This window comes from Pseudarthrobacter humi, from assembly GCF_024294965.1.
GTDB lineage: Bacteria > Actinomycetota > Actinomycetes > Actinomycetales > Micrococcaceae > Arthrobacter > Arthrobacter humi.
This window is the reverse complement of the sequence record NZ_JANCLV010000003.1, coordinates 228424-284137: the sequence shown is the minus strand read 5'-3', so window position 1 is coordinate 284137 and position 55714 is coordinate 228424. Positions and strand designations below refer to the sequence as shown.

Genomic DNA, 55714 nt, shown 5'->3' with positions numbered 1-55714 from the left:
GGAAGTACGGGGCGGGATTCGCGCCGGCGTCGAGGATCGCCTGCTCCGCACCCAAAACCTGCTGGGCGATCAACTCGTCAGGGAGGCCGGTAAATCCAGGGTGTGTCATGGAGTGGTTTGCTACACGATGTCCGGCAGCAACTATTTGCCCCACGCCACCCGGATTCGTTTCAGCCCAGTTGCCTGTGAGGAAGAACGTCCCCGGCACCGCGTTGGCCGCCAGGGCTGACAGGATTTTGGGCAGGCCGGCGGCGTTGGCTCCGGCGTCAAAAGTCAGGGCCACTACGCGCCCGGCGCCGGGGAGCACCGTGAGATCCCGGCCGCGGAGAGATGAAGGAAACGGGTCAGCAGGGGGCGGGGCCGTTGTTTCCGGTGGTTCCGGAAGTGGAACAGGCGGCAGCGTTGCGGGCGGCCGGACGGGAGTCTGGCCGGCTTCCGGCGTCTCCGTCCCCATGGGGATGGACGACGGCGCCGGGGAGGGCGAGCGCGACAGGGACGGCGTCGCGGCAGGCGAGCTGGCAGACGGACTCATGGATGCTCCTGGAGGCCACGACGTCGGCGGGCTGCCTTGCCGGGCGCTGATCAGCACTGCGAGCGCTATGGCGAGCAGCAGTAAGGAAAGGGCCGCCGCCAGGGTGACCACGCGCCGTCGTCCATTTCCGGTAATTGTTCTCATGTCCGATCAGATCCAGTTGTCACGACGGACCCTTGATGCTGATCGTGGAGAAGGCGCCTCGCAGGTCAAGGACCAGGGTTCCGCCGGGTGCGTCCGGGCTGTAGGTGTGCTCGTGGGGGTTCCAAATACCTGTCGTGTTTCCCCCGAGGTTGTCCTGGACGGTGCTGAACGCCACCTGGCTGTTGATCCGGACTGGATTATCTGCGGGGATCAGGATGGCCACCGTGCTGGCTGCGGTGTTGATGGCAACGGTGGTGTCGGAAGGCAGCGGACCCGTTCCGGTCAAGGACGTCAGGTCCAGTTGCCCGCTTCCGGCCGCGATGCTGTAACCGTCCATGAGCTGGCCCGTGGACTCGGGAGCCCAGCTGAAGGTGCGTCCCACGGCCACATTGCCCAGGGCGTTGAAGCCTCCGGAGAGTGCGGCGGCCACCAGTGCCGCAACAGCGAGGAAGCCAAGGATGCCGCTGCTGCGGCCCGCCAGCCCTGCGGCGACGATGCCCAGCCCAAGGACCGCCGCTGCCGCTGCCCACGCGAGGGCCACGGCCTGGCGGCTGACGTCAGTGGCATCCCCGGATGCCAGGAACAGCGTAACTCCGGCAACGATGAATGCAATTCCACTGACGACGGCTACGAGCGGATTTCCGGGATCGGCCGGCCGGTGTTGGTTCGGCCGCACATGCGGCGCAGCCGGCCTCGGGCGTGATCGGCCGGCCGTACCCGCGCGGCTGTGTGCACTGATCAGGTACACGACGGCGGCCAGCCAGGTCAGCGGCCAATAGGTCCACCAGTTGTTCGACGGTACTTCGAACAGGCTCAGGTACGTTCCCGACAGGCCGAGTAGCGCCATGAGAGCCGCTCCCGTCATGCCGGCGGACCATTTGCCGTGGGCAGCCTGTTCGGCGTGGATCCGGCCGTCATCCCCGGGCAGCAACGCCCAGGCAAGGCCATAAAGGAACAGGCCAAGGCCGGAGAACAAGGAAAGGGCCACAAAGGCTGTCCTGACGGCGGCCACAGGCACACCCATCCGGATCGCCGTCCCGCTGGCAACGCCGCCCAGCCAGCGCTTCGAACCCCGACGGATGCCCTGGCTGCGGACCCAACCAAAGAACTCCGCTGATGGCACCGGTACCTGCCTGGAGCGGGCTAACCCGTCCGGGTTATTATCCCGGGTGCCGCCGTGTTCAATGCCTCCATGTGTGGCCATCAGCGCTGTTCCCTTCACTTGCTGATCTCCTTAACATGCGCCCGGTTCTGTCCGCGGATCAGAGCCGAAAGTCACCGATCCAGCGGGCACCCGACCCATGACGCGCAGCCGCAGCCAGGCATAAGGTGGAAGGGAGAATATCGCCGCGTGTCCCTGCCGGCGGCCGCTGCAGGGGCCGGACACGGGAGAAAGCCATGCATCCAGGACTGTGTTCATGATGGTTGCGCTGACGGGGCCCCTAGGCTGGCACGCCTCGGGAGACATCCCTCAGGTCCGATCTGCGGCGCAGGATGTCATCGAGTGGTTGCTTGAGGGCGATCCAGCCCTTCGGTGGCAGGTCCTTCAGGACTTGGCGGGTGCGGCCCCGGGCGAGGTGTCCTTTGAGCGGCACCGCGTAGCATCGGAAGGCTGGGGTGCCAGGCTGCTTGCATCCCAGGACGGTGAGGGCACGTGGGCGAAGGGCCTCTACCTTCCCAAATGGACGTCCACTACGTACACGCTCCTCCTCCTTCGCTGGCTGGGCCTTCCCGCTCGGGACCCGCGGGCCATCCGCGGGTGTCAGCGCTTGTGGGAAGGCGCCACGTACACCGACGGGGGACTGACGCTGGGGTACCGCGCCCCGGAAACATGCATCACAGGCATGCTCGTCCTGCTGGCCTCGCATTTCCTGTATTCGGACCCGCGCGTAGACGAAGCGGTGGCATGGTTGCTGCGGGACCAGCTCCCCGACGGGGGCTGGAACTGCCGGGCCGTGAGGACGGGCTCCCGCCATTCCTCCTTCCACACGAGCGTCATCGTCCTTGAGGCGTTGCTCGCGTACCGGGCCTCTGGTGGGGAGATCGATGTCCGGGAAGCATCTGCACGGGGGCGGGATTTCTTCCTCCTCCACCACCTCTACCGTTCCCACACGACCGGCAGGATAGCCAGGCAGGAGTTCACCCGCTTTCCGTTTCCCCCGCAATGGCATTTTGATGTCCTCCGGGGCCTGGAGTACTTCAGGGATGCTGGATCCCCGCCGGATTCCCGACTGTCAGAGGCGGTGGAAAGCATACTCGCAGCGCGGAGTCCGGACGGTAGATGGAAGCGCTATGCCCCCTACCCTGGCCGGCAATGGTTCACTCTTGAGCCGCCCGGACCGAGCCGGATAACTACCCTTCGGTGCCTGCGTGTCCTGGGCTGGTACTCAAGCGGGCAGGGCGCCGGGACCAAAGCCTCTGGCAACGCTGCGCAGCCCGGGTGAGAGTGTTTTCAGGGCCGGTGCGATAGCAGCCCCGGCCGGCGCCGGAGGAATTGCGATGATGTTTTGGAACGGAAACATGGGCGGCTGGGGCTACGCCCTGATGGTGATCAGTTTTGTGCTGTTCTGGGGTGCCGTCATCGCCGCGATCGTGCTCCTGGCCCGGGGCCTCGGCTCCGGTAACCGGGGCCGAGATACCGGCGCAAGCCCCGGCACGGGATCCGGGTCCGCGGAGGACCTGCTCGCCGAGAGGTTTGCCCGCGGCGAAATCGACGAAACGGAGTACAACGCCAGGCTGAACGTGCTCCGACGCGGCCCCCAACGATGAGGCTCAGCCGTCCAGTATCCGCCACTGCCGGCTGGCGTGATCGCAGCCTATGCGCCCGGCGCTTGCCGGCACGTGGCCGGTAGCCGTGCCATGGACCTTCGCCTTGTTCCCCGGGTGCTGTTCCTCCGCGCCGCATGGCGCCGGAGTGACCCCTGCGGACGGTCCTTTACCCGGGCGGGCGGCAGGGACAGGCCATGACCGAATCACCTACCGCGTCCGCGGCGTTGTCACCTTTCGACGCTGTGATCTTTGACTTGGACGGCGTGGTGACGGACACGGCCTCCGTGCATGAAGCAGCGTGGAAAGAGCTCTTCGACGGGGTGCTGGAAGATCCGCGGATTCCGTCCGACGCCAGGAGGGGCCCCTTCACGTCAGGTGATTACCTGGACTATGTGGACGGCAGACCCCGGGAAGACGGCGTAACAACCTTCCTCGCGTCCCGAAACGTCGCCCTGCCCGCCGGCGGCCGTGCTGACGCGGCCGGAACCTGGTCTGTCCACGGCATGGCAAAACTTAAGGACAGGCGATTTAAAGAGAGGTTGGCGCGCGACGGCGTGAAGACGTTTCCCGGCGCGGTCGCCCTGATAGAGAGGCTCCGCGCGGCCCGGGTCCCCGTGGCTGTTGCCACCTCCAGCCGCAATGCGTCCCCCGTCCTGGCCGCGGCGGGGCTCTCGAAGTCTTTTGACCTGGTCATGAACGGCGTCATCGCGGCCGAGTTGGGACTCCCGGGAAAACCAGACCCCGCCGTGTTCCTTGAAATCGTGCACCGACTCGGTGTCTCACCCGCCCGGGCAGTGGTGATTGAAGATGCCATAGCCGGCGTGGAGGCAGCACGCCAGGGTGGCTTCGGCCTGGTTGTGGGCATCGACAGGGCAAACAGGCGAGCCGAGCTGGAGGCCGCGGGCGCCGACGTCGTACTGACTGATGTAGCACAGCTCGACCTCGGCCGCGTCCTCACTGACCCCTGGCGCCTCATCTACGAAGGCTACGATCCGGCCCATGAAGGTCACCGGGAGGCATTAACAACCCTTGGAAACGGTTACGTGGCTGTCCGCGGCGCTGAGCCCGAGAGCAGCAGGAGCGACGTCCACTACCCCGGTACCTATCTTGCCGGGGTCTACAACCGGCTGTTGAGCACCGTCCAGGGCCAGGACGTCGAAGACGAGCACATGGTCAATGCTCCCAACTGGCTGGTGCTCGATGTCCGGCTGGACGGAACGGACTGGTGCTCACGGGGCGGCCTGAAGATCCTCCGCGAACGGCGGATACTGGACATGCGCCGGGCCACCCTTGAACGGGAAGCAGTGCTGGAGGCTCCTGATGGCCGCCGGCTGGCACTGGGCCAGCGCCGATTCGTGTCAATGGCCCAGCCGCACCTGATGGCGCTCAACGTAACGTTGACCGCATTGGGCTGGAGCGGGTCCGCCGAGATCCGCAGCGGAGTGGATACCGGCATCACCAACGAGAACGTGCCCGAAGATGCCCTCCTGGCACATCACCACCTCCTCGGACTGGGGGTCACTGAGCCAGCAGGGCCGATTCCGGTCATCGAAGTGGAAACCAGCCAAAGCCATGTCAGGATCGCTACCGCTTTGCGCACGGACGTCACCGGTCCGGCCATCCCGGGTGATCCGGGAGAGCAGGACGGCCACCATTACCGCTCCTGGGACCTTCAACTGGAAAATGCCAAGCCGGTGGTGGTTACCAGGACCGCAGCCGTGGTCACCTCCCGTGACCGGGCAATTTCCTCGCCCGCGCTGGCAGCGGCGAACGTACTCAGGACCGCTTCGCCAAGCTTTGACAGCTTGCTCGCTGAGCACGAGGCTGCCTGGGGAAGACTGCTGAGCTTGTTCGCCATCGACATCGGCGGCAGCCCCCAGGTGCAGTTGATCCTGAACCTCCACGTTTTCCATCTGCTGCAGACGCTCAGCCCGCACACGGCAGAACTTGACGCTGGTGTACCCGCACGCGGACTGCACGGTGAGGGCTACCGCGGCCACATCTTCTGGGACGAATTGTTTGTCCTGCCGCTACTCACCTCCAGAATGCCGTCCGTAGCGCGTTCCGTCATTAACTACCGGTGGCGCCGGCTTCCGGCCGCCCGTGAAGCCGCTAAGGAGTCGGGGCTCAAAGGAGCGCTCTTTCCCTGGCAGAGCGGCAGCGACGGCAGGGAGGAAACGCCGCGTTGGCTCTTCAACCGTCGCTCCGGCCGGTGGTTACCGGACTATTCGCACCTCCAGCGGCATGCGGGCCTCACGGTCGCCTACAACGCCTGGCAATACTTCATGGCCACGCAGGACCGGGAATGGCTGCTGCGCCAGGGTGCCGAACTGGTTGTTGAAGTAGCCCGGCTCGTCGCCTCCATGGCCGAATACGACCGGGAGGCGGACCGTTTCCATCTCCGGGGAATCATGGGCCCGGACGAGTATCACACCGGCTATCCGGACAACCCCGGCGCAGGCCTGGACGACAACGCCTACACCAACGTCATGGCCGCCTGGGTATGTGCCCAGGCCTGCGAAATTCGCTCCCTGGTCCACGGGCACGACCTGGCGGACCTCACGGCACGCCTGGCGATGGAACATGCGGAGATTGAGCGGTGGCGGCACGTCAGCACACGGATGTACGTGCCGTTTCACGAGGGCATCATCAGCCAGTTCGCCGGATACGAGCAACTGCAGGAACTGGACTGGGACCATTACCGGAACGCCTACCGGAACATCGAACGCCTGGACCTGATCCTGGAGGCCGAAGGAGACAGCCCCAACCGGTATCGCCTGGCCAAGCAGGCTGACGTGCTGATGCTTCTGTACGTCCTTGGCGGGCAGGAACTGATGGCTTTCCTGGCCAGGCTTGGCTATGACGTGACCGCCGCGCAGCTGGAAGCCACCGTTGATTACTACTTGGCCCGGACAGCACATGGCTCCACCCTCAGCCGGGTGGCACATGCTTCCGTGCTCGCGGCAAAAGATCCTGACCGGGCCTGGAGCACGTTCCGTGAAGCCCTCAGCGCAGATCTCGATGACACGCAGGGCGGCACGACACGGACAGGGATACACCTGGGCGCAATGGCTGGAACCATCGACGTCGTGCAGCGGAGCTTCGCAGGCCTGAGAATCACCTCTGATGCCCTCCTATTCGCGCCAAAAATGCCGAAAGGCATCAAGAGCGTTTCCTTCCACGTCCGGTACCGGGACCACCTGCTCGGGGTCGTCCTGGAGCACGGGAAACTGACCGTTTCAGCGGCACCAGGCGACGCTGTCCCCATCTGGCTGCAGGTCGGCCCGGAACGCCACCAGCTGGCGGCTGGTGACCAACGGCAGTTCCTGCTGGGCGCCGGCTAACCAAAACAGGTACGACGGCGGACCCGCCTAGGCCATGGATCCTTCCGACCCGGGCGGGTGCACTACCAGGACCGGGCAGTGGGCATGGGCGACGCAGGCGCCGCTGACCGATCCCAGCAGCGTCCCGGCGAAACCTCCGTGCCCGCGGCGCCCGACCACCAGCAGCGACGCCTGCCGGCTTCCATTAACCAGCTCTGTTCGCGGAGATCCATGAACAAGCCTGAGCACAACATCCCGGGGGCGCTCGGGGCCAAAAGCCTCCCTGATTGCACGTTCCAGCTTCTCCTCTGCCTCGTGCGCGAAACCCTCCACCCCCATGGCAAGGTAGCCTTCATAGCCCGCCGGATACTCCCAGCACCCCCAGGCCTCCAGTCGTGCGCCCGTAGCCAGTGCGAATCGTTGCCCCTGGCGGAGGGCTTCGATGGACGCTTCGGAGCCGTCCACACCGACAATGATCTTCTCTGCGGCCTTGGCCATGATTTGTTCCCCAAGCTGTACGTGACGGACTTGATGACAGCATCGCCCCCCGAGGCTGCGGCAGAACAGAGTCCAAGGTCATGACGCCGCCGGCCCACGCGGCGCCCTCGGTGCCCGGCATGACCTTTGGCCCTAGACGCCGCCGCCCGCCGGGTGTTCCCTGTCATCGAACCGAACGTCGGCAACACGGGAGCAGAAGTGGCACAACGGGCTGGTCCGCCCAGATCCGGGGTGGACGCAACAGGCCTGACTTCCCAACGCGCCGCTGAACTGCTGAAGGAATCAGGCCCTAACGTTCTTCCCGCAGCGAAGACCGTCCCACAATGGCGCAAGCTCCTTGGGGAATTGACCCATTTCTTCGCCGTCATGCTGTGGTGTGCGGCCGCGCTGGCGTTCATTGGCGGGATGCCGCAGCTTGGCATCGCCATTATCGTGGTGGTCCTCGTCAACGGGGTCTTCGCCCACATCCAGCAGGAACGTGCCCAGCACGCGGCCGCAAAACTGCGGGGACTGCTCCCCGCCGACGTCTCGGTTCGCCGCGACGGCCGCATTCTCAGGGTCCACACCAGTGAACTGGTGCCTGGGGACGCCGTGGTCCTGTCGGCGGGTGACCGGGTACCGGCCGATGTTGTCTTTGCCGCCGCGTCCGGCTGCGCCGTGGATGAGTCCATGCTGACAGGGGAAAGTGAAGCGGTATCGAAGACCAGCGGTGACAGCGCCTGGGGCGGAACATTCCTTGTTAACGGCGAAGCGGACGCTGTGGTGTCACGCACCGGCGGAAACACCAGGCTTGCCGGAATCGCCGCGCTGACCAGCGGAACGGTATCACCGCCGACACCGCTGGCACTGGAGCTGCGCCGTATCGTCCGCCTCATCGCGGCCGTCGCAATGGCCGTGGCCGGATTCTTCTTCCTTGTGTCCCTGCTGGTGGGCATCCCGTGGCGCGACGCGTTCCTCTTTGCCATCGGCGTTGCCGTGGCCCTCGTCCCCGAAGGCCTGCTGCCCACCGTCACCCTTTCGCTGGCGATGGGGGCACAGCGGATGGCGGCGCGCAATGCCCTGGTCCGCAACCTGGAGGCCGTGGAAACCCTGGGATCCACCACCTTTATCTGCACCGACAAAACAGGAACCCTGACGCAGAACCGGATGAACGCCGTCGAGGTTTTCACCGCCGCCGGCCGGGTGAAAGTGAGGGGGGAGGGCTACGAGCCAGAAGCTGACATTGAGGGAGATGCGCTCTCCGCCGCCACCAGGACTGCGCTCGCGGCGCGGGCCGCCTCCCAGGGCAGGGCCGTCCTCCACGGAAGTGAGTGGACGGCTGTGGGGGATCCGATGGAGGCAGCCATCGATGTGCTGGCCCGACGCCTGTCCGGACCCCTTCCCGGAGATGCGACACCCGCGCGGCGCTTCGCCTTCGATCCACGCCGGCGCCGCGAATCGGTCATTGTGGGTGCGACCCTCTATGTCAAGGGCGCGCCCGAGTCTGTCCTCCCGCTCTGCGGAAAGTCCACAGGCCCTGCCGCGGAGGAAGTTGAAACGATGGCTTCACGGGGGCTGAGGGTCATAGCCGTCGCCGTCCGCAAACTGCCCGGCCCGCGGGAGCACTGGCTGGAGCGTCCGCCGGAAGAGGTCGAGACCGGTCTTGCATTGCTGGGTCTGATCGCCCTGCACGACCCGCCCAGGCCGGACGTAGGCGACGTGATCCGGACCGCCCGCGAGGCCGGCATCAGCGTGGGGATGATCACGGGCGACCACCCCGCAACCGCCGCAGCCATAGCTCGGGAAATCGGACTGATGGGATCCCCCGAACTGGTCCTCGAGGGGGCGCTTCTACCCGAGGACGAACAGGTCCTGGGCGCCTTGCTCGACCGGGACGGCATCGTGGTCAGCCGGGTCTCCCCGGAACAGAAATTGCGCGTGGCCAAGGCCCTGCAGGGCCGTGGCCACGTTGTGGCAATGACGGGCGACGGCGTCAACGACGGCCCAGCGCTGCAAGAGGCCGACATCGGGGTAGCCATGGGGCGCAGCGGGACCGATGTTGCCCGCGAGGCCGCCGACCTCGTGCTCCTGGATGACCACTTCGCCACGATCGTGGCAGCAATTGAACAAGGCCGCGCCACATATTCGAACATCCACCGCTTCCTCACCTATCACCTGACAGACAATGTTGCCGAACTGACGCCCTTCGTCATCTGGGCGCTGTCAGGCGGGCAGTTTCCGCTCGCGCTGGGCGTCCTGCAGATCCTCGCCCTCGACATTGGAACCGACCTGCTTCCCGCACTCGCATTGGGCGGTGAAAAGCCAGGAAAAGGAGTTCTGAAACGGCCACCGGAGAGGCGGCACCTCATGGACCGTCAGCTGATGTTCCGGGTGTTTTGCGTGCTGGGGCCTGTGGAGGCAGTGATGGAGATGACGGCGTTTTCGGTGGTGCTTTTCGGCGGCGGGTGGATGCGCGGGGATGCCCAGGACACCGGCCTGGTGATGGCGGCGTCCGGAGCCGCCTTTAGCGCCGTCGTCCTCGGACAGCTCGCGAACGCCTTTGCCTGCCGCAGCGCCAGCCTGCCGCCGTGGAAGCTGGGCTGGCTCACCAACCGTCTGCTGTCCTGGGCCGTCCTCGCGGAAGTCGGAGCCTTGGCCGTGTGCTTGTTCGTTGTTCCTTTTGCTGCGCTGCTGGGGCACCTCCCGCCGCCGCCGGCTGGGTTCGTTGTCGCCGCCGTGGCGGTACCGGCAGTGTTCGCCGCAGACTGGGCTTACAAGAGGCTTCGGCGGCCCGCCGGCGGCGCGTAGCTTTTCACCGCACGCCAGTCCGCAGGACCAAAGCCTCTGCTGCGTCCCCGGTTCCGCCGGGAGGATCAAGCCATGAATGCACGGACGACGACAGACGTTTACGTGGTGTCGCTTGAAGACGTAGGGATGGACGATGTACCCGCCGTGGGCGGCAAGAACGCCTCGCTGGGTGAACTGAGCCGCTCCCTGATCCGTTCGGGTGTCCGGGTGCCGGAGGGCTTTGCCACCACAGCCTCCGCCTACCGGGCCTTCGTTGGCGCCAACGGCATCGAACCAGGGATCCGTGCCTCGATTGAGGCGTACCGGGCAGGCAGCACAACCCTGCGGGAAGCCGGCGAAACCATCAGGGAGCTTTTCCTCGGCGGGGAGTTTCCGCCGGACATCGCCGCCGGCATACGGGACTACTACAGGGGCTTATCCGAGCGGTCGGGGCAGGCCAGGGCATCGGTGGCCGTTCGGAGCAGCGCCACCGCCGAAGACCTTCCAGATGCGAGTTTCGCAGGCCAGCAGGAAACCTTCCTGAACATTTCAGGCGAGCGGGAGGTCCTGGAGGCCTGCAGGCGGTGCTATGCCTCGCTGTTTACAGACCGGGCCATCAGCTACCGGGAAATCAAGGGTTTCGACCATCTGGAGGTGGCCCTGTCCATAGGCGTGCAGCGGATGGTGCGTGCGGATATCGGGGCCTCCGGAGTGATGTTTTCCATTGACACAGAGTCGGGCTTTCCCCGCAGTGTCCTGATCAGCGCCGCCTGGGGACTGGGGGAAACAATAGTGCAGGGGACCATCAATCCCGACAAGTACCAGGTCTTCAAACCGTTGCTGTCCGACCCGCGGTTCGCCCCCATCATCGAAAAGACCATCGGCGCCAAAGAACGGAAGATGATCTACCGGCGCGGCAGCCACGCGCGCACCCGGACCATCGACACCACGGACCGGGAACGGCGCTCGCTGGTGCTCAACGATTCCGAGATCCTGACGCTGGCGCGGTGGGCGGTGGCGGTAGAGGAGCATTACGGACGGCCTATGGACATGGAGTGGGCCAAGGACGGTTCCAGCGGCGAACTCTTTATGGTCCAGGCTCGTCCGGAGACGGTACAGGCCCGGCGAAGCGCTTCAGTCTTCCGCATTTACCACCTCCGTGGATCTGGCCCGCTGCTGGTATCCGGCGCGGCGATCGGGGAGTCGATAGTGCATGGTTCTGTCTGTGTTGTGCGGGATGCCCGGGACATCGGGCAGTTCCGGGACGGCGCTATCCTGGTAGCCCAGATGACCGACCCTGACTGGGTTCCCATCATGCAGCGCGCCGCCGGTATCGTCACGGACCACGGCGGCCCGACGAGCCACGCCGCGATTGTGAGCAGGGAACTTGGAGTCCCGGCCGTAGTGGGGACGGGGAATGCCACGTCAGTCCTCGACGAAGGAACGTCCATCACGCTTTCCTGCGCCGGGGGTGAGGATGGCAGCGTTTACGACGGCACTCTGGCTTTCGACATCGAAGAGGTCGACCTCGGCACCCTGCCCACAACGCGGACTTCTGTCATGGTCAACATCGCCAGCCCTTCGGCTGCCTTCCAATGGTGGCGCCTGCCTGCAGCCGGCGTGGGCCTTGCACGGATGGAATTCATCATCAGCAACCTCATCCGGATCCATCCCATGGCGCTCGTGCATCCCGAGCGCGTCACCCATCCTGGCGACGCTGAACGCATGAAGGAGCTCACCTCCGGACGGGCGGACCTGCAGGAATACTTTGTCGATGCACTGGCCACCGGGGTTGCCAAGATTGCCGCACCCTATTACCCGTTGCCCGTGATCGTCAGGCTGAGCGACTTTAAGAGCAACGAGTACGGACACCTGATCGGTGGGCGTTCCTTCGAAGCAGCCGAAGAGAATCCCATGCTGGGCTTCCGCGGAGCCTCGCGCTACTACGACAAGCGCTACCGGGAAGGCTTTGCCTTGGAATGCCGGGCGCTGAAGAGGGTGCGCGGGAAGCTCGGTTTCTCCAACGTCATCATTATGGTTCCGTTCTGCCGCACCACCCGCGAGGCTGACCTGGTGATCAATGAGTTGGCACGAAACGGGCTGGTCCGTGGTGAGGAGGGGCTACAGGTTTACATGATGTGTGAGATTCCTTCGAATGTCATCCTCGCCTCGGAATTCGCACGCCGCTTCGATGGATTCTCCATCGGGTCCAATGACCTGACCCAGCTTGTCCTGGGGGTGGACCGCGACTCCGAACAGCTGGCCGGGCTTTTTGATGAACGGGACGAGGCAGTGAAGTCGATGATCGCCGAGGTCATCGCCAAGGCGCATGCGGCCGGGATCAAGATCGGCATCTGCGGCCAGGGCCCAAGCAACCACCCGGATTTCGCGGCGTTTCTGGTGAAGGAGGGCATCGACTCCATTTCGCTCAACCCCGACACGTACCTCAAGACCGTTCCGGTGATCGCAGCGGCCGAGAATCAGGAATGATGACCAGGCTTGGCCTCCTGACCAGCGGCGGCGACTGCCCGGGGCTGAACGCCGTGATCCGCGGTGCCGTGCTGAGCGGCGTCGTGTCCTATGGATATGACTTCGTGGGATTCCGGGACGGATGGAAAGGGGTGCTGGAAGGGGACGTGGTTCCGTTGCCCAGGCATGCCGTGCGGGGAATTGCCAGGTTTGGCGGGACCATACTTGGCACATCGCGGACCAACCCGCTGACTTCAGGCGGAGCGGAAGCGGTGCGCGAAAGCCTGCGCCGCCTTGCCGTCGATGGGCTGGTCGCCATCGGTGGAGAGGGAACCCTGGCGGCAGCGCAGGAGCTGGCCAAACGGGGAATAAACGTTGTCGGAGTCCCAAAGACCATCGACAACGACCTGGACGCCACGGATGTCACATTCGGCTTCGACACCGCAGTCCAGACGGCAACGGAGGCCATCGACCGGCTGCGCACCACGGGGGAGTCGCACCACCGCTGCATGATCGCCGAAGTCATGGGCCGGAACGCCGGCTGGATTGCCCTGCATGCCGGTATGGCTTCCGGCGCCCACGCCATCCTCATCCCGGAACTCACGGTCTCTTTGCGGCAGGTCGCCGCCTGGGTGGAGTCCGCCCATAGCCGCGGGAGGGCACCTCTCGTGGTTGTATCCGAGGCATTTGTCCTGGAGGGCCAGGATTCACCCTTTTCGCCCAGGGGCCTGGACACTTTTGGCAGGCCCAGGCTGGGCGGAATCAGCGTACTGCTGGAGCACCAACTGCAGGAGCTGACGGGAATCGAAACGAGGGCCACCATTCTGGGCCACATCCAACGGGGCGGTGCCCCTACCGCCTTTGACAGGGTCCTGGCCACGCGGCTGGGCTTTGCAGCCGTCGATTCAGCCGCAAACGGCCGCTGGGGAACTATGGTGTCGCTGCGTGGGACCACCATCGTCAACGTCGGCTTCGATGCTGCGCTGGGCCGGCTCAAGACTGTTCCCGAGGACCGCTACCAGGAGGCAGCAATCCTGTTCGGCTGATCCCGGGCCGGACCCTGCTGTCAACCCCGGGTTATCTCAATCTTTCGTGCAGGTGGCTGCTGGGCGGCCGTAGGCACGGGCGTCCGGACCTCCAGCACCCCGTCCTTGTAGGAGGCAGTGATGTCCTCCTGCTGAACGCCGTCGGGCAGAGCGAGCCTCCGGACGAATGAACCATAGCGGAACTCCGAGCGGTAACTGTTCTTATCCTTCTGCTCGGACTTTTCCCTGCGCTCGGCCTTGATCTCAAGGGCACCGTCAACGATGGTGACGCTGACGTCCTTGTCCGGATCGATTCCCGGGAGTTCGGCCCGGACCACGAGGGTGTTGCCCTCAACCGATTCTTCGACGCGGATCCCCGAGGCCACGGTGTCACCTTCGAAAAGTCTTTCGATCATCTCGACGGGGGAGCGCCGGGTGTCAAACCATTTCATCAAATCAGCCATGTCTTCCTCCTGGTTTGGATGGCTATCGGTGCATCACTGCCCGACTCCTTAAGGGTCGGGGACAGGGCACCGAGGACCCAGAGGCTTTGGTCCTGTCGCCGCTGCTGGCAAAGCCACACGCATTGCCGGAGCGCGGCGACCCGGCGGGACAGGGGGGGGCTAGGATCAGTTCCATGAGCAACTCCGCTTCGGAATCCCCCACGGAAGTCCTCGTCCCGGCTGACTGCTGGAAGTATCTGGAGTCCTCCTACATAGGCCGGCTGGCCGTGATCAACGGTTCAGTCCCCGAGATCTTTCCCGTGAACTTCATGGTTATCGGAGGCAAGGTGGTCTTTCGAACTGCCGCCGGCACGAAACTTCATGCCCTCCTCAGTGGCACCGCCGTGGCCTTTGAAGCGGATGGGCTGAACGCTTACGCCACCGAAGTCTGGAGCGTTGTGGTCAAGGGAAGGCCAGGGCCGTTTGAGGGAGATCCGGCGACCCTTCAGGAGGGTCCGGACCGCGGGCCCTGGCAGCCCGGAACCAAAGACCACCTCGTCCAAATCGTCCCCTGGGAGGTCTCCGGGCGCAGGTTTGCGGTTTCACCGCGCACACGCTGGTGGCCCCCGCAGGACTTTGCAGCAGACTGGCTCTAAGGAGGCGTCATCTTCACAGGCGGATCAGCGGGGTACCGCCTTGCATGGGCCCGGCTCAGCGCCACGACCGCAAGGATGGCGACGGCGGCGGCGGCGAGGGCGGCAGCCGTGAGTCCTGGAGGTGGCCATTCGAGCATAAAGAACTCCTGCAGGACGGGGACGGTCATCAGGAGCACCAGGGCCAGGCACATGGCTGCGATGATGGCCAGGCGCAGGGCGCTGACGGGGCGGCTGACGGCTGCCAGGACAGACAGGCCTACGAGGGACAACGTCAGCACGGAGGCGGTGCGGCTGGCTCCGACGCTGAAGCCCGCCGCACCAACGGAATACACCTGGACAGCCATGACCGCCGCGGTGACGACGATTCCAGTCGGGAGTGCCATCGCCAGGGACCGTCGGAGAAAGCCGGGCCGGTAGCGGCGGCTGTTACTCATCAGGGCCAGGAAGAACGCGGGGATACCGATGGTCAGGCCGTCAGTGGCGGACAGTTGCCGGGGCAGGAAGGGAAAGTTCCACATCAGGGCTCCGAAAAGCACGGACAGGGCAACAGCGTAGGTTGTTTTGCTCAGGAACAGCACCGAGACCCGCTCAATATTGGCGATGACCTGGCGTCCTTCGGCCAGGACCGCGGGTAGCCTGTCAAAGCGCCCGTCCAACAGGACCAGGCGGGCCACGGCCTTGGTGGCGGGTGCCGCCGTGTCCATGGCGATGCCGATGTCTGCCTCCTTTAAGGCCAACGCGTCATTGACGCCGTCGCCCGTCATGGCCACGGTGTGCCCCATCCGCCGCAGGGCAAGCACCATGTCTTTCTTCTGTTGGGGCGTCACGCGGCCGAACACAGAAAAACTTTCGAGCGTTTCCTCCAACTTTTTCGCATCCTGGGGCAGGTGACGCGAGTCGTAGCCTTCGCCGACGTCGAGCCCCACCTCACGTGCGACAGCCGAGACCGTCCGGTGGTCATCGCCGGAGAGGATCTTGACGCCAACGCCCTGCCGGCGGAAGTAGGACAAAGTCTGTGCGGCATCCGGGCGGACCTTTTCCCGGAAAGTCACCAGTGCGGCCGCAGCCAGGCCCCGCGGCAGCCGGGCGTCGTCGGGATTCCCTTTGGGCGCGGTTTCCTGTGTGTGGGCCAGGACCAGCGTGCGGAGGCCCGTTGATGCGAGGCGGCGGGCCTGTGCCAGGACAACATTGGTGCTTCCGCTACCCCCTGGCAACGCCATCTCAGGGGCACCCAGCACCCAGGTCCCCGCAGCGACGTGGGGCGGAAGGAAACTGGCGGCACTCCACTTTCTGGCGGAGGAGAAGGGAACGACGGCGGTCGGGGCCCGGTCGCCATCGAAGCCGAAGGTGCCAGCAAGGCAGCGCGCCGTGGCGTTGGCTTGGGGGTCCGAGCCGAACCATCCCAGGGCCTCCTCCCAGCCCGACGGGGGCGGCCCGCCTACGGCATGCACGCCGTCGAAAACCACCTTGCCTTCAGTCAGCGTGCCAGTCTTGTCGAGGCAGAGAACGTCCACACGGGCAAGGCCCTCCACAGCGGCCAGTTCCTGCACCAGCACCTTGTGGCGGGCAAGACGGACGCCCCCTACGGCGAACGCAACGCTGGTCATCAGCACGAGGCCCAGGGGGATCATCGCGATAGCTCCGGCCACCGCTCCAACGAGCGCCTCTACCCACGTCCCGGTTCGGAAAGCGGCGTCCCAGCCGCCTTTGGCCTGCATCTGGCCGTTGGTGATGACGGCCACCACGGGGAACAGCGCCCAGCTGATCCACCGAAGGACGCGGTTGATCCCGTTGCGGATCTCTGAATTGACGAGGGAGAAACGTTTGGCTTCCGCCGTGAGCAGGCTGGCATACGAACCCGCCCCCACAGCGACCACCCTCGCCATTCCCTGGCCGGCGTTGATCGTGGAGCCGGACAGCACCGCCGAGCCCCGGTCCTTGTTCACGGGTTCTGACTCACCCGTGAGGAGGGACTCGTCAACTTCCAGGCCATTGTCGTCGACGATGACGGCGTCGGCTACGACTTGGTCGCCGGCCTGCAGGACGGCGATGTCGTCCAGGACCACGTCCGCAACCGCGATTTCCTGGACCTGGCCGTCGCGGAGCACCCTGGCCTGCGGGGCATCCATGACTGCCAGCCGGTCAAGCAGCCGCTTGGCCCGGAACTCCTGGACCACGCCGATCACGGCGTTGCTGAGTGCGGCGAATCCGAAGAGCGCATCCTGCCACTGCCCGAGGACGAGCAACAGCAGGAAGCAACCACCAACAATACCGTTGAAGAGAGTCAGCACGTTGGCACGGACGATTTGCCAGAGGGTGCGGCTCGAGTTGTCTGGGACGGCGTTGGCCAGCCCCGCGAGCGTGCGCTCCTTCACCTCCTGCGTGGAGAGGCCGGATCCTGCGGGAGCGTCAGCCCCGGGCGGAAAGGGAGCCGCTGCCGTGCCCACCGGCTAGCCTCAAGGTGCGGGAGTGAGGGCCGCCCCGAGGGTCCTTCCCCATTCGCGCGCCCGGTCGAGTTCACCCGGCAAAAGCTGGTTGGTGGCATCAACGAGGAAACTTGCAGGCTCAGCGACAAGCTCAAGGCCGTGCTGCTTGAGTCGTTTGGCTATCCCCTTGGACGCCTGTCCGGTCAGCAGTTTGTTGCCCTCCAGCCGGGTATCGAAAGCGGCAGCTTTCCCGGTTGCCTTGTCCAGGGCATCAAACCATGCCCGCAAACCCTGTCCGCCGGCCGCCGCGTCCGGGACCAGTCCCTTCTCAGGGTGTTCGAGGGCGTCCTTGACCGCCAGTTCCCACATGGGCCTCCTGCTCATGCCATGGATGTGGGTGGGCCCTCCGACTACCAGGAGATTGGTGGCCGTGGGATCGGTCCCGGCCGCCTCGTCGACGGACATCACCAATGGTTCGGCTACCTCCTGCAGGCCTTGTGCTATCGCGTCCGCGACGGCATGCGTGTTGCCGTAGAGGGATTCGTAAACAATGGCTGCCTTCATGGCGTTGCCTTCCGATCGAGTGCCGACGCCAGGTTCCTGGCCCAGCCGGCTGCCTTTTCGAGTTCCCCGGCGCGCAGGGGCCCTTCGGTGCCCCGGACGTAGAACGGGGTGGGATCGGAAATGATGTGCGCGCCGCCATCGGTCAGCAGCTTGGTCATTTTCCGGGCGGCGTCGCCATGGATGAAGAAGCGGACGCGGGTGTCGAATGCTGCGGCCCTGATGCCCTTGAGCCTGCCGTCGCCCAATCGCGTCAAGAGTTGCGTGATTTTGGGCGTGGGCCGCCACCCGTTGATGGGGGAACCGACGATGAGGAAATCGCCAGTTGCCAGGGTTCCGGGGTTGAACTCCGAGACGGAGACTGCTGCAGCGCGGAGAGGTTTGAGGTTCTGCGAGATGGCCTCGGCAACCGCCTGGGTGTTCCCGTATGCGGAGTCGTAAACGACGTAGCCTTTCATGCCGCAATCACTACCTTAAGTGCGTTGGTCTCCGCGGCCCGGGCGAATGTGTCGTAGGCCTCCATGAACTGGTCAAAGCGGAAACGGTGTGTGGCGAACTTTTCCGCGGGCAGTTTGTTCTGGGCCACAAGCTTCAGCAGCATCGGGGTGGTGTTGGCGTTGACGAGGCCCATGCTGATGTTGATGTTCTGGATCCAGAGGCTCTCTACGTGGAGTTCCACGGATTTGCCGTGCACGCCGACGTTGGCGACGTTCCCGCCGGGCCGGACCACCTCCGTGCACATGGTGAACGTTGCGGGAATGCCCACTGCCTCGATCGCCACATCCACGCCCTGGCCGTCTGTCAGGGCCATCACCCGTCCCTTCCAGTCGCCGTCGTCCGAGCGGACAACGTCGGTGGCGCCGAACTCCCGGGCCTTTGCAAGGCGGTTCGCGTCCAGGTCCACGGCGATAACGGTGGCCGCTCCGTAAAGCCCTGCGGTGGCGATTGCGGCCAGCCCGACCGGGCCTGCCCCGACTACCGCTACTGTGTCGCCGGGCTTGACCCTGCCGTACTGCACACCGATTTCGAAGCCTGTCGGGAGAATGTCCGACAACATGACCGCCTCCTCGTCGCTGACGCCGTTGGGCAGCAGGTGCAGGGAGTTTTCGGCGTACGGGACGCGCACGAATTCGGCTTGCGTCCCGTCGATCAGGTGTCCGAAGACCCAGCCAATGCCCGAAGCGCCCTCGTCGCCCATGCAGTGCGAATAGAGGCCGGCCTTGCAGTTGACACAATGGCCACAGGATTTGATGCAAGAGATGATCACGCGGTCACCCGGTTTCAGGCTGGTCACTGACGCGCCAACCTCAGTGACGGTCCCCACCCCTTCGTGACCGAGGATCCGCCCATGGGCCACGGCCGGCACATCCCCTTTGAGGATATGCAAATCCGTCCCGCAGATGGTGGTGGTGTCAACCTTAACGATGGCATCGGAGGGATTCCGAATCACCGGAGCGGGCACTTCTGTCCAGGATTTCTTGCCTGGGCCCCCGTAAACCATTGCTTTCATGAGTGTTCCTGCCTGTTGTTGATCACGGGCTCAAAGCGCGCGGAGTGCCGCTCCACCTCAACGATGCCGCCCGCTCGGCCCGGCGGTAAGGGACGAAGGTCCCGGAAATTTCGACGGCGGCAGTTCAGGTCTTCGAATTACCTGCGGTCCCATCCGGCTGCGGCTGCCGGGAAATCAGGACGGGTCCAGTGGCGTGGTGAAGGACTGCATGGGCACTTGACCCGATGGTTCCTCTCAGGAGTCCCCATCCCTTGCTGCCGACCACGATGAGGGCGGCACCGCGGGCGGTGTTGAGGAGCGCCCGCGGGACGGAACTGTCCTGCGCGATGTGCTGTCTGACACTCACGTCCGGAGCCATCGCGCGGGCGCTCTCAGCGGCTGTGATGAGGAGGCGGCGGGCGGCTTCCTGGCCACCTCCGGGCTTGTTGGCCGGGCCGTCGTGGGGCTGAATGACGTGGATGATCATCAGGTCCGCTCCCGTGGCACTGGCCATGGCACAGGCAATACCAAGCGCGCCCGCCGACCCGGAGGAGTCAATTCCTACCACGACGCGCCCCTCCGGGTTCTGATCGAACCGGATGACCGCCACGGGACAGGACGCCGTCGCCGCGAGTTCCAGGCTTACTGATCCCACCAGGAGTCCCATAAAGCCTCCGATCCCGCGGCTGCCAAGAACCAGCATCCGCGAATTATCCGCGATTCGACGAAGATGGCCGGCAGGGAGTCCGTACAGGAGGCTGCCTCGGGTCCTGACTCGGGGCGCCGCGGACAACGCCTCAGCTTGCCCCTCATCGAGGATGGACTGCGCCTGATGTTGCAGCCCGCTTCCGGATATGCCTTTGACGGGTCCAAGGTCATTGGTCAGCAACGGCCAGAGCGAGCAATGGACCACTTGCAGCTCACAGTCCATGAGCGCTGCGTGCCGTGCTGCCCAACGTACAGCGAGGGCTGCCTCGGGTGACCCGTCGTAGCCGACGACGACGCTGTCAGGGGAGGTCATGGCTGGACCTGGTCTGGCGGCCGCCTTCCGCGCGGCTGTCCTGAAGTATCCGAGAGCCCTGGCGGCAAGTCGGTACCGTGCGCCACCAGGACCGGGCATTTGGCGTGCTCCGCGACTGTTGCGCTGACCGCACCCAGCAGCAGGCCTTCGAATCCTCCGTGGCCGCGACTGCCCATAACCACGATCTGGGCATGCTTGCTTTCTTCGACAAGTACCTTGGCCGCCTGACCTCGTAAGGCGACGACCTCGAGTCCGTCAGGGGGCGCGCCGTCGAACGCCTCGTCCACGGCCGCAGCACAGATCCGCCTGGCTTCATCTTCAGGGTTCCACACAACTGGCGTGAAGGTACCGACTGCAATCTGGAATTGCCAGCATGCCACCGCCCGGATGTGGGCATTGAGCAGCGGTGCCAAGGCCCGGGCCCACCGCAGGGCGAGGATGGACGGAGCGCTTCCGTCCACGCCCACGACTATTGCCGGCAGCTCAGGTGTTAGTTCCATGGTCATTCTCGGCGTCCTGGCTGACCACCAGTACTGGGCAATGTGCGTGTGCTGCGCAGGCTGCGCTGACTGAACCCATGAGCTGGCCGAGCAAGCCGCCATGGCCCCGCCGGCCGACTACCAGCATTTGGGCATTCCGGCTTTCCTCCACAAGAACTTTCGCTGGCGACCCCACTTTGACAATGGCAGAGAGGTGTTCCGGGCGTTCCGGGCCGAAGGCCCTGTCGATAGCCTGTTCCATGAGCCGCCGGGCAACGGCCTCAAGTTCCGCTGCGGGGTCAATGCCGCTGCCAGGCGGAAGATGTTCCGGAAGGTAGAAGTCCGAGTAGCCCAGGCAGGTGATGACCTGCAAAGGCGCAGCCAACGCGGACGCCAACCGACCGGCAAGGCGCAGGGCTGCGGGAGAGTATTCGGAACCGTCGATTCCGACAACAATGCGTTCGCTGTCAGCCATGGCAGTACTTTCCCCCAGGATCCGGCAGCGCGCCTAGGGCCGAAGGTCACCCCGGGGGCCTGTCTTTCCTGATGCCTATCAGACCTGCGGAAGCAACACGGCAGCTCCCGAGTAGGCGTCTGTGGACAGGTCCAGCAGTGCCTGGTCTGCGCTTGTCCACGCATAAGCAACAGTGGTGGGGCGGAGGGGTATCCGTTCTGCCAGCGACAGAAATTCCCGACCGTCGGCCCGGGTGTTGGCCGTGACGCTGCGGAGGTGGCGCTCCTGGAAGAGGTCTTTCTGGTAGTCCAGAACCGGTATCTCGCTCAAGTGGATGCCGGCGACGGCGAGGGTCCCGCCCCGGTCCAGGGCGCGCAGCGCAACCGGGACCAGTCCACCCGCCGGAGCGAAGAGGATGGCCGCGTCCAGCAGAGCGGGTGGCTCGGCCTCAGCGGGTCCGGCGAATTCCGCCCCAAGCCTGAGGGCCAGGCTCTGCGCGGCTGACGATCGGGTCATCACGTAGACGCGTGCATCTTCGTAGATGGCCATCTGCGCCGTCAGGTGGGCCGACGCGCCAAAGCCGTAAATGCCGAGTTTGCCTCCTGGTGGAAGGCCGGACGAACGAAGCGCCCTGTATCCGATGATCCCCGCGCACAGCAAGGGCGCGGCCTGCTCGTCGGTGAATACATCGGGTATCCGGTAAGCGAAGTCCTGGTGCACAGTCATCAGTTCCGCGTAGCCGCCGTCGACATCCCAGCCGTTGAATGCTGGGGTAAGGCAGAGGTTCTCCGATCCGCGCTGACAGAACCTGCAGGCGCCGCAGGTGCGGGCCAGCCAGGCTGCTCCCACGCGCTCGCCAAGGCGAAACCGGGAGCTGCCGGCTCCCAGCCCGATGACTTCCCCGACGACTTCATGGCCAGGGATGCGTCGGACGGCCCTGGGCCGGAGGTCTCCTTCGGCAAGGTGAAGGTCCGTGCGGCATACACCACAGGCAAGTACCGAGAGCAGAATCTCCGACGCGCCCGGTGATGGATCCGGACGTTCGCCCAGTTGCAGCGGACCTGACGCGATAGGGCCAGGCTCTTCAACCCACCATGCCCTCATGAAGGGTCATCCCAGCCCGGCGCGGGTGGCCTCATCCAAGGGACCGCCCCAGGTGAGCGGGGCAGCGAGATTGAAACGCCGTCCGGTACCACTCTCGGGTTCAACGCGGAGGAAATGGTCCTTACGGACGGTTTCCCAGGGGAACAGTATGTGCCCGACGGAGTCCAGCGGTTCGCGGGTCCGGCTGTTCACCCAGACGGCAAGCCGGCCCACGGAATCACCCCGCAGCAAATCCCAGCATTCTTCAGTTGGCAGCACGGCGGTCTCCGGTAGGGGTGCATCTGTGGTCATGCCTGTGATCCTAGGTAGCGGGTGCGTCCGGATGTAGGGCACAAAGACCCCTAAAACCAACCGACGTGGCTGGAATGCCGGTGCCTGCCAGGGGTAGTCTGAATGCACCGGCTGCAGCCGGCCGGCCCGTGTGGATCTCTGTCCAACGGAAGGCGGTTCTTCCTTGAATAAACCCCAGCAACCCCGCCGGGGAACGGATTCCCCGCAAACCGTTGCCAGCTCACGGATCGATGAGCTCCTCACCGACTTTGTTGAACGTGCCGAGGAGTTGGAGAGTGCCCAGCAACGGATGCAGGGGCTCCTGAGCGCGGTAGTGGCCCTGGCCGAGGACCTGAGCCTGGAGGCGGTGCTGCACAGGGTGGTCAGCTCAGCCTGCCACCTTCTCCAGGCCGAATACGGTGCTTTGGGAGTCATTGGACACGACCATGCGCTGAGCCATTTCATCACCGTGGGAATCGATGAGGAAGTGGCCCGTAAGATCGGCCCACTCCCCACGGGACATGGCGTTCTCGGCCTGTTGATCCGCGACCCGAAGCCGTTGAGGCTGCATGACCTTAGCCAGCATCCAGACGCCTACGGGTTTCCCAAGAACCACCCACCGATGAAATCGTTCCTCGGTGTGCCGATCCGCGTCCGCGACGTTGTGTTCGGGAACCTATACCTCACCCAAAAAAGAGGCGGCGGGGACTTCACGGAAGAAGACGAGGAGCTGGCCGAATCGTTTGCTGCAGCCGCCGGCGTCGCGATCGAAAACGCCAGGCTCTACGACGATGCCCGGCGCAGGACCGCTTGGCTGCAGGCCTGCATGGAGGTGACCGGCAGGATGATGGGCGACGAGGAGACGCCGGACGGCCAGAACGGTGAACTGGACATGATCGTCGCCAGGGCACTCCGCGAGTCCGGCTCATTCCTTGCCCTCATCCTCGTCCAAGAGGAGCTTCCCACCGGGTTCCGCGTCGCAGGAGCTGCGGGCAGCCGCGCCCCGCAGTGGGTTGGACGGCTTCTAACGTTGGACCCAAGGGCGATTCAGGCCGTTCTGGCCACTGGCAAGGCCGCTGTCATTGAGGACGCACCGTCGGCTCTCGGCGTCGCCGAAGGGCTGCCCGCCGGCCGGCTCCTGGTCATAGACCTGAGTGCCAGGGGCACCCACCACGGGCTCCTGGTCCTCGTTCGCGAAGGAGCCGGCACGTTCAGCCCGACAGACCTGGAAATGGGTACGGTCTTCGGTTCGCATGTGGCACTGGCGCTCGAACTGGCACGTGCACATCGGATGCGGGAACAGATTGCAGTCTTCAGCGACAGGGACAGGATTGCCCGTGACCTCCATGACCTCGTCATACAGCGCCTGTTCGCTGCCGGGCTCAGTATCCAGAGTCTGCGGCGGTACATGAGCGGAGATTCCGCTGCCCGGACCATCCAGGCTGTGACCGCCGAACTCGACGAAACCATCCGCGAACTCCGCAACACCATCTATTCACTCAGCGAAGCGGCCCCGGAGAAGGAACTCCTCAGTAGCCGTGTCCTGCAGGCGGTCCGCAGCGGCTCGCATTCCCTGCTATTTGTTCCGCTGCTGACCCTGACCGGGCCCATCGACGACATCCGGGATGAAGAAACTGCTTTGAACATCCTGGCGGTGATTACTGAGGGGCTGAGCAATGCCGTTCGCCATTCCGGGGGTGACATCATCCAAGTGAAGGTGGCGGTGAATGATGGACAGGCCACCGTCAGCATTCAGGACAACGGTGCGGGGTTCACTTCCCCCGCACCGGGTAACGGCCTCGTGAACATGGAACGCAGGGCGAACTCGCTGGGCGGCTCTTTCAAGGTTTCCAGCTCACCGGAATCGGGAACATCAGTCACCTGGAGGGCTCCGGTCTTTTGAGCCTTACTGCTCATGATGCTGTGCCACATGGACCGCGGCCTGCGTCCGCCGTTCAAACCCCAGCTTCGCCAGCAGCGACGATACGTAGTTCTTGACCGTCTTCTCCGCCAGGAGCATCCGTTCGCCGATCTGCCGGTTTGTCAGTCCTTCCCCGACGAGCTCCAGAACCCTGCGCTCCTGCCGGGTCAGCGATGCCAGCCTGGGGTCCACTCGCTCCGGTTCCGCCAGTCCCTGGACAATCCTGGCCTTCAGCTCGGCATCAAACAGGGACTCACCCTTGGCCGCCCGGCGCAGTGCGCCGATCAGGTCCGACCCGCCAATCTCCTTCAGGACGTACCCGGACGCCCCAGCCAGGACCGCGCCCCGAAGCGCCTGCTCGTCGTCGTAGCTTGTCAGGATCAGGCAATTGATTGTTTCGTCCACTGAATGGACATCACGGCAAACCTCGATCCCCGTGCCGTCCGGTAGACGGGCATCAAGAATTGCCACGTCCGGGCGCAACGCTGGAATTCGGCGGGCCGCCTCTGCTGCAGAGCCGGACATCCCAACCACAACGAATCCTTCGCTTTCCAGAAGGTCCTGCAGTCCCCGCCGAACGAGCTCGTGGTCGTCAAGAACGAATACCCGGACAGCATGGGCTACCACGTCAGTTCCTTGTTCCGCTGCGGTTGAGGCGTTCATCGTGATCCCTTCTGCGCACCCCTTCCAACCCCATAAGGGCCTGTTCTGCGCCTGACTCATTCTTTAGGAAACGGTGGCGACGCGGCAAGGGTCCAATGGCCCGCTCCGCGGACTTGCACGACTCTTCATCCCACCACCCGCCCCTCCCGGTTTACACGGCTGCTGATGCCGTGAGGTCCCTGGCCAGCTTTGAAGGCACGATTTTGATGCGCAGATTGACCTGGAGGTGGCATGCGTGCCACTTTTGTTCCGGCGGGACACATCCTCGCTGCCGCGCACATCCGGCTGACTGTGCAGGGCGTGCGCAGGCACTTCACTGGTGACCTGGGCAGGCCCCACGATCCACTGATGCACCCCCGCAAGCACTCCGTATGACCTATATCACTCAGGGCGAGCCGGGCGCTTCCGATGCTTTGAGGGTGCGCATCAGGCACGAACTGGGCTGGAACGCCAGGGTGCCCGAGCACAACGAAGCAGTGGCGATCAACCACCCGCGCAAGTGTTCCCGAACCAGGAATGCTGCGGGGGACCGCAGGCGCGCCCTCCCACCGCGCACTCCTACGGAAAGATCCTGAGCGCAGTGTCCCAGTTGAAATGCTGGTGCTCGGGGCTCACCTGCAGGCCCATGACAACCAGCATGAAGGCCTCAAGTTCGCGCGACCGCCGCAGGGGCCCGACATCGATGGGCCGCATACCTGCCGCTGCTGCCACGGCGCTGACTTTTTCCTTGGCCTGCTCCGAATCACCGGCAATAAAGACGTCCAGGTGCTGCCCACCGACTTTTCCGGCTTCCAAGGTGGTGGGGAACGTCGTGTTGAATGCCTTGACCACCTCCGCGCGTCCATTCAGCAGCCGGGCCGTTTCTTCGGCGGCTGACACGCCCGGCTCTGTGGTCAGCCGGTCGAAGTTCGAGACGTCCACAGTGTTGCTGATATCCACAACGACACGTCCGTCGAGGGAGTCACCGATTTCCAGGATGGCGTTATGCACTTCCTTGTGCGGGATGGCGAAGAAAACAATTGCTCCTGTGACGGCAGCCCCGGTTACGCCTCCTGTGGCGCCCGGGCCGAGGCTCTCCACCAGGTCCCGTGTCCTGGAGCCATCACGACCCAGAATCTGTACCGGGTTGTTCCCTCGCAGCATGACAGTGGCCAGCGCGCGGGCCATGTGCCCGCTGCCGATAATGCTGATGTTGGTCATGATCTTCCTTCGCCGGAACGCCTGGGACTGGCGTGTCCATCCAGTAGACAGCCTTCCCCGGCAGGGCAACAGGGACGAAAGCCCCGGAACCATGGCGGGGCTTAAGGCACTGGCAGTTCAGCGCCTCAGCGGGAGACTGGGTGAGTGGCAGTACGAGGAGGCAGGCTTTGAAAGGGCGTGAGGTCCTTTGCGGGCTTTCCGGTTCCGGCACCGGCCGTGGGGCCGCCGAGTGGGCTGCGCAGAGGGCTGAGGCGCTGGGTCTCCGGCTGCGTTTGGTGCGGGTAGTGCCCGAACACTCTTATTACCGGACACCGTCGCGGTACGCTGATGCCGTCGCCGAGGCACAGGCCTTGCTGGACAGTGATCGCGACCGGCTGGGCGCATGGCATCCAACGATACAGATCCTTACCTGCTGGCAACCGGGGGAGCCTGCCCCGGTCCTCAGTAAGCTGTCCGTTGGAGCCGAGATGACAGTTCTCGGTTCGGACCGTTCAGGGGACCGGCGAGGCGAAGGGTTCGGTTCGGTGAGCTTCCAGGCCGCCGTCCTCTGCCAAAGTCCCGTCGCCGTCATCCCGGCCCGAAGGACGGCGAACCAGGCAGGCGTTGTGGTTGGCATCGACGGATCGACCCACTCGGCAGCTGCACTCACGACAGCTGCGGAGGAAGCCCGCCGGTGCGGAGAGGAACTGACTATCCTGCACGTAGTGGCGACAACGCTGCCACCGGCAGGCCCGGGAGCGGCAGCCGCCAATGGTCGTGAGCCCGATCCCGAGGCCCTCGTCTCAGCAGCGTCAGGACGCGTCCGTGTGCTCTTTCCCGGGCTGCGTGTCCGAGAAGTGGTCCAAAAGGATGATTTTCCAGCCAACTCACTGGCCGGTGCCGCCGTACAGGCAAAGCTGTTGGTGATTGGCTGCTGGGGATGCGGAGGGTTGCGGAAACCGATCGGTTCCATAGCCGAAAAAGTCCTCATGCAGTTGCCATGTCCCATCATCATCACCCGGCCGGCCCGGCCGGCGCCTGACTCCGGCCAGCCGCCGCAGGTTGTGCTGCCGTGACCTATGGCCCTACTGACCGCAGTGCCGCAGGCTGAATCTGGAAGGACCCAGGTCCGGCGGGGGCGGCCACAACCGGATATCGACCACGGGAGGACATCATGCGGGCCCGTTCCATCACCATGCTTATTCTAGGCATCCTGTTCTCGATGCTGGGAATCGGGTTGCTCTTCGGTGGCATAGGCGCCTCGGTGGTCAACTCACTCCAGAACGACGGCGGCTACCTCACCTCACCGAAGGAGCGGTTCGACGTAGACTCTTCGGCGATCATGTCCGCCGGCGCGGACAACATGCGTGGCGACGACTACCCGGGCCCGTTGCCGTTTGATGTTGGCAGCATCCGGATCTGGGCCGAATCCGCCAGTGCGGGAAAGGAAATCTTTGTCGGCATAGCCTCCCGACCTGACGTGGAGCGCTACCTGGCCGGTGCGAACTACTCCGAGCTGCTGGACGTCAGTTTCCGGCCTTTCCGTGTGGAGTACCGTGAAACTCACGGCACCCAACAGCCCCTTCCACCGTCGGGGCAGGACTTTTGGGTGGCATCGGCTGCCGGCGCCGGGGAGCAGGTCCTGGACTGGAACATCCAAGCTGGGAACTGGAGTGTGGTGGTGATGAATGCCGACGCAAGCCCAGAAATCCGGGCTGACCTCAAGGCCGGATTCCGGTCTGAACTGTTTGGCCCCATTGCAGCCGGTTTGCTGGTAGCCGGAACAATCCTGCTGGTCATCGGCGTGCCGTTATTGATCTTTGGCGCCCAAGGACTGGGGCGGCACGCGCCCGCGGCCGGCCCGCCGGTAGCCGGTCCGCCGCCGCCAGTTCCCGTATCGGCGCAGGCACATACGGTAATGCCGGCGCCTTCGTGGCCCGGTCCCGCGGCGCCGTACGCGGGACCGGCGTCCCCGCCTGTATCCATTGCCGGTGCGGAAAGGCCGCCGTACCCCGCACGCCTGTGGGGACACTTGGATCCGGTTCTTTCCAGGTGGCTGTGGCTTGTGAAGTGGTTTCTGGCCATACCGCATTTCATTGTGCTGTTCTTCCTCTGGTTTGCGTTCTTCGTCGTCACAGTCATAGCCGGGTTCGCCATTCTCTTTACCGCCCAGTACCCGCGTTCGCTGTTCGATTTCAATGTGGGAGTCCTGCGCTGGACCTGGCGGGTGGCGTTTTACAGCTACGGAGCGCTCGGAACGGACAAGTACCCGCCATTCACACTGGCGAAGACGGACTACCCGGCCGATTTCGAGGTTGACTACCCGGAACGGCTCTCCCGCGGCCTTGTCCTGGTGAAATGGTGGCTGCTGGCGCTTCCCCACCTCATCATCATTTCGGCACTGACTGGTACCAGCACCGTCCGCTGGACTGATCCCCAAACTCCGGGCATCAGGTACGAGACCGGGACCGGATTCTCATTCTTCGGCTTCCTGGTCTTCGTTGCGGGAGTGATCCTGCTGTTCAGCGGCCGCTACCAGCGCCCGCTGTTCGACCTGCTCCTGGGCCTCAATCGATGGATCTACCGTGTCATCACCTACACGGCCCTGATGCGGGATGAGTATCCGCCGTTCCGCCTCGACCAGGGGGCCAGGGACGTGGACCTTGAGGGACAAACGGGTGCCGCCGCAAACGGCGGTCTGCGCACGCCTGCTCCGCCGGCCGGTCCGCTGCCACCCGGCGGGCCGATACAACCGCCGCCGGAAACTACAGGGAGCGGTTGAGGCTCCGGCGCAGCAGGAACATCGTCGTTGTCAAAAATTGAGCCGACCACCATGGCCGCAGCGTCTGCGACGGCGGCGAAGACGGCAAGGATGAGGCCGGCCAGCAACGGATTGCCCCAGTCGACGCCGAGCAGCAGGGCCGTGCCGAGCATGATGTAGGCACCCTGGACCACTGCAATGCCAAAGCGGCCCAGCGCCTGCCCGGCGATGGCCTCCCAACTGGTGACTGGCGCGGCCATCATCCTGGAAATGACGCCCAGCCGCCGTGCATGGATCAGCGTTGCCGCGCCGGTGAGGGAACTCAGGAAAATGAACAGCAGCTGCTGGGCGGCGCCCAGGTCGAACTGTCCAAGGCCAGTGAATTCCTGTGGCACATTATCCGTATCCACGATCTCCAGGCGGGGAAGCTGCGCGCCGATACGGGCCTGCTCCAGTGCTGCCGCGGACTGGTCCCTGCTGACTCCCGCGTCCTGGAAGGGCTGCAGTCTGGCGGCGTCCCTTATGAAGATCCCGACGTCGGTCCGTCCCCGGCTGAGCTCAGCACGCAGTGTCTCCGGGCTGCCTGAGGTGACGCGCGCTCCGATCCTGTCCCTCCGGCCACCGATACGCGGGCTTGTCCACTTTCTGCGCCGAACTGCGATCCCAAGAGGAGGATGAGCAACAGCGGGAAATCGAAGACGAAGAAAATGTTTGACCTGCAGCGAAGGAAGAGACGGACTTCCACGCCGGGTCCGAGGACTCCGAACCCCACAGTGAAGAACAGGAACAGCCCGGTCTGGCGTCGGCGGGGGTCCGGCGTCGTCGCTGCTGGCCACTACGGTGGCCGGTTTGTGTTCAACACTGTCCGGGCCAAACCCGCCGAAGGCAAGGCCCAGGTTTGCCGCATCTCAATCCCTGAGCGCTTTGCCGGTCAGGTGCAGGAAGACTGATTCCCCGCCGCCGCGAAGGAGCTCATTGGTCTGGCGAGGGCCGGGTCCAGGCCATGGAGATGATCGTTGTCCTATCGGCCCCGTTCGGTCCCAGCAGGCCGGAGGTTTCTCCTGCCTGGATGCGGAAGGACACCAGGCTTTCGACGGCCAGGACCTCATCGGTCAGAATCGTGGCTTCTGCGCCCTCCATTAGCCGCACGTCAGGCGTGTGCCGGACAGAGGTCATGGATGAGGCCAGTTCCGGCGCATTCACGGACGTCCTTGATCGCGGCGGCGGCCTCGCGCTTGTCCGTGTATGGTCCGGAAACGGCGAGCACCGACCCATCCGGCGCCACCAGGGCGAAGCGCACCCGCGATTCGCTGTCCGTGAAAACTTCGAATGCTCCTGCCATGCGCTTGCTCCTTCAAACTTCCTTGTTCACAACGTCGGGCGGCGTCGGTTGAGCCAATGCTTCCATGCGGGCGTGGTCTCCATTAGTGGCAAAGGTCCCTGGAGTGGAGGGTCCAGCAGAACAACCGGTCCTAAGTGCCCTAGTTGGGCGTGCCATACGGCAATAGCGTCAAAGGCATGACGTTGGCTGCCGTGAGAACTACTGTTGTGCGTTTTCCGCTGGTGGCCGCCACGGTGGCAGCGGGATTGATCGTTGTTGTGCTTGTGGCTGCCGGACAGGAGCCGGCGGCCCAGTGGACGGCAAGCGCCTACGCTCTCCTGGTCGCGTTGTTCCGGTCCGGCTCAATGGTGAACTCGTTGCTGAAGGGGAGGTGGGGGATTGACCTGTTGGCCGTCACCGCCATCGTCACCACGGTGGCGGTGGGGGAATATGTGGCGTCCCTGATCATTGTCCTGATGCTCTCAGGTGGCGAGGCGCTGGAAGTGATCGCCCAGGGGCGCGCCACCCGGGAACTCAGGGCCCTGCTTGAGCGTGTCCCGCAAACAGCCCACCGCGAACTGCCTGGACGACCGCCGGAGGACGTACCTGCGGCGGAGGTCCGCCCCGGTGACATCCTCCTGGTCAAACCTTCCGAGGTAGTTCCCGTGGACGGGGTGCTCCTCTCGGATTCCGGCAGCTTCGACGAATCCACGTTGACAGGCGAAAGCCTTCCGGTGGAACACCACCAGGGCGATACGCTGCTCAGCGGGTCAGTCAATGGAGAAATGGCCGTTCACATGGAGGCGGCATCCACCGCTAAAGACTCTCAGTACAGCCAGATCGTGGCGTTGGTCCAGGAGGCTGCGTCCAGCCGTCCGCCGGTGGTCCGGCTTGCCGACAGGTATGCCATTCCGTTCACGCTGTTTGCGTTTGCCCTGGCCGGGGCGGGCTGGTACTTCAGCCAGGACCCGGGCCGGTTCGCGCAGGTCCTTGTTGTGGCTACCCCATGCCCACTGCTCATCGCCGCTCCGGTGGCTTTCCTTGCTGGCACCAGCCGTGCCGCACACGCGGGAATCATCATTAAGAACGGCGGAACCCTTGAACAGCTTGCCCGCGTGCGGACGGCCGTGTTCGATAAAACAGGCACGCTCACGCACGGGCGGCCCACCTTGCACGGCGTCCACGTCTCGCGGGCGGCTTCGGGAGAGATTTCCGAGGACCGGCTGCTGCAGCTCGCGGCTTCGGCCGAGCAGTACTCGTCCCATGTCCTTGCTTCGTCCGTGATCGATGCCGCACGGCGCCGGGGTTTGGAACTGCTGGAAGGAACCAACGCTTTTGAGCATGCCACCCAGGGGGTAACGGCTACCTGCGGCAATCAAACGGTAGTGGTGGGCAAACCTGGTTTTGTCCGTTCAATCACCACGGGATTCGAGGAAGCCGGGATCGCCGGTGGCCAGCTGGCGGTGTACGTGGGCGTAGACGGACGGTTTGGCGGAGCGCTGATTATGAGCGACCCCCTGCGGGACAATGCCCTAAGTACGCTGGCTGAGCTTCGCCGGCTGGGGGTAAGGGAAACCCTGCTGCTTACCGGTGATGCTCGCGCTACCGCCGAGCAGATCGCCGCGAGCGCCGGCATCTCGAGGTTCGAGGCAAGTTGCCTGCCAGGGGACAAGGTTTCCATCGTGGCGGGCCTGCGGGAACGTCCGGTCATGATGGTGGGCGACGGCGTTAACGACGCACCGGTCCTCGCCGCCGCAGACGTCGGCGTTGCCATGGGCGCCAAAGGATCCACCGCGGCCAGCGAGTCGGCGGACGTTGTGATCATGCTCGACGACTTATCCAAAGCGGCGCTTGCAGTCGAGATCGGTCAACACACCGTGCGGATAGCGCTGGCGAGCATCTGGACGGGCATCCTGCTGAGCGTTGGCCTGATGATCGCGGCAGTATTCGGCTACATTCCGGCTGTGGCCGGCGCCCTCCTCCAGGAACTCGTCGATCTGGCCACGATCCTCAATGCGCTCCGGGCCCTCCGCGCCGGCCGCCATCCCCATTGGGCGGAAATGGGCGGCACTCCAATGGGCGTTACAGCGACAAGGTGAGGGCCGACGTCGGGCCTTCACCTTCGCTGTTCTGCTCAGGGTTCTGCTTTCAGGCCCCCGCCGGGTCCAGCGGCGGTCACTACCGGGACGGGGGAGTGATGACGAAGCGGCGTCCGCTGACTTCCGACGGCGTGACCCTCACCAGATGGTCCTTGCTGCCGGGTTCCCGCGGTTCGAGTCCGGCGTCGGTTGCCTCCTGAAACGCTTCCTGGGTGTCCACCACCTGGGCGGTTCCTTTGACGATGTCATGAAGGGCTGGTTTTCATATTGCCGGCTCCTTCTTGATGTCCGTAAGGCGCCGGATAGGTGTTATTACCGTTGGGCACGGAAGGTGCGTCAGGACAGCGTGGGCAGTGGAGCCGAGCAGTAGCCTTTTGAATCCGCCCCGGCCTCGGCTTCCTACCACAAGCAGCTGAGCGTCGGCGGCTGCCTTCACCAGCGCGGCGGCGGGTTCCACGTCTGTCTTCAGAACTTTGTGAACCACAAGATCCGGGTAATCCTCGGCCAGACCGGAGATCGTCTCGGATAGTACGATCTGCTCCTCTTGCACCGCCAGCTGGGCCAGGTTCCGGGTGAGCAGGCCGGCGTCGATCCACCGGTCCGGTGCCCGGAAAGCGTAGACAACCGACAGTTCCTGGCCCTCCCGGTCTGCCTCCGCGGCGGCAAATGCAACGGCATGGGTGGCATCTTCGGACCCGTCGACGCCGACAACCACACCCCGGCGGCCTTCGACCTCCTGGTCCCCGATCACCGCGACAGGGCACTTCGCGGCGGCGGCGACCTGCAGGGCGCGGTCGGTCAGCGAGCCACCCAGATGAGGGGCTCCGGACCCGACCACAAGCATTGACACCTTAGTGGAGTACCTGCGCAGCGAGCCAGCAACCGCTCCTTCCAGGATTTTGGTGGTGATCTCAACTGGAATCGTGCCGCGCACGCGACCGGCCGCCCGCTCCAGCAGCTCTTCGCCCTTCTCCACCAGCATGCCGGTCCAAGGAATGGGTTCGGCCACCCAGCGGTCGTCAACAACGTGCAGCAGGATCAGCGGGAGGCCCGCACGGGCAGCCCGCTGCGCCGCCCATTTCACGGCTGCCTGGCTTTGCGGGGAGTCGTTGGTGGCGACGGCGATCGGTTTAGACGTTCTCACGGCTGGGTTTCCTCTCTCCATTCTCGGGACTGTGAACAACCAGGACTGGGCAATGGGCGTGGGCCACACACGCTGAGCTGACGGAGCCCAGGAGCAGGCCGCCAAACCCTCCGTGGCCGCGCCGGCCCACTACGATCATGTCGGCGTCTCGGCTGGCGTCGATCAGGGAGTCCCGGGGGCGGCCCCGGAGGACCTGGGCGATGATGTTTTGCGGGGTCTCTGGTCCGAAAGCCTTTTCCAGGGCCTCCCTGAGGATCAACTCCACGCGCTCTTCGAAGCGGTCTATGCCCATCGCCACGTACCCGGTGTAAACCTGCGGATCATCCCAGTAAGCAGTGGCCAGCACTGTCGCGCCCAGCGGGACTGCCAGCCGCTGGGCCTGCCGCAGCGCCTCCACCGATGCCTCGGACCCGTCCACCCCAACGACGAAAGTGGCGATGTCTGACCTTGACCGTTCCATGGACAGTTTCCCTTCAGCGCGCGCTGGCTGCGTCTCCATCGTGCGGCGCATGGCTTCGGATCTGTAGGGCCTAAAGTCACCTGGAACTTGAGGAGCTGCCTGAACCAGAGAAACTTCCCCCGCTGCTGCCGTACCCTGGTGTGCCCCCGCCCCTGGCTGTGCCCACTTCTGTCCGTCGGGACTGATCCATTCCTGATGCTCGGCGCGGGCGAACAGGTCCAGGACCCCGGCCGTGTCCTCAACGACGACGTCGGTGGGCGTTGACACCGGGAACGGGCCGGCGCGCCGCCGATCAGCGGCGAAGAAACAAGGAGCGGGCTGGCACTCCTCCACCAGGCGCTGCGGCCAGGCTGAGTCGTGCCGCCATTGCCCCTCAAGCCATTCATGACGAAAGAATCCGCCGGGCCACGTGGACTTGGACAGGGCTGATTGGCACAGGATCCAGGATTCCCTATGCAGGGGCGGCGGGCTCGGCATTCTGCCAGAGTCCGATCACGTTTCCCTCGCTGTCCCGGAAGTACGCGTTCCAGCCCGAACCGGGGACCTCCATCCGGCCCCGCACGGTGGCACCGCCAAGCTGGCCTATCCGGGCAAGGGCGCCATCAATGTCTTCGACATCGATGGTGACCACGGGGGCCTGCAGCATGTCCCCTCGGTGGAAGATCCCGCCGTTGATTGCGCCTGGCTCCGCCGGGATGCCTTGATCGTTGAGCGGCGTTGTCATTGCCAGGCTGTATTCCATTTCCGGCAACACCTGGAAAGTCCAGCCAAACACTGATTGGTAAAACGCCCTGGCACGGCTTTCGTCGTCGGCAGGAATTTCGAAATGAACTACTCCACCCACTGCAACCACCTGATTTCTAAGAGGGACTATCTGCCCCGGAGCCACTGCTTGGACGGTTCGCCTGTTTCCAGCGGAATTACCTCGATCCGCTCCGCCCGGCCGGTCGCCGGTCCAATCACGAGCAGGACATGGGTGGCAGTGACGCCGGAGAGCGCCTCGACTGCCCGCTGTGCAAGCCCAGGGCCGGAGGGGAGGCCCGCACCAGCAGGAGGGGTTCCGCTGCCGGCATCAGCCCGCCGCCACACGGTGACCCTTGCGCCTGTCGCTGCCGTGATGGCCGTGGACACTGCCTCATGATCCGACGCTGTCACCAGCGTCACCCCTTCGATCCTGGGCCCGCCGGTCGGGGCCGCGGCTGCCAGCAGTGCACGCTCGCGCCTCCACAAGGCAAAATGGTAGGCGGCGACGAGACCGGCTGCTACCAGGAGGCCGAGTGGTGCCCGGACCCGATCCAGCAGGCTTCCTCCGGACACATCGCCCAGGAGGAACTCGAAGATCCGGTAGCCAATGACGAGGAGCGCAATGAGTGCCACAGCGGCGCTGAGGCCGAAGAAGACAACGAGGTAGACCCGCCGCCCTGGCGCAACGGCCTCTGCGCTGCGAGGTGGCCGCTCCGGGCTCCACGCCCGCCACCAAACCGGTCCTCCCACCAGCAGGGAACTGATTCCGCCCAACAGGAGGGTGCGCGTGCCGCCGCCGGCAAGCGGCGAAACTGCCATGGCAAGTGCCGCGTTGATGACCACGCCGATGCCGGAGGCCGTCGCCGCCAAGGCAACTCCTGAGGTCACCAAAAGGCCGGCCCGGCGGGTAGCTGCCGAACGGCGCGTCTCGCTGACGCGGTGGTAGCGCCAGACCAATGACCAGATGGCTGCAAAGGCGATGGCAGCACCCAAGGGAGCCAGCAGTTCATTCATCGACTCGCCCCGGTCGAATATGGTTCTGAGGAGCACAAAGACCACGACGGCGGCCCCGCCGAGCGCCATGATCCCGGCGACGAAGATCCCAACGCTGATCAGTGCAACATCCACCAGCGCGGTTTCCAGCCTGCGTGCGCCACCCCTGAACCAGTGCCACCACCACACGATACTTCCGCCAATGGCCCAGACGAGCGCGCGCAGCACAGACTGCCACCACGCTTCTGCCCCTGAGGTGAGGGGGGTAAGGCTGGTGAAGCCCCGGATTGCGACATCGAGCAAGCCGCCCAGGGCAATGACGGCGGCGAACGCTCCCGTAAGCAGTCCGAAGACCGTTCCGATGACGGCCGGGACGTCTTCGAGGTTGACGGGATGTTTGACGGGATGCCGCCACATCCAGCGATGCCAGAACCATACTGCGGCCCAGGCAAGCCCGTTGGACAACGGTGAAGACCAGCGAGGTTCCTGCGGACCGACGAAGGACGCCGCCGTCCCCAGCAGGGAAGCGGTGGCAACGATGAGGGAGACCGCGTAGACGGCGGTCAGGTACAGCCCCCACCCGGCCGAGGCGCGTTCCGCGGCGTCGTCGAGCCTCCTCCAAACTGCCCACCACAGAAGCGCGGCGAGCGGACCTCCGATCAGCGTGAAGGCGAGCGAACGGGCAAGTCCGGCTACATCCGTGGCTGCCAACACTGTTCCCTCACTGAACAGACGCTCCAGTAGCCCGCTCAACCCGACGGCCGCGATGACCATCAGGGCGAACAGCAGGATGTACAGGATGAGGCGGCGGAGTGCGATCAGGGCGGAACCTGCCACCGGGGCAGGCGTCCGGGCTTGTGCGTTCATGGCCGCGGACTTGTTCCGGAGCAGGACATTAGTTGGTACGGTGCCTGGTCGATCATCCATTTGCCCTCGACTTTGACGAGGGAGAATCGATCTTCAGCCTCGTACTCGGAAGGCCCGAAGGGTCCACCAGGGCTTGAGGTTACAAGCGAAACTTTCACCACTGCCGTATTGTCCCTTTCCGTCGAGGAAATCAGGACCACCCGAGAGGGCAGCGGGCCGCTCTCCCGGTAACCGCTGCAGGAGGAGCGGGCAGCTTCAGTGAGGTAGGAATTGGCAGTTGCGGTATCGCTCCCGATCACAGCCGTACTGTATTGCTGGACAACGCCCGGTGGCGTGGATTCATCCAGCGCCTCCGGCTGTCCGCGGCTAAAGACCACAGCCAGCGAGATCACCACGAGCACCGCAATACCCGCAATGATGGCGATGAGTATTCGGTCGGTTCTTCCCGCCGCGGTGTTCATGCAGTCAGTATGGCGCGCAACAGCCGGCGTTGGATGTGCCTTCCGGCCCTGGCTCCAGTCCTGCCGACGGCGGCCCCCGCTTTCGGTCCCGGGTGTTGTCCGGACTGGCAGAGGGTTCCAAAGCCGTTTCAACGCCGGATCGGGTGGGATGAGACGTGCCATGGCATGAGGCCAGTCCTGTTACCTGGGAAAGCTCCCGCCTACCCAGCAGGAGGGGATCATGGCGCGTGCAAGCGGTAGGGCGGCGCTTGTGACGGGTGCCGCGCGGGGGATAGGCGCTGCAATCGCAGAACGGCTCAGTCCGAGGGCGCCCAGGGTTAGCCTCGCAGACGTCCTCGATACAGAGAGTGCTGCACTGGCGGAGCGATTGGGGGACGGAGCCTCCTTTGTCCACCTCGATGTGACTGATCGGGCACAATGGGCCGAAGCGGTCGCCCAGGCGTCCGCACCTTTGGGCCGGCTCGACACACTGGTGAACAATGCCGGCATCGTCAATGTCGGAAGCGTTGACGAATACTCCTATGAGCAGTGGGAGCACGTCATCAACGTGAACTTCAAAGCGCGGCATTGGACCTCGCCCGCTATGGCGTCCGCGCTAATTCAGTGCACTCTGGTGCGGTGCTGACCCCCATGACCGAAGGCCTCACCCTCAGCACCTCCCATGTTGCCTGGTGCTTTATCTGTCCGTGGAGTCAAACTTCGTGACCGGCGCTCAATTCGTCATTGACGGGGGAGAAACGGCTGGCCTGGCACATCATCCTGTAGGGCCGGAGGGGTGAGTCACCAGCCCTGCATTAGCCATGACAGCGGAACGCCCTCGGGGGACGGGTCTTCCACTGGAGGAACGTCAGGCAACGGGCCACACCACGCGCGTCTGCCACTTGGCTGGATCGGGTTCCGTTCCGGGGTCACTGAGGTAGTACTCCCACATGGTGTCCGAGGGGTTGAGCCCTTCCGTCCGCATGCGCTCCTGGATGGTCCCGTACGTCGTGCCCAGGGTGTCATATGGTCCAACGTGGATGGCTTCAAAGGCGTCGGCTTCAGGAAGGGTGCCCGTTGCCACTCCGTCGGTATCCCTAAAGCCGGCATTGACGGGGAACCCGGCTTCGACGTCGACGGCTTCGGTAGGCATTCCGCGGTAGAGTGCGAACGGAGGGCCCGCCAGCTGGACGCCCTGCGCCTGGGCTGCTGCCATCACGGCGCCGAATGCCCGGCCGAAGAAGTCAGTCAGGGCAGCCATGGGTACTGTTTCGCGGACGACGGCGGTGGCCTGTTCATCCGTGTGGATCATCCTGGGATCTGTATTCGTATTCATGACTCCAGCGTCCGCTTTGGATGGTGCCGCCGCCAGGGCCGAATGTCTCTGGAGTTTCCAGTCCTTCGGGCTCTAGCGGTTCCTGCCGGCCACTGGCCCCATGAGGCCCAGTAGCAGGAGAAGCAGTCCCAGTTCCGCCAGCCCGGCGGCGAAGTACACGGACTGGAGAACGCTGAAGGGAACGAACACCATCTGGACGAAAATCCAGATCAGGACGGAGTAGCCGGCCGTTGCCGTGGCGAAGGGTGCCAGGCGATGGTGCCGCATGAGCAGGATGAAACCGGCCAAGTGCAAGCCGCCGACGACGACCGAGAGCAAGAGCCCTGGAACAAGGTATGTGTCGAAGACAGACCCCTGAAGGAGATCCGGCGGCAGCAGGACTTCAGGGGGGAGGCCCATGCGTTCGGTCCCCAGCGCCGACGCCGCCATCACCGCCCCTCCAGCGATCGACGTCAGGGCGACAAAGCCGAGAAGGGCCAGAAGTGAAGCTCTTGTCATGATTTCCTCCTAAAGAATGTGACGCCTGAAGCGCTTGTCCGCCGCAACCACCAGGGATGCCAGGAGCGCGAGGCCGACTATCCGCAGCCATGCCTCCGGGCCTATGGGGGCGGTATGGAAGAGCTGGTTCATCACAGGGGAGTAGGTGATGGCTATTTGGCCGGCCACCTGGATGAGGACGCCGACGACTACCCAGGGGTTGCTGAATGGCCCCATCCGCCATGCCGGCCGCGTCAGTGAGCGGCAGCTGAACAGGTAGAGCAGCTCAACGGCAACGAAGAGGTTGACCGCTGACGTCCTCGCTTCAGCGAGGGAGGCGCCGGCTGCGAGTTCCCACTCGAAGACCCACCACGTGCCACCGACCAGGAGAGCCGAGACCAGCAGGACACGGAGTGTCAGCGCCCAGGTCAGTAACGGAAGGGCGGGGTTCCTGGGTGGGCGGGACATCATTCCCGGCTCTCCAGGTTCGAAGGCCAGCATCAGGCCCAGCGCTACGGCCGTGGTCATATTGATCCAGAGGATCTGCGTCGGCAGGATGGGAGCGTCCCGCCAATGAGGATCGCCACAAGGATGACCAGGCCTTCGCCCATATTCGTAGGCAACGTCCAAACGATAAATTTGGGAACCATATGGCGCAGTGCATCCAGTGCCGCCTCGGCGCGGGCCTCCTGCACGAGTCCGATCACCGTGTTGAGCACCACTACGGCCAGGATGACCGCGGTATCGAGTTGTTCACCGAGGTAGGCTGTCACCCCTGCGGCCGCGAGCAGGACGTAGACCAGGGGATTGTTGAATTGCCGCGTGATCGCCCGCAGCAGACCGCCCCTCCGGGATCGCGGAAGCACGTTCGGTCCGTAGGTGGCTGGAAGGCCGTGGTGCGGTATCTCCGGCATCTATTCGACCGGGGTGTTGTGCCGCATGCCCGGACGGGGCAGCCACTTCACCCAACGGAGTTGCGGGGGGCCGATGCGGCGCAATGCGAGTGAACCACCGGCCGCCATGGCGATGAAGCCCACGGCGCCGAGAGCCGTGGACGCCAGCACAGCCCCCAGCATCAGGATGGCAAAGCCGCACAAAGTGAACAGCACCCCGCCGGCCAGGATCCAACCATCGGACGCTCGCCGTGGCGGTTGGCCCAAACGTTCGGCAAACTTCGGGTCGTCCTCAAACAGCTGGCGCCCAATCTCCTTGAGAAGGCCACGCTCGCGCCGGGAAAGCGACATCTGTACCCTCCTGAAAGGACTCGGACGTATGACTCTGATGTCACAATCCAGTCTCTTGCCGGCGGCTGTGCGGGGGTAGGGGCAAACGTCCCGGCATGTGGGCCAGGCCGCCCACGAGCCGAGGACCCGCTTTTGTCCGAAGATCTTGGTGAGCACGGCGGCTTCGATGGCTGCGTTAAAGGTCAGTAGTGGTGGTACTGGCGACGGTAGAGCTTCTCGATGACCACTGTTGCACTGGGTGTCCTGCGAATGGTTGGGCGTTTCCGAAGGGGCCACCGAGGATGGGGTCTTGCGTCCAACCAGGAGGTACAGGTTCGGGCCGAGAAGACTGAGGATCAGCACCAGCCAGATCCATTCATAGCCGGAGACAACCCGTTGAGCAGGCTGCCGGTAGAGGTCAACCAAGGCGGTGGCGGCCAGCACCAGCTCAGCGGCTACCAGGAGCCCTATGCCCACCAGGACGCCGTGGGGAGCGCCAACAGATCAGCGATCATTGCCCGCTGGTCCCGTCCTGGGCGCAGCGTTCGCCGTGATCGATATTTCCCTTCGCCTGTCCGGCGCGGTCCTTGTCAGGCTTACGAATTTGTCAGTCTTTCGTGCCGGCCACTCCGGAAACAGAGTCCTTGGTCCCCGCAAAATGGGAACACGACGGGGCCGCCCAGAGCTTAGGTCTTTGTCCTCTGTGGGACACCAGGCGGCAGGCGTTGACTGGGAATGCTGGGGGCGCGGGGCCGCATTGTTGTGTCGGCTCCTGCAACAAGAAGCAACAACAAACAGAAAGTGGTCCCCATGAAAAAATGGAACCGATGGCAGGACTGGGTAACTGTTGCTGCCGGGCTCTATGCGGCACTGTCAGTGCTATGGACGCAGCAGGAAGGCATATCCAGAACGCTTTTGGTCGTCTTGGGCGCGCTCCTGATTGTCAGCGGACTCATTAATCTGGCAATGCCCGGAACGCCGGCCATGGAATGGGTGCAGGCAATCATCGCCGCCGCGCTCATCCTGTCCCCATGGCTCGGGTCCTACGCGAACACAACCGGTGTAGCCTGGACCTCCTGGATTGCGGGGGCAGTAGCTTTGATCGTCACCGTGGCTGCGATCAAGCCGAGCTCCGAAGAGCATCACCGTATGCGGGTCTCGCACTAGCGGAGGGTCAGCATCGGCAGAGCTGTGGCCGACTTCGAACAGGAAGGACGCGAGGGCGGCTGTCGGCAGGCTGTTGAACGGACAGCCTGCCGACCATCGAAGGCAGGCCGGCCCGTACGCCAGGCATACCTTGTCTCCCACAGGTAGCTGGTCCCAATGAACGTACCTTTTGCGGGGCCCAGTCATGGCCGCGACGGTGCCAGCACGGCAGCCTCGGGCCGTTGGAGCGCCGGGAGTCCTTCTAGCGAAACGACGTGGCCGATGCAATCCTCGCGTAGTCGTCAGCTGACGCTCTCTCGGACGCCTGAACTACTGGGGACGCGTCAGGTCGGATGCTCGTCGTGCGGCCGCGTGGCACAGGTCGGAGCACAGGCGTCCAGGCCGTCGCTGTTGCGGTAGTCCGAGCCCCGAGACGGCCGGAAGGGCCGTGAAGGATGCAAGATGGCATGCCTTGGATGCCGGGAGCGTGATTCCCCTCGTGCCCGCAGCCAGGACTTCGGCACTGCCGGTAGGCTCCTGCGGCCATGGCATGGTGAAAAGGCCTATGGGGTTTTGGGTCCAGCGCCTGGGTGCGGCACTGGAGGAACTGTTCGATTCCACGCCAGCCCGGTACCGGCTGGCCAGAAGGCAGTGCGTAGTCCCTAATTCAGCCTAGCTCCAGCGCTCTGTTGCGGTAGACGAGCCGGCCGACGACGTGGGACTCCGCCCGATCGGCCGGGGCAGTCGGTTTCTCCGGTCGTGGCTTTCGCCGGCCCGGAATCGTGCTGACATTGGCCGCCTCCCGCATTGCTACAGTCAGTCCATGAGCGTGGCTAAAGGGGAAGAAAACCCGCCGGACGCCAAGGCAGGGCCCCTGCCGGACGGCCCAGTGGGCGTCGGTCCGGCTGGTGGTGCGCCCGCAACAAGGACGGTGCGGAATCCTGCTTCCCGGTGCTCTACCGCGCCGACTGTTCCGCGGCCTCAGCGGCTGCCCGCCTGGCTAGTCAGGAATCCGCTAAATGCAGGCTGGGCGTGGACGGGTTTCTGCGCGTTGCTGATCATCGCTGACAAATTCGTGGAACTCGCCGGCTGGACCTGGTACGTGTTTGTGGGGATGGCTGCCCTGCCCACGCTGGCCTGCACTGTCGCCGTGCTCCATGCGAAACCGAAGCCCTAGCGCCCGCCGACGCTCAGGACGCCCACAGCTGCCCGAAGGTAAGGGGCTGGATCCGGTTCGTCGCCGGCCGCCCACTGCATCCACGCTTCGAACGTAGCGCCGATGAGCGCAGCGCAGAGATAACGTGCGGTCGGCTCGGGCACGCCGCGCGCCGTCAGGTAGGAGCGGGCCTGCTCGCGCTGGGATCCCAGGGATTCGTAGCTGCGGCTCATCAGGTCCGGATGTTCGGCGATGAGCCGCAGGCGCCCGCGTGTTACCGCGAGGTCGGGGATTGCGGCAGCGCCAACAATGATCGCTTCGCGCAGTCCGGCCAAGACATCGGTGTCGGTTCCTTCCGCAGGCGGCGGTGACGCCAGCGCATGCCGGGACGCTTCGATCACTGGTCCGGTGCCGCCCCACACCAGGTCCGCCTTGCTGGCGAAATGCCGGTACAGGCTCTTGCGGCCGATTCGCGCCTCGCGGGCGATGTCTTCCATGGACGTCTGCTCATAGCCGCGTTCGGCGAAGAGGCGCAGCGCCAGGGCGGCTACGGCGTCGGCGTCGATGCTCACCGGCCGTCCGGTGGGCCGGGCGGTGTTTTTCAGGGCTTCCGTTGGCATTCCACCAGTATTCACCCTTACATAATGACACGGGGTGTCATAAGCTGGTTGGCATCACCTCTCAACGTCTGGAAGGACATCATGGGCAACCAAACAACGTGGCAGGAAACCATCACCAACGGTCGCTTTGGAGGCAAGACCGTCATCGTGACGGGCGCCGGATCGGGCATCGGCCAGGCCACCGCCCTGCGGATCGCCAAGGAGGGCGGCAGAGTCATCGCCGCCGACATCAGCAAGGAACGCCTGGACAGCCTGGTGGAGGAGAACGCCGGCCTGGATCTGGTCCCGGTGCCCGGTGACATCTCCACGGAGGAGACAGTAGCCGCCGTTCTCACGGCCGCCGGAGGACGGGTCGACGCACTGGCGAACGTGGCCGGCATCATGGATAACTTTGCGCCCATCCACGAGGTGGACGACGAACTCTGGGACCGCGTCTTCCGGATCAACGTCACCGCCCTCATGCGGCTCACCCGCGCCGTGGTGCCGCTAATGCTCGACGCCGGCACCGGCTCCGTGGTGAACATAGCCTCCGAGGCCGGCCTGCGCGGGTCCGCTGCCGGCGCTGCCTATACCGCATCCAAGCACGCTGTCGTCGGCCTGACCAAGAACTCCGCCGTCATCTACGGACCCAAGGGGCTACGGTTCAACGCCGTGGCCCCGGGCCCTACGATCACCGGTATCGTGGCGAACTTCGGATCACAGATGGCCGCCGAGCGGCTGGGCCCGCTCATGCAGGCCAACATTCCGACCCCGGCCACTGCGGCGCAGCTCGCCGCTTCGATCACGTTCCTGCTCAGCGACGACGGCACCAACCTAAACGGCGCCATTCTTGCCTCCGACGGCGGCTGGTCGGCCCTGTAGCCGGCGGCCGGATCGGTCACGGTGTTGCATATGCGGCGTGCGTATCACTGTATGAAGAGGGTAGGCACGCAAGCTCAGGGGCATTTCGCCTCCTTGGTCTGAATGGTTTGGAGAAGAAGTCGGTCCGCGGATTCGTCGTATCGGATCCGGCGCCTGTGCGGATAGCACGGCGCGATATTCCCTTGGACATTGTGTGTCTCGCGGATGCATGGTGGGTGGAAAGCAACGAGGGAAGGGCACGGATGTCTACAAATCTGCCGGCAGGCCCCACGAGTGACGCCGGGCGGACTGACGTCCGTTCGGCACTGCTGGGAGGGAAGACTTTTCGGAGCCTGAGTGAGCAGGCGCTCTCTTCAAAAGAGGAGAAGTTCGAGCGGTCGCGGCAAACAGTGGGTTTCTTTCTCGCCCCTGCGGTCGCGGTGACCTTCGCGCTGCTGCCCGTGCCCCTGGACCGGACCCAGCAGCTTCTGGCCGCGGTTCTGCTGGGTGTGATAATCCTGTGGATCTGTGAACCCATTCCCATTCCTGTGGGAGGCCTCCTGGGTGTGGCCGCGGTGGTGATTCTCGGGGTGGCGCCTGCGGAGGAAGTTCTGGCCCCCTTTGGGTCGACGACGATCTTCACCTTCATCGGCGCTTTCATACTCGCCCAGGCGATGCTTAAGCACGGCATCGCTCGACGGCTCGCTTTCGCTGTGCTCTCTGTGCCTGGCGTGGCCACGTCCACTTACCGCGTAATCATCGCCTTCGGCGTCATCACGTGCCTTTTGTCGGCCTTCGTGTCGAACACGGCGACAGTGGCGATGCTTATGCCCACAGCCCTCGGAATCCTCGCCGTCATCGCCCAGCTCATGCAGGACCGCGGTATTGTTCGGGCAGACTTTGACCCGCTCCGCCTGAGAGTGGGCGCCGCGCTAATGCTGATGCTGGCGTACGGTGCCAGTGTCGGAGGACTCCTGACACCGGTCGGCTCCCCGCCCAACCTCATCGGCCGCGGCCTGATCGAGGAGGCTACGGGGGAACGCATTTCCTTCGCCCAGTGGACGGCTACCGCAGCTCCGCTGTGCCTGGCCATGTTCGTGGTGCTGGCGCTGACCATGTTCCTGCTCAACAAACCGGAAGTCCGTCGGATCGATGGCGTTGAGGAGTACATCCGAGAGCAGAAGGCCGCCCACGGCAAAATGTCGCGCGCGGAAGTAAACACGCTGATCGCTTTCGGGTTCACCGTCAGCCTGTGGCTGCTGCCAGCTGTGGCCAGCCTGGTCACGGGCACTGACGCCGCTTTCTACCTCTTCCTGGATGACCGGCTGGATGAGGGTATCGTGGCTGTGCTCGGAGCATCGCTGCTGTTCGTCCTGCCCGTCAACTGGAAAGAACGCCGGGCCACGCTCACCTGGTCGGACGCCGCGAGAATCGACTGGGGAACCATCATCCTCTTCGGCACCGGCATTATCTTCGGGTCGCTCCTGGCAGCCACCGGGCTCGCCGAGAGCATCGGGGCCGCCGCGTCCCAGAACCTTAACATCACCAACATCGTGGCCATTACGGCGTTCTCCGCGATTCTGGCGGTCCTCATCTCGGAGACGACCAGCAACACCGCCTCCGCGGCCGTCGTCGTGCCTATCGTTATCCCGCTTTGCCAGGCGCTGGGGGTTGATCCGTTTGTGCCTGCGCTTGCGGCGACCTTCGCCGCGTCCTTCGGATTTATGCTGCCCGTCTCCACCCCGCAGAACGCGATTGTCTACGGTTCCGGCGCCGTTCCGATCATCAGGATGATCCGCACCGGGGTGGTCTTCGACATCCTCGGGGCGCTCTTGATCGTCAGCATCGTCCCGGCGATGGTCACTGTCACCGGCATCGGCCGGTAAACAGCGGACGCCGTCGGGCCCCGTCCTTCGGCGGCCGGGATTCCAGCAAGCAAATCGTCCGCCCGGGTCACCCCCGGGCGGACGAATCTTTTCCTGGAGCAGGTCTGAACCGCTACAGGAGGCTTGTTCCGATATGTTTGCCGATCCGCCGGAGCAGGGCGGCGGAGAGGTCGGGGTCTTGGGAGGAGTCCTGGTCGGTGTATTCGGCCAGGGTGTACACCCGTGTCAGTGCCAATTCGGACCAACGCTCCCTGGGAAGGAGGGAACGGCCGGCGACGGCGATGATCGGTCGCTCACCTGAGCGACGGGCGACGGCGGCGGGCAGTTTGCCGTTCAGGGTCTGCTCGTCGATGCTGCCTTCACCGGTGATGACGATGTCGCAGTTGTCTTTGCGGGTGTTGAAGTCCAGCAGGTCCAGGAAGTAGTCGGCTCCGGAGACCTGCGTGGCTCCGAGCAGCAGGCAGGCGTAGCCGATGCCGCCGGCGCTGCCTGCGCCTTCGTGCAATGCCAGGGCGGCAGCGTCGGCGAATCCGGCCTCAGTCATTTTGGTGATGAAGTGCTCAAGCGCCTGGTCGAGTGCTGTGACGTCTTCGGGTGAGGCGCCTTTTTGGGGTCCGAAGACGGCCGGGGCCCCGTGTGCGCCGCGAAGCGGGTTGTGGACGTCGCTGGCGACGATGAGTTCGGTATCGGACAGTTCCGGAAGGGCGGTGCGGTGGATGGACTGGATCTGGGCGAGGGCCCGGCCGCTGCCGTAGAGCTGGCGGCCGTCGGCGTCGCGGAAGCTGTAGCCCAGAGCGGTGAGCATGCCCATGCCGCCGTCGGTGCTGGCGCTGCCGCCGAGCGCCATGACGATCCTGGCCGGGTGGAGGCTGAGGGCGAAGAGGATAACTTCGCCGAAGCCTCGGCTGGAGGCGTTCAGCGGTTCAGGCGTTCCGTCCGGGAGCAGTGCGAGGCCGCAGGTGTTGGCGACTTCGACGACGGCGGTGGTGCCGTCGAACGCGATGCTGGCCTGGACGTGCTGGCCAGTAGGGCCGGCGACGGTGTAGTGGCGGCGGATGAAGCCGGAGGCGACGGCAGCATCGACGCTGCCGTCACCTCCGTCGGCCAGCGGTAGCAGTTCGCAGTGGACCGTCCCGGTTCCGGTTCCGGATGCGGAGCGGAGCCCTGCGGCCAAGGCATCCGCTACTTCGCCGGCGGTGAGGCTGCCTTTGAATTTATCGGGTGCGATGAGGGTCCGCACGCTTTTTGGGGCGGTTGCGTTGTTCATGTCAGATGGTTTCCGAGTAGACGGGCCGGCGGTCGTCCTTGGAGCGTGCTGGATCGTCGGCGGCATGCTTAGGTGCAGGATCCTCAGCTGAGGGGTGCTTGGGCGCGTGGTGGCCGTATTCTGTCAGGTCATCGTCGACGTCGGTGACCTCGTCGAGGTGGATCGGGTCCTCGGACGGCATGGGTTCGACGGTTTCACCCTTGAAGACACGGCGGGCGCGGTCGGCATCCAGGGTGCCGTCCCACCAGGCGATGAAAAGTGTGGCCACAGCGTTCCCGGTGAAGTTCACCAGGGCCCGGCACTCTGACATGAATTTGTCGATGCCGAAGATGAGCATGATGCCGGCAGCCGGGATGGTGCCCAGGGTGGTCAGCGTGGCGGTCAGGGCGATGAAGCCGCCGCCGGCAACGCCGGCAGCACCCTTGGAGGTCAGCAGCATCACCGCGAGCAGGCCGAGCTGCTGGCCGATGGTCAGTTCGGTGTTGGTGGCCTGGGCGATGTAGACGGCTGCCAGGGACAGGTAGATGGCGGCGCCATCGAGGTTGAAGCTGTAGCCGGTGGGGACAACCAGTCCAACGGTTTCCTTCTTCACGCCCGCGTGCTCGAGCTTGCGCATCAGGCCCGGAAGGGCCGGTTCGGCGGTGGACGTGCCCAGAATGAGCATGTACTCCTCTTTGAGGTGGCGGATCATCGTGAAAATGTTCAGCTTCAGAAAGGCCATGATGGAGCCGAGAACGATCACCACGAAGAGGATGGAGGTGATGTAGAAGAGCGCGATCAGCCCGCCCATGCTGGTGAGGGAGGAGACGCCGAACTTGCCCACTGCGTATGCCATGGCGCCGAAGGCGCCGATTGGCGCGGCTTTCATGATGAAGCCCAGGATCTTGAACATGACCCCGGTCAAACGCTGCACGCCGTCCAGGACGGGGGCGCCGACTTTGCCCATGGCGTTCAGGGCGATACCGAAGACCACGGCGATGAAGATCACCTGAAGAATGTTTCCGTTAACGAATGGTGCAACGATGCTGTCCGGGATGATTTTGGTAAGGAACTGCCACCATTCCTGGTTCTGGCCAGCGTCGATGAGCTTGGCGGCCGAGTCGGACGTCTTGATCGAGTCGGCGTCCGCGTTGACGCCGTCGCCAAGGCGGAAAAGGTTGATGGCGACAAGGCCGAAGATCATCGCAAGAATGGTGCCCACCTGGAAGTAGGTCAGGGCCTTCAGGCCTGTCATGCCCACTTTCTTGAGGTCGGCCACGCTGGCAATGCCGCCCACGATGGTCAGGAACACAATCGGTCCGATGAGCATCTTCATCGAATTCACGAAGGTCGTGCCGATGGGTTCCATGGCAATGCCGACAGCCGGCGCGAGCCAACCGACGAGAATGCCTACGACGATCGCTGTCAGTACCCAAAAGTACAGTTGGCGGTACAAAGGTGTTTTTGCGGTCGCCGAAGCCGTGCCGGCGGTGGTGATGTGATCCATGATTCCTACCTCGTTGTGGAATGTAACCGGAGGGTGCTTGATGAATGGGAGCATGACGGAGTGGACGGCGGCGGTGGTTCACCACCGTCCACTCCGGGCTATGTACTGACCGCCGGGATCGTCCCTGGCCGGTCGCGCGTTCTGGCTAAACGGCGCTCAGGGTGTGAGTGAGGGCCTTGATGATGGCATCGGTGACGTCATCGGTGTTAGCGTTACCACCGACATCGCGGGTCAGGTGCCCTGCGGCGGTGGTCTGCTCGATGGCGGCCTCCACCTGACGGGCTTCGTCGTGCAGGCCGAAGTGGTCCAGCATCAGGGCGGCGCTGGCGATGGCGCCGATTGGGTTGCTGATGCCCTTGCCTGCGATGTCCGGGGCCGAGCCGTGGACCGGTTCGAACATGGACGGGAAGCGGCGTTCCGGGTTCAGGTTCGCACTGGCGGCCAGGCCGAGGCTTCCGGCCAGTGCCGAGCCAAGGTCAGAGAGAATATCGGCGTTAAGGTTGGAGGCCACGACGACGGACAGGTCCTCCGGCTTGAGGATGAACTTCGCGCTCATCGCGTCCACCAGGACGCTTTCGGTCTGCACGTCCGGGTAGTCCAGGGCCACACGGTTGAAGACCTCGTCCCACAGGACCATGCCGTACTGCTGCGCGTTGGACTTCGTAACCGAGGAGACCTTTTTCACCGTGCGGGTCCGGGCCAGGTCGAAGGCGAAGCGCATGATGCGCTCACAGCCCTTTTCGGTGAACAGGGCGGTCTGCAGGGCCACTTCGTTGCCCGGGCCGCGGCCGCTCAGGTTGCGTCCGCCGAGGCCGGCGTATTCGCCTTCGCTGTTTTCCCGGACAACGACCCAGTCGAGTTCGGTGTTGTCGGCCTTGCGGAGCGGGGACTGGATGCCGGGGAGGAACTTCACGGGGCGGATGTTGGCCCACTGGTCAAAGTTCTGCGTGATGTTCAGGCGCAGGCCCCAGAGGCTGATGTGGTCCGGGACGTTTTCCCAGCCGACGGCGCCGAAGTAGATGGCGTCGAAGTCCTTCAGGGTTTCAAGGCCCTTGGAGTCCATCATCTGGCCGGTTTTTGCGTAGTAGCCGCAACCCCAGGGGAACTCGGTCCACTCAAACGCAAACTTGCCGTTCGAGTTCTCTGCCAGCGCGTCCAGGACGCGGCGGCCGGCGGAGACAACTTCCTTGCCCACGCCGTCTGCGGGAATGGATGCGATGCTGAATTTCTGGGTGGCGCTCATGTGCCTACCTCCTCGTTGAGTTGTTAGCAGCGTCACACTGCCCTTCCTCTTCAAGTAGAAGGCCTGCCCCTACAGGGCGCCCAAGACCAAGATCCGATCCGCTAAATAGGTTTTACCTACCAATCGAAGCAGGCCACTCAGCGGTCGGTTGTTTGCGCCACGTGCAGCTCGGCTACTTTCAGGAAGGCCAGGGCCGCCGGCGTGAGGTCTACCTTCCGGCTCAGGATCGCCACATCCAGATGCGAGACCGGCTCGATCAGCAGGGTCCGCAGCCCGGATTTGTGCGCCAGCGGCGCCCAGGAGGAGGGCATCACAGCGTGTCCGACCCCTGCGAGCACCAGCGGCAGAATCGAGGTCCGGTGCGCGACCTCCACCACGATTTCGGTGGGAACCCCTTGCGCCAGTGCATCATCGACCAGCCAGCGCATCAGTGAGCCTCGCTGGCTGGCTATCAGCCGGTGTCCGCCCAGATCTTCCCGCTGGATGGCCGTCCCGGAATTGAACGTGTCGGCCTGCGGGTTGACGATGAGTATCAGCGGCTGCCGCTCCAGCTCCAGCACCTGGACGCCGGGAACCCTGATCTGCGTGGCGGAACCCGCCAGGCCGATCTCGCTGCTGCCGTTCCGGACGGATTCGATGACTTCCTCCGGTGTGAACGCGGCCCCGACATTGAGCCGGACCGAGGGATGCAGCCGGGAGAAGCCGGCGATCATGGACGTCAAAGGTTCGATTCCGGGGGACGGCATGGTGATGATGTCCAGCCGGCCGCTGTGCACACCCCTGAGTGCCTGCACTGCCGACTGCGCGGCGTCAAGGTCCCGCAGCACCAGCCGGGCCGGCCCGACGAGTTCCTTCCCGGCTTCACTGAGTACCGCCCGCCGACCGATGCGGTGGAAGAGCGGCACTCCAAGGTCCTTCTCCAAGCCCGCGATGGTCTGGGAAAGCGAGGGCTGGGCGATCAGCAGATGTTCCGCAGCACGGTTGAACCCATCGTGGTCCACCACGGCCAGAAAATACTTCAACTGTCGTGTGTCCACGCCACCTCCTGTAGATAGTTCGCCCCGGCGGGTCCCAGCCGACTGCGGGAACAAGGCCGTCCGGCAAGAAGCCTCCCGCGAACGAATAGATAGCCTACGCCTATCAGATGCATCGTATCTGGATCTTGGACGACCGCTCCTAACAGCCGCTCTAATGGAATGGGCAGATGAGGCACCAGCCAAGAGCGCGTCTCCCGACCACCTGAGTTGTCCGCACCAGCACCGACGTCACGGTCGTCGGCTGGTCCCCACCCTGAAAGCAGACGGAGGTCACCTCCAATGACGCGCAAGGTTACGTGGACTGTTCGCCACCGTGACGGTCCGGGGTGCTTGGAAGGACAGGAGCTGGATCCAATCGGGCCGGTGGTCCTGCACGTGTACGTCCGGCATCGCAGTGGCGGTCTCCTGGACAACTATGGCGGCCTCGAGTTCGGCGAGCTTGGCACCGAGGCAGCGGTGGATGCCGGAGCCAAAAACAAGGCCGTAGCCGGTTGATTGACCCCGTCGGGCCGCCTCCGAAGGCATGGGCTGGCTCGCGAGTGCGGCCGGTGACGTGATGTGGTTGCCGCTCAGTTCGAGGAGGATTTCGGTGCCGACAGATATCAGGCCGCCACCGAGGTCGGTGTCATGGGCGGCCACCCGCCGCCACGTGGGGACGGATGATTCGGTGGTGAGTACGTGCCGGACCATGGCCCTGGAACCGGCGTCGGTGGCCGCGTCCTTCCAGCCCACGGGCGCGGACCCTTGCAGGAGCCGGAACAGCGTGGTGCTGATCAGTTGGGTGGTTGTTTCCTGTCCGGCGATCAGCAGGAAGTAGCCCAGCGAGCAGATTTCAGTCGTCGACAGGCCGTGTTCTGCCAAGGATTTGAACAGGTTCCGTCCGGGGGCCGCCCTGGATTCCGCGACGAGCTTGCGGAGCCAGACGTAGAAATCTGCGGCGCTGTGGGCCAGTTCGAGTTGCCGGTTCCCGTCGGGCCAGCCCCAGAACAGCTCCATGGAGTCCAGGCCCCACCGCTTGAGGTCAGCAAGGTCCCGGACGGGCAGCCCGAGGAGCTCGAGCATGACGACTGCTGGGGGAAACGCCGCGACCGCCTGAACGAGGTCCACCTGTCCGGAAGCATCGAGCTGGTCAGCTGCGTTACGGGCCGCGTCCTGGGCCAGTTCCCGGATCCGTGGCTCCATGGCCGCAACTGTGGCGGGGGTGAAGAAGCCTGCCACGACCTTGCGGATCCCGGCGTGTGTGTCCGTGTGGTTGCTGGCCAGGACGGGAGGCAGCGCAAAGCGCACACGTTGCAGCACCCGCAGAGCCGGTCCTTCAAGGGGTCTTACGGCGACGAGCGCATTCGCCGGGCTGAAGTCGGCCGGCCGGTGCAGCACGTCACGGACCGCGTCCGGGTCTCGCACTACGAGGTACGGGCAGCTGGCGCCGCCGGCCTGTCCTGGGGTCTCAGTCTGTCCCGGACCGGGCACCAGCGGCTCAACGGGTCCGGCGGTCGTCAAGGCCGGGTTCATGCCGGCAGGCCGTTCAGCCAGGCCGCGGCTCCGGCACGGAATTCCGCCGGGGACAGATCCGCCGCCTGCTCGGGCAGGGCGCCGAGCAAGGGCACCCCCAGCGACCCGAGCACCTGCCGGTTGCTGTGGTGCACAACGTCAGGGTTGTGTGGCCAGCTTCCGAGCACGACGCCGAGGACCTGCAGGTCCCGCGCGGCCAGTGCTTCGCGGGTCAGGGCGGTGTGGTTCAGGGTTCCGAGGCCCGGCCGGGCGACGAGGACAAATGCGGCCGTCAGGAGCGATCCAAGCTCCGCCAGAGTGCCGCCGTAGTAATCCAGCTCCACCAGCAGTCCGCCTGCGCCCTCCACCAGCACATGGTCGTGGGACGCGGCGAGCTCGCGGACCCGTTCGGCGTGCGCAGCAACCTTGGGGAGGGGCGTTCCGTCGAGGGCGGCTGCGGCGACGGGTGCCAGCGGCTGCTGCAGGATGACCCCGGTTTCAGCTGTCACGGCGCCGACGAGCCGGACAATTTCGGCGGCGTCGGAATCGCCGTCGGCGGCGCCTGACTGGCACGGTTTGTACACCGCTACGCTGTGCCCCGTTCCGTGCAGGACAGCGGCGAGGGCCGCCGTCGTGATGGTTTTTCCGACGCCGGTGTCCGTGCCGGTGACCAGGATGATGCCGGGCAGGTTCATGGAAGTTCCTCCAAAATGCCACGCAGCACTGCGCAGCCGTCGTCGATGTCCGCGGGGGTAAGGGTGGCGCGGGCGGTGAGCCGCAGCCGTGAGATTCCGTCCGGAACAGACGGCGGTCGGAAACAGCCGATCCGGACGCCGGCAGTCCGCGCCGCCTCGGCAGCTGCCAGGGCTGATTCGGCGGACGGCATGGCGATGGACTGGACGGCCCCCGCCGTTTGCTCGATGCCGGGCCGGTCGTCCGGTGTCTGCTCGACGGCGGCGCCGCGGGCTGCGAGGGCAGGGCCAAGCCCGGCACCCAGAGCTGCAGCGTTGCTTCGGACGGATTCCGCCCGCCACGGCTCGTCCCGGATGATCCGCACCGCCGCGAGAGCTGCTGCGGCGGATGACGGCGCCAGACCGGTGTCGAAGATGAAGCTCCGGGCCCGGTTGACGAGGTGTTCACGCAGCAGGGCGGATCCCAGGACAGCTCCGCCCTGGCTGCCCAGGGCCTTGGACAGCGTCGCGGTCACGACCACATTCGGGTGCCCGGCAAGGAACGTTCCGGCCACCGCGCCGCGGCCCTGGAAGTCACCGGTGCCGGTGACTCCGAGGCTGTGGGCCTCATCGATGAGCAGCACGGCGTCGTGTTCTTCGGCCAGGGCCAGCATGCCGGCGAGCGGGGCTTCGTCGCCGAGGACGCTGTAGACGGATTCGACGGCGATCAGTGCCCGCGGCTCCGACCGGACGGCAAGCAGGCGGCCGGCGTCCTCGAGGCTGTTGTGGGTGAAGGATTCGGCGCGGGACCGGCTGAGGCGGAAACCGTCGACCATCGAAGCATGACAGTGTTCGTCCGCGACGATCAGGGTCCCGGGGCCGCCGAGCGCCGTGATCACACCGATGTTGGCCAGGTAGCCGGAGGAGAACACCAACGCCGTCTCCATCCCCGCCAGCATGGCCAGTTCCTGCTCCAGGTCCAGATGCAGCCGCGTGGTTCCGGCCACCAGGCGCGAGGATGTGGCGCCCGCGCCCCACAGTGACGCGGCCGCCGCAGCGGCCTCGGTAACCCGAGGGTCTGCCGCGAGGCCCAGGTAATCGTTGCTGGCCAGGTCGACGAACCGTTCGTCCGCGCTCCGGGGCAGCGGGCGGCGGACCAGGCCACGGCGGTCCCGGACTGCGGCCTGCCGCTCGAGCCACTGGATCATGGAGCTGCTCATGCCGCACCTCCCGCCCGTGCCGGGACGCGCTCATGTACGACGCGCCCGTGCACTTCGGCGACGGCGGCCGTCATGCCAGCCGTGATCTGTTCAATGTCCGCTGCGGTGCTGATGTATGGGGGCATGGTGTAGACGAGGTTCCGGAACGGCCGGACCCAGACTCCTTGCCGGATGGCCGCGGCGGTGACAGCGGTGACGTCGACGGCGTTGTGCAGTTCGATGACTCCGACGGCGCCGATGGTGCGGACATCCCGGACGGCCTCGAGTGCCAGGGCGGGGGCGAGCCCTGTTTCGAGGCCGGCGCCGATCCGGGCGACGTCGGCCCGCCAGCCGCCGTCGCCGATGATGCCGAGGCTGGCGTTGGCCACCGCACAGGCCAGCGGGTTGCCCATGAAGGTGGGGCCGTGCAGCAGCGCCCCGGCCTGGCCGCGGGACACAGTCGACGCAATCTCCCCCGTGCAGAGCATGGCGGCGAGGGTCAGGTACCCGCCGGTCAGCGCCTTGCCCACGCACATGATGTCGGGCACGACGCCGGCGTGATCGGCCGCGAACAGCTCCCCGGTCCGGCCGAAACCGGTGGCGATCTCATCGAAGATGAGCAGCAGGCCATGGCGGTCCGCCACGTTCCGCAGCACGTTCAGGCACTCGGGCGGGTAGGCGTGCATGCCGCCGGCCCCCTGCAGGAGCGGTTCGACGATGATCGCGGCCAGCTCCCCGGAATGCGCGGCCGCGATGTCCGCGAGGACGGATGCCCACGCGCCCACGGTTTCCGGGGTCGCGGAGGCGGCCGCCGGGGGACGGGGCGCAAACACGTTGCCGGCCAGCAGGCCCGGGAACGCGGAGTGCATCCCGTCCACGGGATCACAGACACCCATCGCCGCGAAGGTGTCGCCGTGGTACCCGCCGCGGATGCTCAGGAACCGCTGCCTCAGCGGGTGCCCGGACGTGCTCTGGAACTGCAGGGCCAGCTTCAGCGCAACCTCCACGGCCACCGAACCCGAGTCGGCAAGGAACACCCGCTCCAAGCCCGGCCGGCCGGGCGCGGACGGGGCCATGTCCACCAGCCGCTCGGCAAGTTCCACCGCCGGGGCGTGCGTGAGGCCGCCGAACATCACGTGGCTGAAACTTTCCAGCTGCCGGCGCGCGGCGGCGTCCAGCACAGGGTTGCGGTAGCCGTGGATCACCGACCACCACGAGGACATCGCATCCACCACCTCGTGGCGGATGCCGTCCTCGCCGCGAAGCCGCAGCCGCACGCCGTCGGCCGCCTCGACTTCCCACAATGGAAGGTCCGGGGACGCCGGCGCGTAGGGGTGCCACAACCGGGCCCGGTCCCGCCCGATCAGGCCAGGCCGGTCCTGGCCCGTCATGGGACCAGCACCTCATGGCGCGAGCACTTCGCCGTCCAGCCGAGAGGCGTGACCTGGACCTTCATCCGCCGCCGGCACGAAGCGCAGTAGCGCGGCGGCTCCAGCTGCAGCAGCTCTTGGCACTGCCGGTGGGCGTTCGACGGCGGCGGCGCACCGCCGTCGGACGGTTCACCGCAGTGCCCGCAGAACTCAACCGTGGTTGCGGTTGCTGGATCGCCAGTGGT

56 protein-coding genes and 1 pseudogene (2 of these 57 running past the window's edge) are annotated in these 55714 nt (G+C 65.0%); 18 read left to right on the top strand and 39 right to left on the bottom strand.

Annotation, left to right across the window (positions count from 1 at the left end; genetic code table 11):
- Both NFC73_RS06600 and NFC73_RS06595 read right to left on the bottom strand, forming a co-directional pair.
- On the bottom strand, window positions 1-676 hold the 5' portion of the coding sequence (locus NFC73_RS06600) for a polysaccharide deacetylase family protein (RefSeq protein ID WP_254748682.1). It extends 302 nt beyond the left edge of the window; only the first 676 of its 978 coding nucleotides appear in the window; its start codon is at window positions 674-676; its stop codon lies beyond the left edge, outside the window.
- A 19-nt stretch (window positions 677-695) separates the two neighbouring features.
- Window positions 696-1898 carry a PspC domain-containing protein gene (locus NFC73_RS06595; protein ID WP_254748680.1) on the bottom strand — a complete coding sequence of 401 codons (1203 nt, stop codon included), beginning with the start codon at window positions 1896-1898 and terminating at the stop codon, window positions 696-698.
- 196 nt (window positions 1899-2094) lie between these two features.
- On the opposite strand from NFC73_RS06595, the gene NFC73_RS06590 reads away from it, so the two are divergent.
- The 3 genes from NFC73_RS06590 to NFC73_RS06580 all read left to right on the top strand — a co-directional run bounded on the left by NFC73_RS06590 (window position 2095) and on the right by NFC73_RS06580 (window position 6789).
- Entirely contained in the window at window positions 2095-3120 is a 1026-nt protein-coding gene (locus NFC73_RS06590) for a prenyltransferase/squalene oxidase repeat-containing protein (RefSeq protein WP_254748678.1), read from the top strand.
- 55 nt (window positions 3121-3175) lie between these two features.
- Complete coding sequence (locus NFC73_RS06585) at window positions 3176-3445, top strand: SHOCT domain-containing protein (RefSeq protein WP_254748676.1); 270 nt, start codon at window positions 3176-3178, stop codon at window positions 3443-3445.
- A gap of 194 nt (window positions 3446-3639) precedes the next feature.
- Complete coding sequence (locus tag NFC73_RS06580; RefSeq protein ID WP_254748674.1) at window positions 3640-6789, top strand: HAD-IA family hydrolase; 3150 nt, start codon at window positions 3640-3642, stop codon at window positions 6787-6789.
- 27 nt (window positions 6790-6816) lie between these two features.
- Here the strand turns inward: NFC73_RS06580 and NFC73_RS06575 are convergent, their stop codons facing one another.
- On the bottom strand, window positions 6817-7266 hold the full coding sequence (locus NFC73_RS06575; protein WP_254748672.1) for a universal stress protein: 450 nt from the start codon (window positions 7264-7266) through the stop codon (window positions 6817-6819).
- 198 nt (window positions 7267-7464) lie between these two features.
- On the opposite strand from NFC73_RS06575, the gene NFC73_RS06570 reads away from it, so the two are divergent.
- From NFC73_RS06570 to NFC73_RS06560, 3 genes are all read left to right on the top strand, one after another.
- Complete coding sequence (locus tag NFC73_RS06570; protein WP_254748670.1) at window positions 7465-10053, top strand: cation-translocating P-type ATPase; 2589 nt, start codon at window positions 7465-7467, stop codon at window positions 10051-10053.
- A gap of 72 nt (window positions 10054-10125) precedes the next feature.
- The gene (gene ppsA / locus NFC73_RS06565) at window positions 10126-12522 is read left to right on the top strand and encodes a phosphoenolpyruvate synthase (RefSeq protein WP_254748668.1); all 2397 of its coding nucleotides are present in this window, start codon (window positions 10126-10128) and stop codon (window positions 12520-12522) included.
- Window positions 12522-13547, top strand: a complete 1026-nt coding sequence (locus tag NFC73_RS06560; RefSeq protein ID WP_254748666.1) for a 6-phosphofructokinase — start codon at window positions 12522-12524, stop codon at window positions 13545-13547. The genes ppsA and NFC73_RS06560 overlap by 1 nt, the downstream gene beginning before the upstream one ends.
- Before the next feature lie 20 nt (window positions 13548-13567).
- Here the strand turns inward: NFC73_RS06560 and NFC73_RS06555 are convergent, their stop codons facing one another.
- Entirely contained in the window at window positions 13568-13990 is a 423-nt protein-coding gene (locus NFC73_RS06555; RefSeq protein ID WP_254748664.1) for an Hsp20/alpha crystallin family protein, read from the bottom strand.
- Window positions 13991-14163: 173 nt separating this feature from the next.
- On the opposite strand from NFC73_RS06555, the gene NFC73_RS06550 reads away from it, so the two are divergent.
- Window positions 14164-14625, top strand: coding sequence for a pyridoxamine 5'-phosphate oxidase family protein (locus NFC73_RS06550; protein ID WP_254748662.1), 462 nt, complete (start codon window positions 14164-14166; stop codon window positions 14623-14625).
- On the opposite strand, the gene NFC73_RS06545 is transcribed toward NFC73_RS06550, so the two are convergent.
- The 9 genes from NFC73_RS06545 to NFC73_RS06505 form a co-directional block, all read right to left on the bottom strand.
- Window positions 14622-17072: an HAD-IC family P-type ATPase gene (locus NFC73_RS06545; RefSeq protein ID WP_254748660.1), complete on the bottom strand. Its 2451-nt coding sequence runs from the start codon at window positions 17070-17072 to the stop codon at window positions 14622-14624. The genes NFC73_RS06550 and NFC73_RS06545 overlap by 4 nt on opposite strands.
- Window positions 17073-17081: 9 nt before the next feature.
- Window positions 17082-17615 carry a flavodoxin family protein gene (locus NFC73_RS06540; protein ID WP_254748658.1) on the bottom strand — a complete coding sequence of 178 codons (534 nt, stop codon included), beginning with the start codon at window positions 17613-17615 and terminating at the stop codon, window positions 17082-17084.
- Window positions 17612-18070: a flavodoxin family protein gene (locus NFC73_RS06535; RefSeq protein ID WP_254748656.1), complete on the bottom strand. Its 459-nt coding sequence runs from the start codon at window positions 18068-18070 to the stop codon at window positions 17612-17614. Before NFC73_RS06535 ends, NFC73_RS06540 begins: the two co-directional genes overlap by 4 nt.
- On the bottom strand, window positions 18067-19122 hold the full coding sequence (locus NFC73_RS06530; protein WP_254748654.1) for a zinc-dependent alcohol dehydrogenase family protein: 1056 nt from the start codon (window positions 19120-19122) through the stop codon (window positions 18067-18069). The genes NFC73_RS06535 and NFC73_RS06530 overlap by 4 nt, the downstream gene beginning before the upstream one ends.
- A gap of 124 nt (window positions 19123-19246) precedes the next feature.
- Entirely contained in the window at window positions 19247-20122 is an 876-nt protein-coding gene (locus tag NFC73_RS06525; RefSeq protein WP_254748652.1) for a universal stress protein, read from the bottom strand.
- Complete coding sequence (locus tag NFC73_RS06520; RefSeq protein WP_254748650.1) at window positions 20119-20628, bottom strand: universal stress protein; 510 nt, start codon at window positions 20626-20628, stop codon at window positions 20119-20121. Before NFC73_RS06520 ends, NFC73_RS06525 begins: the two co-directional genes overlap by 4 nt.
- A complete protein-coding gene (locus NFC73_RS06515; RefSeq protein ID WP_254748648.1) occupies window positions 20606-21076 on the bottom strand; it encodes a universal stress protein in 471 nt (156 codons plus the stop codon). Before NFC73_RS06515 ends, NFC73_RS06520 begins: the two co-directional genes overlap by 23 nt.
- Before the next feature lie 78 nt (window positions 21077-21154).
- Window positions 21155-22159 carry a zinc-dependent alcohol dehydrogenase family protein gene (locus NFC73_RS06510; RefSeq protein ID WP_254748647.1) on the bottom strand — a complete coding sequence of 335 codons (1005 nt, stop codon included), beginning with the start codon at window positions 22157-22159 and terminating at the stop codon, window positions 21155-21157.
- A 6-nt stretch (window positions 22160-22165) separates the two neighbouring features.
- A complete protein-coding gene (locus NFC73_RS06505) occupies window positions 22166-22450 on the bottom strand; it encodes a hypothetical protein (RefSeq protein ID WP_254748646.1) in 285 nt (94 codons plus the stop codon).
- Window positions 22451-22613: 163 nt separating this feature from the next.
- Between NFC73_RS06505 and NFC73_RS06500 the strand changes: the two genes are divergently transcribed.
- Window positions 22614-24332, top strand: a complete 1719-nt coding sequence (locus NFC73_RS06500; protein WP_308292652.1) for a sensor histidine kinase — start codon at window positions 22614-22616, stop codon at window positions 24330-24332.
- Between the two features lie 3 nt (window positions 24333-24335).
- Here NFC73_RS06500 and NFC73_RS06495 read toward each other — a convergent pair whose 3' ends face one another.
- A complete protein-coding gene (locus NFC73_RS06495) occupies window positions 24336-25013 on the bottom strand; it encodes a response regulator (RefSeq protein WP_254748644.1) in 678 nt (225 codons plus the stop codon).
- Between the two features lie 231 nt (window positions 25014-25244).
- Here NFC73_RS06495 and NFC73_RS06490 point away from each other — a divergent pair, with 231 nt between their 5' ends.
- Complete coding sequence (locus NFC73_RS06490) at window positions 25245-25388, top strand: hypothetical protein (RefSeq protein WP_254748642.1); 144 nt, start codon at window positions 25245-25247, stop codon at window positions 25386-25388.
- Window positions 25389-25571: 183 nt separating this feature from the next.
- On the opposite strand, the gene NFC73_RS06485 is transcribed toward NFC73_RS06490, so the two are convergent.
- On the bottom strand, window positions 25572-26213 hold the full coding sequence (locus NFC73_RS06485) for an NADPH-dependent F420 reductase (protein WP_254748640.1): 642 nt from the start codon (window positions 26211-26213) through the stop codon (window positions 25572-25574).
- A gap of 140 nt (window positions 26214-26353) precedes the next feature.
- Here NFC73_RS06485 and NFC73_RS06480 point away from each other — a divergent pair, with 140 nt between their 5' ends.
- Window positions 26354-27268, top strand: coding sequence for a universal stress protein (locus NFC73_RS06480; protein ID WP_254748638.1), 915 nt, complete (start codon window positions 26354-26356; stop codon window positions 27266-27268).
- Window positions 27269-27366: 98 nt separating this feature from the next.
- Complete coding sequence (locus tag NFC73_RS06475; protein WP_254748636.1) at window positions 27367-28974, top strand: DUF4389 domain-containing protein; 1608 nt, start codon at window positions 27367-27369, stop codon at window positions 28972-28974.
- A gap of 86 nt (window positions 28975-29060) precedes the next feature.
- On the opposite strand, the pseudogene NFC73_RS20835 reads toward NFC73_RS06475, so the two are convergent.
- Window positions 29061-29348, bottom strand: a pseudogene (locus NFC73_RS20835) (ABC transporter permease); the annotation flags it as partial.
- Here NFC73_RS20835 and NFC73_RS06465 point away from each other — a divergent pair.
- Window positions 29244-29540, top strand: coding sequence for a hypothetical protein (locus NFC73_RS06465; protein WP_254748869.1), 297 nt, complete (start codon window positions 29244-29246; stop codon window positions 29538-29540). The pseudogene NFC73_RS20835 and the gene NFC73_RS06465 sit on opposite strands and share 105 nt — an antisense overlap.
- A 385-nt stretch (window positions 29541-29925) precedes the next feature.
- Here the strand turns inward: NFC73_RS06465 and NFC73_RS06460 are convergent, their stop codons facing one another.
- Window positions 29926-30093 (bottom strand): hypothetical protein, encoded by a 168-nt coding sequence (locus NFC73_RS06460; protein ID WP_254748634.1) that lies wholly within the window; start codon window positions 30091-30093, stop codon window positions 29926-29928.
- A gap of 10 nt (window positions 30094-30103) precedes the next feature.
- Window positions 30104-30295, bottom strand: a complete 192-nt coding sequence (locus NFC73_RS06455; RefSeq protein WP_254748632.1) for a YegP family protein — start codon at window positions 30293-30295, stop codon at window positions 30104-30106.
- A 176-nt stretch (window positions 30296-30471) separates the two neighbouring features.
- Here NFC73_RS06455 and NFC73_RS06450 point away from each other — a divergent pair, with 176 nt between their 5' ends.
- Window positions 30472-32373 carry a heavy metal translocating P-type ATPase gene (locus tag NFC73_RS06450; RefSeq protein WP_254748630.1) on the top strand — a complete coding sequence of 634 codons (1902 nt, stop codon included), beginning with the start codon at window positions 30472-30474 and terminating at the stop codon, window positions 32371-32373.
- A 79-nt stretch (window positions 32374-32452) separates the two neighbouring features.
- Here NFC73_RS06450 and NFC73_RS06445 read toward each other — a convergent pair whose 3' ends face one another.
- The 6 genes from NFC73_RS06445 to NFC73_RS06420 form a co-directional block, all read right to left on the bottom strand.
- Window positions 32453-32596 (bottom strand): hypothetical protein, encoded by a 144-nt coding sequence (locus tag NFC73_RS06445; protein WP_254748628.1) that lies wholly within the window; start codon window positions 32594-32596, stop codon window positions 32453-32455.
- Window positions 32597-32635: 39 nt separating this feature from the next.
- On the bottom strand, window positions 32636-33517 hold the full coding sequence (locus NFC73_RS06440) for a universal stress protein (RefSeq protein ID WP_254748626.1): 882 nt from the start codon (window positions 33515-33517) through the stop codon (window positions 32636-32638).
- Window positions 33504-33977 (bottom strand): universal stress protein, encoded by a 474-nt coding sequence (locus NFC73_RS06435; protein ID WP_254748625.1) that lies wholly within the window; start codon window positions 33975-33977, stop codon window positions 33504-33506. Before NFC73_RS06435 ends, NFC73_RS06440 begins: the two co-directional genes overlap by 14 nt.
- A 451-nt stretch (window positions 33978-34428) precedes the next feature.
- Window positions 34429-34821, bottom strand: a complete 393-nt coding sequence (locus NFC73_RS06430) for a VOC family protein (RefSeq protein WP_254748624.1) — start codon at window positions 34819-34821, stop codon at window positions 34429-34431.
- A gap of 26 nt (window positions 34822-34847) precedes the next feature.
- The gene (locus NFC73_RS06425; RefSeq protein WP_254748622.1) at window positions 34848-36581 is read right to left on the bottom strand and encodes a DUF5671 domain-containing protein; all 1734 of its coding nucleotides are present in this window, start codon (window positions 36579-36581) and stop codon (window positions 34848-34850) included.
- Window positions 36578-37042, bottom strand: a complete 465-nt coding sequence (locus NFC73_RS06420) for an LpqB family beta-propeller domain-containing protein (protein WP_254748620.1) — start codon at window positions 37040-37042, stop codon at window positions 36578-36580. Before NFC73_RS06420 ends, NFC73_RS06425 begins: the two co-directional genes overlap by 4 nt.
- 220 nt (window positions 37043-37262) lie before the next feature.
- On the opposite strand from NFC73_RS06420, the gene NFC73_RS06415 reads away from it, so the two are divergent.
- Window positions 37263-37667, top strand: a complete 405-nt coding sequence (locus tag NFC73_RS06415; protein ID WP_254748618.1) for an SDR family NAD(P)-dependent oxidoreductase — start codon at window positions 37263-37265, stop codon at window positions 37665-37667.
- 222 nt (window positions 37668-37889) lie between these two features.
- Here NFC73_RS06415 and NFC73_RS06410 read toward each other — a convergent pair whose 3' ends face one another.
- From NFC73_RS06410 to NFC73_RS06390, 5 genes are all read right to left on the bottom strand, one after another.
- Window positions 37890-38357 (bottom strand): GyrI-like domain-containing protein, encoded by a 468-nt coding sequence (locus NFC73_RS06410; RefSeq protein WP_254748616.1) that lies wholly within the window; start codon window positions 38355-38357, stop codon window positions 37890-37892.
- 72 nt (window positions 38358-38429) lie between these two features.
- The gene (locus NFC73_RS06405; RefSeq protein ID WP_254748614.1) at window positions 38430-38855 is read right to left on the bottom strand and encodes a hypothetical protein; all 426 of its coding nucleotides are present in this window, start codon (window positions 38853-38855) and stop codon (window positions 38430-38432) included.
- Between the two features lie 9 nt (window positions 38856-38864).
- Window positions 38865-39362, bottom strand: a complete 498-nt coding sequence (locus NFC73_RS06400; RefSeq protein ID WP_254748612.1) for a cation transporting ATPase C-terminal domain-containing protein — start codon at window positions 39360-39362, stop codon at window positions 38865-38867.
- A complete protein-coding gene (locus NFC73_RS06395) occupies window positions 39359-39748 on the bottom strand; it encodes a cation-transporting P-type ATPase (RefSeq protein WP_256548673.1) in 390 nt (129 codons plus the stop codon). Before NFC73_RS06395 ends, NFC73_RS06400 begins: the two co-directional genes overlap by 4 nt.
- Complete coding sequence (locus NFC73_RS06390) at window positions 39749-40501, bottom strand: DUF3040 domain-containing protein (RefSeq protein WP_254748608.1); 753 nt, start codon at window positions 40499-40501, stop codon at window positions 39749-39751.
- Window positions 40502-40867: 366 nt separating this feature from the next.
- Here NFC73_RS06390 and NFC73_RS06385 point away from each other — a divergent pair, with 366 nt between their 5' ends.
- A complete protein-coding gene (locus tag NFC73_RS06385) occupies window positions 40868-41224 on the top strand; it encodes an SPW repeat protein (protein ID WP_254748606.1) in 357 nt (118 codons plus the stop codon).
- A 1030-nt stretch (window positions 41225-42254) separates the two neighbouring features.
- Window positions 42255-42380 carry a hypothetical protein gene (locus NFC73_RS20690; protein WP_256548672.1) on the top strand — a complete coding sequence of 42 codons (126 nt, stop codon included), beginning with the start codon at window positions 42255-42257 and terminating at the stop codon, window positions 42378-42380.
- Here the strand turns inward: NFC73_RS20690 and NFC73_RS06380 are convergent.
- The gene (locus NFC73_RS06380) at window positions 42377-42979 is read right to left on the bottom strand and encodes a TetR/AcrR family transcriptional regulator (RefSeq protein ID WP_254748604.1); all 603 of its coding nucleotides are present in this window, start codon (window positions 42977-42979) and stop codon (window positions 42377-42379) included. The genes NFC73_RS20690 and NFC73_RS06380 overlap by 4 nt on opposite strands.
- Before the next feature lie 81 nt (window positions 42980-43060).
- On the opposite strand from NFC73_RS06380, the gene NFC73_RS06375 reads away from it, so the two are divergent.
- Together NFC73_RS06375 and NFC73_RS06370 are read left to right on the top strand one after the other, a co-directional pair.
- Complete coding sequence (locus NFC73_RS06375) at window positions 43061-43840, top strand: SDR family NAD(P)-dependent oxidoreductase (RefSeq protein WP_254748602.1); 780 nt, start codon at window positions 43061-43063, stop codon at window positions 43838-43840.
- A 242-nt stretch (window positions 43841-44082) separates the two neighbouring features.
- Entirely contained in the window at window positions 44083-45705 is a 1623-nt protein-coding gene (locus NFC73_RS06370; RefSeq protein ID WP_254748600.1) for an SLC13 family permease, read from the top strand.
- A gap of 112 nt (window positions 45706-45817) precedes the next feature.
- On the opposite strand, the gene NFC73_RS06365 is transcribed toward NFC73_RS06370, so the two are convergent.
- The 9 genes from NFC73_RS06365 to bsaP all read right to left on the bottom strand — a co-directional run.
- Window positions 45818-46972 carry a glycerate kinase gene (locus NFC73_RS06365; protein WP_254748598.1) on the bottom strand — a complete coding sequence of 385 codons (1155 nt, stop codon included), beginning with the start codon at window positions 46970-46972 and terminating at the stop codon, window positions 45818-45820.
- 1 nt (window position 46973) lies between these two features.
- On the bottom strand, window positions 46974-48458 hold the full coding sequence (gene dctA, locus NFC73_RS06360) for a C4-dicarboxylate transporter DctA (RefSeq protein WP_254748596.1): 1485 nt from the start codon (window positions 48456-48458) through the stop codon (window positions 46974-46976).
- A 145-nt stretch (window positions 48459-48603) separates the two neighbouring features.
- Window positions 48604-49701, bottom strand: coding sequence for a tartrate dehydrogenase (locus NFC73_RS06355; protein WP_254748594.1), 1098 nt, complete (start codon window positions 49699-49701; stop codon window positions 48604-48606).
- Window positions 49702-49838: 137 nt separating this feature from the next.
- The gene (locus tag NFC73_RS06350) at window positions 49839-50738 is read right to left on the bottom strand and encodes a LysR family transcriptional regulator (protein ID WP_254748592.1); all 900 of its coding nucleotides are present in this window, start codon (window positions 50736-50738) and stop codon (window positions 49839-49841) included.
- A 270-nt stretch (window positions 50739-51008) separates the two neighbouring features.
- Window positions 51009-52250, bottom strand: a complete 1242-nt coding sequence (locus NFC73_RS06345) for a cytochrome P450 (protein ID WP_254748590.1) — start codon at window positions 52248-52250, stop codon at window positions 51009-51011.
- Complete coding sequence (gene bioD / locus NFC73_RS06340) at window positions 52247-52924, bottom strand: dethiobiotin synthase (protein WP_254748588.1); 678 nt, start codon at window positions 52922-52924, stop codon at window positions 52247-52249. The genes NFC73_RS06345 and bioD overlap by 4 nt, the downstream gene beginning before the upstream one ends.
- Complete coding sequence (locus NFC73_RS06335) at window positions 52921-54108, bottom strand: 8-amino-7-oxononanoate synthase (RefSeq protein WP_372494593.1); 1188 nt, start codon at window positions 54106-54108, stop codon at window positions 52921-52923. The genes bioD and NFC73_RS06335 overlap by 4 nt, the downstream gene beginning before the upstream one ends.
- Window positions 54109-54116: 8 nt before the next feature.
- The gene (locus NFC73_RS06330) at window positions 54117-55490 is read right to left on the bottom strand and encodes an adenosylmethionine--8-amino-7-oxononanoate transaminase (protein WP_254748584.1); all 1374 of its coding nucleotides are present in this window, start codon (window positions 55488-55490) and stop codon (window positions 54117-54119) included.
- A protein-coding gene (gene bsaP, locus NFC73_RS21080) for a biotin synthase auxiliary protein BsaP (protein WP_443703141.1) crosses the window boundary here: on the bottom strand, window positions 55487-55714 show its 3' portion. It continues 24 nt past the right edge of the window; the window shows 228 of its 252 coding nt (coding positions 25-252); its start codon lies off the right edge, out of view; the stop codon is at window positions 55487-55489. The genes NFC73_RS06330 and bsaP overlap by 4 nt, the downstream gene beginning before the upstream one ends.

Coding starts and splice junctions, on each gene's coding strand:
- NFC73_RS06590 (WP_254748678.1), top strand. CDS start 2,095: ATGATGGTTGCGCTGACGGGGCCCCTAGGCTGGCACGCCTCGGGAGAC.
- NFC73_RS06585 (WP_254748676.1), top strand. CDS start 3,176: ATGATGTTTTGGAACGGAAACATGGGCGGCTGGGGCTACGCCCTGATG.
- NFC73_RS06580 (WP_254748674.1), top strand. CDS start 3,640: ATGACCGAATCACCTACCGCGTCCGCGGCGTTGTCACCTTTCGACGCT.
- NFC73_RS06575 (WP_254748672.1), bottom strand. CDS start 7,266: ATGGCCAAGGCCGCAGAGAAGATCATTGTCGGTGTGGACGGCTCCGAA.
- ppsA (WP_254748668.1), top strand. CDS start 10,126: ATGAATGCACGGACGACGACAGACGTTTACGTGGTGTCGCTTGAAGAC.
- NFC73_RS06560 (WP_254748666.1), top strand. CDS start 12,522: ATGACCAGGCTTGGCCTCCTGACCAGCGGCGGCGACTGCCCGGGGCTG.
- NFC73_RS06555 (WP_254748664.1), bottom strand. CDS start 13,990: ATGGCTGATTTGATGAAATGGTTTGACACCCGGCGCTCCCCCGTCGAG.
- NFC73_RS06550 (WP_254748662.1), top strand. CDS start 14,164: ATGAGCAACTCCGCTTCGGAATCCCCCACGGAAGTCCTCGTCCCGGCT.
- NFC73_RS06540 (WP_254748658.1), bottom strand. CDS start 17,615: ATGAAGGCAGCCATTGTTTACGAATCCCTCTACGGCAACACGCATGCC.
- NFC73_RS06535 (WP_254748656.1), bottom strand. CDS start 18,070: ATGAAAGGCTACGTCGTTTACGACTCCGCATACGGGAACACCCAGGCG.
- NFC73_RS06530 (WP_254748654.1), bottom strand. CDS start 19,122: ATGAAAGCAATGGTTTACGGGGGCCCAGGCAAGAAATCCTGGACAGAA.
- NFC73_RS06525 (WP_254748652.1), bottom strand. CDS start 20,122: ATGACCTCCCCTGACAGCGTCGTCGTCGGCTACGACGGGTCACCCGAG.
- NFC73_RS06520 (WP_254748650.1), bottom strand. CDS start 20,628: ATGACCATGGAACTAACACCTGAGCTGCCGGCAATAGTCGTGGGCGTG.
- NFC73_RS06515 (WP_254748648.1), bottom strand. CDS start 21,076: ATGGCTGACAGCGAACGCATTGTTGTCGGAATCGACGGTTCCGAATAC.
- NFC73_RS06510 (WP_254748647.1), bottom strand. CDS start 22,159: ATGAGGGCATGGTGGGTTGAAGAGCCTGGCCCTATCGCGTCAGGTCCG.
- NFC73_RS06505 (WP_254748646.1), bottom strand. CDS start 22,450: ATGACCACAGATGCACCCCTACCGGAGACCGCCGTGCTGCCAACTGAA.
- NFC73_RS06495 (WP_254748644.1), bottom strand. CDS start 25,013: ATGAACGCCTCAACCGCAGCGGAACAAGGAACTGACGTGGTAGCCCAT.
- NFC73_RS06490 (WP_254748642.1), top strand. CDS start 25,245: ATGCGTGCCACTTTTGTTCCGGCGGGACACATCCTCGCTGCCGCGCAC.
- NFC73_RS06485 (WP_254748640.1), bottom strand. CDS start 26,213: ATGACCAACATCAGCATTATCGGCAGCGGGCACATGGCCCGCGCGCTG.
- NFC73_RS06475 (WP_254748636.1), top strand. CDS start 27,367: ATGCGGGCCCGTTCCATCACCATGCTTATTCTAGGCATCCTGTTCTCG.
- NFC73_RS06465 (WP_254748869.1), top strand. CDS start 29,244: ATGGATCAGCGTTGCCGCGCCGGTGAGGGAACTCAGGAAAATGAACAG.
- NFC73_RS06460 (WP_254748634.1), bottom strand. CDS start 30,093: ATGGAGGGCGCAGAAGCCACGATTCTGACCGATGAGGTCCTGGCCGTC.
- NFC73_RS06455 (WP_254748632.1), bottom strand. CDS start 30,295: ATGGCAGGAGCATTCGAAGTTTTCACGGACAGCGAATCGCGGGTGCGC.
- NFC73_RS06450 (WP_254748630.1), top strand. CDS start 30,472: ATGACGTTGGCTGCCGTGAGAACTACTGTTGTGCGTTTTCCGCTGGTG.
- NFC73_RS06435 (WP_254748625.1), bottom strand. CDS start 33,977: ATGGAACGGTCAAGGTCAGACATCGCCACTTTCGTCGTTGGGGTGGAC.
- NFC73_RS06425 (WP_254748622.1), bottom strand. CDS start 36,581: ATGAACGCACAAGCCCGGACGCCTGCCCCGGTGGCAGGTTCCGCCCTG.
- NFC73_RS06420 (WP_254748620.1), bottom strand. CDS start 37,042: ATGAACACCGCGGCGGGAAGAACCGACCGAATACTCATCGCCATCATT.
- NFC73_RS06415 (WP_254748618.1), top strand. CDS start 37,263: ATGGCGCGTGCAAGCGGTAGGGCGGCGCTTGTGACGGGTGCCGCGCGG.
- NFC73_RS06410 (WP_254748616.1), bottom strand. CDS start 38,357: ATGAATACGAATACAGATCCCAGGATGATCCACACGGATGAACAGGCC.
- NFC73_RS06405 (WP_254748614.1), bottom strand. CDS start 38,855: ATGACAAGAGCTTCACTTCTGGCCCTTCTCGGCTTTGTCGCCCTGACG.
- NFC73_RS06400 (WP_254748612.1), bottom strand. CDS start 39,362: ATGACCACGGCCGTAGCGCTGGGCCTGATGCTGGCCTTCGAACCTGGA.
- NFC73_RS06395 (WP_256548673.1), bottom strand. CDS start 39,748: ATGCCGGAGATACCGCACCACGGCCTTCCAGCCACCTACGGACCGAAC.
- NFC73_RS06385 (WP_254748606.1), top strand. CDS start 40,868: ATGAAAAAATGGAACCGATGGCAGGACTGGGTAACTGTTGCTGCCGGG.
- NFC73_RS06380 (WP_254748604.1), bottom strand. CDS start 42,979: ATGCCAACGGAAGCCCTGAAAAACACCGCCCGGCCCACCGGACGGCCG.
- NFC73_RS06375 (WP_254748602.1), top strand. CDS start 43,061: ATGGGCAACCAAACAACGTGGCAGGAAACCATCACCAACGGTCGCTTT.
- NFC73_RS06370 (WP_254748600.1), top strand. CDS start 44,083: ATGTCTACAAATCTGCCGGCAGGCCCCACGAGTGACGCCGGGCGGACT.
- NFC73_RS06365 (WP_254748598.1), bottom strand. CDS start 46,972: ATGAACAACGCAACCGCCCCAAAAAGCGTGCGGACCCTCATCGCACCC.
- dctA (WP_254748596.1), bottom strand. CDS start 48,458: ATGGATCACATCACCACCGCCGGCACGGCTTCGGCGACCGCAAAAACA.
- NFC73_RS06355 (WP_254748594.1), bottom strand. CDS start 49,701: ATGAGCGCCACCCAGAAATTCAGCATCGCATCCATTCCCGCAGACGGC.
- NFC73_RS06345 (WP_254748590.1), bottom strand. CDS start 52,250: ATGAACCCGGCCTTGACGACCGCCGGACCCGTTGAGCCGCTGGTGCCC.
- bioD (WP_254748588.1), bottom strand. CDS start 52,924: ATGAACCTGCCCGGCATCATCCTGGTCACCGGCACGGACACCGGCGTC.
- NFC73_RS06335 (WP_372494593.1), bottom strand. CDS start 54,108: ATGATCCAGTGGCTCGAGCGGCAGGCCGCAGTCCGGGACCGCCGTGGC.
- NFC73_RS06330 (WP_254748584.1), bottom strand. CDS start 55,490: ATGACGGGCCAGGACCGGCCTGGCCTGATCGGGCGGGACCGGGCCCGG.